Annotated in this window: 56 protein-coding genes and 5 pseudogenes (1 of these 61 cut by a window edge); 26 read left to right on the top strand and 35 right to left on the bottom strand. The window is 51.0% G+C overall.

Annotated features, from left to right (window positions below; translation table 11 throughout):
* On the bottom strand, positions 1–372 hold the 5' portion of the coding sequence (gene mpaA, locus ROR01S_RS11835) for a murein tripeptide amidase MpaA (RefSeq protein WP_015584551.1). 342 nt of this gene lie to the left of the window's left edge; only the first 372 of its 714 coding nucleotides appear in the window; it begins with the start codon at positions 370–372; its stop codon lies beyond the left edge, outside the window.
* Positions 373–560: 188 nt separating this feature from the next.
* On the opposite strand from mpaA, the gene ROR01S_RS11830 reads away from it, so the two are divergent.
* The gene (locus ROR01S_RS11830) at positions 561–2180 is read left to right on the top strand and encodes a peptide ABC transporter substrate-binding protein (protein WP_004861189.1); all 1620 of its coding nucleotides are present in this window, start codon (positions 561–563) and stop codon (positions 2178–2180) included.
* Between the two features lie 564 nt (positions 2181–2744).
* Here the strand turns inward: ROR01S_RS11830 and ROR01S_RS11825 are convergent.
* The 4 genes from ROR01S_RS11825 to ROR01S_RS11815 all read right to left on the bottom strand — a co-directional run bounded on the left by ROR01S_RS11825 (position 2745) and on the right by ROR01S_RS11815 (position 6077).
* Positions 2745–3359 carry a helix-turn-helix transcriptional regulator gene (locus ROR01S_RS11825; RefSeq protein ID WP_048757143.1) on the bottom strand — a complete coding sequence of 205 codons (615 nt, stop codon included), beginning with the start codon at positions 3357–3359 and terminating at the stop codon, positions 2745–2747.
* A gap of 858 nt (positions 3360–4217) precedes the next feature.
* Positions 4218–4622: a DUF1398 domain-containing protein gene (locus ROR01S_RS11820; protein ID WP_015584549.1), complete on the bottom strand. Its 405-nt coding sequence runs from the start codon at positions 4620–4622 to the stop codon at positions 4218–4220.
* Positions 4623–5246: 624 nt separating this feature from the next.
* Positions 5247–5366 (bottom strand): small membrane protein, encoded by a 120-nt coding sequence (locus ROR01S_RS27060; RefSeq protein WP_137056547.1) that lies wholly within the window; start codon positions 5364–5366, stop codon positions 5247–5249.
* A gap of 516 nt (positions 5367–5882) precedes the next feature.
* A complete protein-coding gene (locus ROR01S_RS11815) occupies positions 5883–6077 on the bottom strand; it encodes a hypothetical protein (protein ID WP_015584548.1) in 195 nt (64 codons plus the stop codon).
* A gap of 416 nt (positions 6078–6493) precedes the next feature.
* On the opposite strand from ROR01S_RS11815, the gene ROR01S_RS11805 reads away from it, so the two are divergent.
* Both ROR01S_RS11805 and ROR01S_RS11800 read left to right on the top strand, forming a co-directional pair.
* On the top strand, positions 6494–6913 hold the full coding sequence (locus tag ROR01S_RS11805) for a translesion error-prone DNA polymerase V autoproteolytic subunit (RefSeq protein ID WP_064359512.1): 420 nt from the start codon (positions 6494–6496) through the stop codon (positions 6911–6913).
* A 2-nt stretch (positions 6914–6915) separates the two neighbouring features.
* The gene (locus ROR01S_RS11800; protein WP_032717305.1) at positions 6916–8181 is read left to right on the top strand and encodes a Y-family DNA polymerase; all 1266 of its coding nucleotides are present in this window, start codon (positions 6916–6918) and stop codon (positions 8179–8181) included.
* 113 nt (positions 8182–8294) lie between these two features.
* On the opposite strand, the gene ROR01S_RS11795 is transcribed toward ROR01S_RS11800, so the two are convergent.
* The 8 genes and pseudogenes from ROR01S_RS11795 to ROR01S_RS11760 form a co-directional block, all read right to left on the bottom strand.
* Positions 8295–8606: a hypothetical protein gene (locus ROR01S_RS11795; protein WP_015584544.1), complete on the bottom strand. Its 312-nt coding sequence runs from the start codon at positions 8604–8606 to the stop codon at positions 8295–8297.
* 311 nt (positions 8607–8917) lie between these two features.
* Positions 8918–9748 (bottom strand): carboxymuconolactone decarboxylase family protein, encoded by an 831-nt coding sequence (locus ROR01S_RS11790; RefSeq protein WP_048024568.1) that lies wholly within the window; start codon positions 9746–9748, stop codon positions 8918–8920.
* Between the two features lie 2 nt (positions 9749–9750).
* On the bottom strand, positions 9751–10467 hold the full coding sequence (locus ROR01S_RS11785) for an antibiotic biosynthesis monooxygenase (protein WP_044023541.1): 717 nt from the start codon (positions 10465–10467) through the stop codon (positions 9751–9753).
* Positions 10468–10664: 197 nt separating this feature from the next.
* Positions 10665–10904 (bottom strand): annotated as a pseudogene (locus ROR01S_RS11780) (aldo/keto reductase); the annotation flags it as partial.
* Positions 10905–10955: 51 nt separating this feature from the next.
* A complete protein-coding gene (locus ROR01S_RS11775; protein WP_015584540.1) occupies positions 10956–11513 on the bottom strand; it encodes an NAD(P)H-dependent oxidoreductase in 558 nt (185 codons plus the stop codon).
* Between the two features lie 221 nt (positions 11514–11734).
* Positions 11735–11977: pseudogene (locus tag ROR01S_RS11770) on the bottom strand (aldo/keto reductase); the annotation flags it as partial.
* A 2-nt stretch (positions 11978–11979) separates the two neighbouring features.
* A pseudogene (locus ROR01S_RS11765) lies at positions 11980–12465 on the bottom strand (type 1 glutamine amidotransferase domain-containing protein); the annotation flags it as partial.
* Between the two features lie 8 nt (positions 12466–12473).
* Positions 12474–12782, bottom strand: coding sequence for a hypothetical protein (locus ROR01S_RS11760; protein ID WP_015584537.1), 309 nt, complete (start codon positions 12780–12782; stop codon positions 12474–12476).
* Between the two features lie 139 nt (positions 12783–12921).
* Between ROR01S_RS11760 and ROR01S_RS11755 the strand changes: the two genes are divergently transcribed.
* Positions 12922–13821 (top strand): LysR family transcriptional regulator, encoded by a 900-nt coding sequence (locus ROR01S_RS11755; protein WP_015584536.1) that lies wholly within the window; start codon positions 12922–12924, stop codon positions 13819–13821.
* Positions 13822–13899: 78 nt separating this feature from the next.
* Here the strand turns inward: ROR01S_RS11755 and ROR01S_RS27530 are convergent.
* A pseudogene (locus tag ROR01S_RS27530) lies at positions 13900–14109 on the bottom strand (LysR family transcriptional regulator); the annotation flags it as partial.
* Positions 14110–14330: 221 nt separating this feature from the next.
* Here ROR01S_RS27530 and ROR01S_RS11750 point away from each other — a divergent pair.
* The 3 genes from ROR01S_RS11750 (at position 14331) to ROR01S_RS11740 (ending at position 17251) form a co-directional block, all read left to right on the top strand.
* Positions 14331–15338 (top strand): AraC family transcriptional regulator, encoded by a 1008-nt coding sequence (locus ROR01S_RS11750; RefSeq protein WP_032717311.1) that lies wholly within the window; start codon positions 14331–14333, stop codon positions 15336–15338.
* Between the two features lie 16 nt (positions 15339–15354).
* Positions 15355–16023, top strand: coding sequence for a Rossmann-fold NAD(P)-binding domain-containing protein (locus tag ROR01S_RS11745; RefSeq protein WP_048024399.1), 669 nt, complete (start codon positions 15355–15357; stop codon positions 16021–16023).
* A 397-nt stretch (positions 16024–16420) separates the two neighbouring features.
* On the top strand, positions 16421–17251 hold the full coding sequence (locus tag ROR01S_RS11740; protein WP_015584533.1) for an oxidoreductase: 831 nt from the start codon (positions 16421–16423) through the stop codon (positions 17249–17251).
* Positions 17252–17494: 243 nt separating this feature from the next.
* Here the strand turns inward: ROR01S_RS11740 and ROR01S_RS11735 are convergent, their stop codons facing one another.
* The 3 genes from ROR01S_RS11735 to ROR01S_RS11725 all read right to left on the bottom strand — a co-directional run bounded on the left by ROR01S_RS11735 (position 17495) and on the right by ROR01S_RS11725 (position 19046).
* Complete coding sequence (locus ROR01S_RS11735; protein ID WP_015584532.1) at positions 17495–17830, bottom strand: helix-turn-helix domain-containing protein; 336 nt, start codon at positions 17828–17830, stop codon at positions 17495–17497.
* Positions 17831–17886: 56 nt separating this feature from the next.
* Positions 17887–18138 carry a YdgH/BhsA/McbA family protein gene (locus ROR01S_RS11730; protein ID WP_015584531.1) on the bottom strand — a complete coding sequence of 84 codons (252 nt, stop codon included), beginning with the start codon at positions 18136–18138 and terminating at the stop codon, positions 17887–17889.
* A gap of 125 nt (positions 18139–18263) precedes the next feature.
* Entirely contained in the window at positions 18264–19046 is a 783-nt protein-coding gene (locus tag ROR01S_RS11725; protein WP_048024395.1) for an SDR family oxidoreductase, read from the bottom strand.
* Between the two features lie 148 nt (positions 19047–19194).
* On the opposite strand from ROR01S_RS11725, the gene ROR01S_RS11720 reads away from it, so the two are divergent.
* Entirely contained in the window at positions 19195–20088 is an 894-nt protein-coding gene (locus ROR01S_RS11720) for a LysR family transcriptional regulator (protein ID WP_015584529.1), read from the top strand.
* 39 nt (positions 20089–20127) lie between these two features.
* Here ROR01S_RS11720 and ROR01S_RS11715 read toward each other — a convergent pair whose 3' ends face one another.
* Positions 20128–21117 (bottom strand): aldo/keto reductase, encoded by a 990-nt coding sequence (locus tag ROR01S_RS11715; RefSeq protein WP_015584528.1) that lies wholly within the window; start codon positions 21115–21117, stop codon positions 20128–20130.
* Between the two features lie 27 nt (positions 21118–21144).
* Positions 21145–21996, bottom strand: coding sequence for an aldo/keto reductase (locus ROR01S_RS11710; protein WP_015584527.1), 852 nt, complete (start codon positions 21994–21996; stop codon positions 21145–21147).
* A gap of 436 nt (positions 21997–22432) precedes the next feature.
* Between ROR01S_RS11710 and ROR01S_RS11705 the strand changes: the two genes are divergently transcribed.
* From ROR01S_RS11705 to ROR01S_RS11655, 11 genes are all read left to right on the top strand, one after another.
* A complete protein-coding gene (locus ROR01S_RS11705; protein WP_048024391.1) occupies positions 22433–22897 on the top strand; it encodes a PTS sugar transporter subunit IIA in 465 nt (154 codons plus the stop codon).
* A 60-nt stretch (positions 22898–22957) separates the two neighbouring features.
* Entirely contained in the window at positions 22958–23239 is a 282-nt protein-coding gene (locus ROR01S_RS11700; protein ID WP_048024389.1) for a PTS sugar transporter subunit IIB, read from the top strand.
* An 8-nt stretch (positions 23240–23247) separates the two neighbouring features.
* On the top strand, positions 23248–24642 hold the full coding sequence (locus ROR01S_RS11695) for a PTS galactitol transporter subunit IIC (RefSeq protein ID WP_048024387.1): 1395 nt from the start codon (positions 23248–23250) through the stop codon (positions 24640–24642).
* Between the two features lie 77 nt (positions 24643–24719).
* A complete protein-coding gene (locus tag ROR01S_RS11690; RefSeq protein WP_048024385.1) occupies positions 24720–26231 on the top strand; it encodes an FGGY-family carbohydrate kinase in 1512 nt (503 codons plus the stop codon).
* The gene (locus ROR01S_RS11685) at positions 26231–27265 is read left to right on the top strand and encodes a zinc-dependent dehydrogenase (RefSeq protein ID WP_048024383.1); all 1035 of its coding nucleotides are present in this window, start codon (positions 26231–26233) and stop codon (positions 27263–27265) included. Before ROR01S_RS11690 ends, ROR01S_RS11685 begins: the two co-directional genes overlap by 1 nt.
* Positions 27266–27447: 182 nt before the next feature.
* Positions 27448–28191: a GntR family transcriptional regulator gene (locus ROR01S_RS11680; RefSeq protein ID WP_048024381.1), complete on the top strand. Its 744-nt coding sequence runs from the start codon at positions 27448–27450 to the stop codon at positions 28189–28191.
* A 5-nt stretch (positions 28192–28196) separates the two neighbouring features.
* Positions 28197–29036, top strand: coding sequence for a class II aldolase (locus tag ROR01S_RS11675; protein ID WP_048024379.1), 840 nt, complete (start codon positions 28197–28199; stop codon positions 29034–29036).
* Between the two features lie 43 nt (positions 29037–29079).
* A complete protein-coding gene (locus tag ROR01S_RS11670; protein WP_064359511.1) occupies positions 29080–29349 on the top strand; it encodes an HPr family phosphocarrier protein in 270 nt (89 codons plus the stop codon).
* Positions 29350–29419: 70 nt separating this feature from the next.
* On the top strand, positions 29420–30202 hold the full coding sequence (gene surE, locus ROR01S_RS11665) for a 5'/3'-nucleotidase SurE (RefSeq protein ID WP_064359510.1): 783 nt from the start codon (positions 29420–29422) through the stop codon (positions 30200–30202).
* A 93-nt stretch (positions 30203–30295) separates the two neighbouring features.
* Entirely contained in the window at positions 30296–31348 is a 1053-nt protein-coding gene (locus ROR01S_RS11660) for a galactitol-1-phosphate 5-dehydrogenase (RefSeq protein ID WP_218016573.1), read from the top strand.
* A gap of 62 nt (positions 31349–31410) precedes the next feature.
* Positions 31411–31767 carry a hypothetical protein gene (locus tag ROR01S_RS11655; protein WP_143508015.1) on the top strand — a complete coding sequence of 119 codons (357 nt, stop codon included), beginning with the start codon at positions 31411–31413 and terminating at the stop codon, positions 31765–31767.
* Between the two features lie 167 nt (positions 31768–31934).
* On the opposite strand, the gene ROR01S_RS11650 is transcribed toward ROR01S_RS11655, so the two are convergent.
* From ROR01S_RS11650 to ROR01S_RS27525, 9 genes and pseudogenes are all read right to left on the bottom strand, one after another.
* Positions 31935–32999 carry an alpha/beta hydrolase gene (locus ROR01S_RS11650; RefSeq protein ID WP_064359508.1) on the bottom strand — a complete coding sequence of 355 codons (1065 nt, stop codon included), beginning with the start codon at positions 32997–32999 and terminating at the stop codon, positions 31935–31937.
* 107 nt (positions 33000–33106) lie between these two features.
* Positions 33107–33691 carry a flavodoxin gene (locus ROR01S_RS11645; RefSeq protein ID WP_064359507.1) on the bottom strand — a complete coding sequence of 195 codons (585 nt, stop codon included), beginning with the start codon at positions 33689–33691 and terminating at the stop codon, positions 33107–33109.
* A gap of 9 nt (positions 33692–33700) precedes the next feature.
* A complete protein-coding gene (locus ROR01S_RS11640; RefSeq protein WP_048757125.1) occupies positions 33701–34462 on the bottom strand; it encodes a carboxymuconolactone decarboxylase family protein in 762 nt (253 codons plus the stop codon).
* Positions 34440–34919, bottom strand: coding sequence for a (R)-mandelonitrile lyase (locus ROR01S_RS11635; RefSeq protein WP_015584508.1), 480 nt, complete (start codon positions 34917–34919; stop codon positions 34440–34442). Before ROR01S_RS11635 ends, ROR01S_RS11640 begins: the two co-directional genes overlap by 23 nt.
* A 107-nt stretch (positions 34920–35026) precedes the next feature.
* Positions 35027–35716: a DUF4405 domain-containing protein gene (locus ROR01S_RS11630; protein WP_015584507.1), complete on the bottom strand. Its 690-nt coding sequence runs from the start codon at positions 35714–35716 to the stop codon at positions 35027–35029.
* 9 nt (positions 35717–35725) lie between these two features.
* Positions 35726–36381: pseudogene (locus ROR01S_RS11625) on the bottom strand (flavodoxin).
* A gap of 64 nt (positions 36382–36445) precedes the next feature.
* Positions 36446–37915, bottom strand: a complete 1470-nt coding sequence (locus tag ROR01S_RS11620) for a heavy metal sensor histidine kinase (protein WP_015584505.1) — start codon at positions 37913–37915, stop codon at positions 36446–36448.
* A 15-nt stretch (positions 37916–37930) separates the two neighbouring features.
* Complete coding sequence (locus ROR01S_RS11615) at positions 37931–38611, bottom strand: heavy metal response regulator transcription factor (RefSeq protein ID WP_015584504.1); 681 nt, start codon at positions 38609–38611, stop codon at positions 37931–37933.
* On the bottom strand, positions 38596–38877 hold the full coding sequence (locus ROR01S_RS27525; RefSeq protein WP_227505873.1) for a hypothetical protein: 282 nt from the start codon (positions 38875–38877) through the stop codon (positions 38596–38598). Before ROR01S_RS27525 ends, ROR01S_RS11615 begins: the two co-directional genes overlap by 16 nt.
* Positions 38878–39127: 250 nt before the next feature.
* Between ROR01S_RS27525 and ROR01S_RS11610 the strand changes: the two genes are divergently transcribed.
* The 4 genes from ROR01S_RS11610 (at position 39128) to tsaA (ending at position 43577) form a co-directional block, all read left to right on the top strand.
* Positions 39128–40177 carry an alpha/beta hydrolase gene (locus ROR01S_RS11610; protein WP_064359506.1) on the top strand — a complete coding sequence of 350 codons (1050 nt, stop codon included), beginning with the start codon at positions 39128–39130 and terminating at the stop codon, positions 40175–40177.
* Between the two features lie 432 nt (positions 40178–40609).
* Positions 40610–41881 (top strand): MFS transporter, encoded by a 1272-nt coding sequence (locus tag ROR01S_RS11605; RefSeq protein WP_071824623.1) that lies wholly within the window; start codon positions 40610–40612, stop codon positions 41879–41881.
* A 4-nt stretch (positions 41882–41885) separates the two neighbouring features.
* Positions 41886–42761, top strand: a complete 876-nt coding sequence (locus tag ROR01S_RS11600; protein WP_015584500.1) for a DUF1932 domain-containing protein — start codon at positions 41886–41888, stop codon at positions 42759–42761.
* A 345-nt stretch (positions 42762–43106) separates the two neighbouring features.
* Entirely contained in the window at positions 43107–43577 is a 471-nt protein-coding gene (gene tsaA, locus ROR01S_RS26120; RefSeq protein ID WP_072071433.1) for a tRNA (N6-threonylcarbamoyladenosine(37)-N6)-methyltransferase TrmO, read from the top strand.
* Between the two features lie 167 nt (positions 43578–43744).
* Here tsaA and ROR01S_RS11595 read toward each other — a convergent pair whose 3' ends face one another.
* Positions 43745–44713, bottom strand: coding sequence for a threonine dehydratase (locus ROR01S_RS11595; RefSeq protein ID WP_032717329.1), 969 nt, complete (start codon positions 44711–44713; stop codon positions 43745–43747).
* Positions 44714–44738: 25 nt separating this feature from the next.
* On the opposite strand from ROR01S_RS11595, the gene ROR01S_RS11590 reads away from it, so the two are divergent.
* Together ROR01S_RS11590 and ROR01S_RS11585 are read left to right on the top strand one after the other, a co-directional pair.
* Positions 44739–46145: an aminotransferase-like domain-containing protein gene (locus tag ROR01S_RS11590; RefSeq protein ID WP_255265543.1), complete on the top strand. Its 1407-nt coding sequence runs from the start codon at positions 44739–44741 to the stop codon at positions 46143–46145.
* A 473-nt stretch (positions 46146–46618) separates the two neighbouring features.
* Entirely contained in the window at positions 46619–47674 is a 1056-nt protein-coding gene (locus tag ROR01S_RS11585) for an NAD(P)-dependent alcohol dehydrogenase (protein WP_015584496.1), read from the top strand.
* Between the two features lie 46 nt (positions 47675–47720).
* On the opposite strand, the gene ROR01S_RS11580 is transcribed toward ROR01S_RS11585, so the two are convergent.
* The 6 genes from ROR01S_RS11580 to ROR01S_RS11555 form a co-directional block, all read right to left on the bottom strand.
* Positions 47721–48845, bottom strand: coding sequence for an AraC family transcriptional regulator (locus tag ROR01S_RS11580; protein WP_227520583.1), 1125 nt, complete (start codon positions 48843–48845; stop codon positions 47721–47723).
* A 197-nt stretch (positions 48846–49042) separates the two neighbouring features.
* Positions 49043–50317: a beta-ketoacyl-ACP synthase II gene (fabF, locus tag ROR01S_RS11575; protein WP_064359504.1), complete on the bottom strand. Its 1275-nt coding sequence runs from the start codon at positions 50315–50317 to the stop codon at positions 49043–49045.
* A 19-nt stretch (positions 50318–50336) separates the two neighbouring features.
* Positions 50337–51899, bottom strand: a complete 1563-nt coding sequence (locus ROR01S_RS11570) for a DHA2 family efflux MFS transporter permease subunit (RefSeq protein WP_015584493.1) — start codon at positions 51897–51899, stop codon at positions 50337–50339.
* Complete coding sequence (locus tag ROR01S_RS11565) at positions 51896–52939, bottom strand: HlyD family secretion protein (RefSeq protein ID WP_064359503.1); 1044 nt, start codon at positions 52937–52939, stop codon at positions 51896–51898. The genes ROR01S_RS11570 and ROR01S_RS11565 overlap by 4 nt, the downstream gene beginning before the upstream one ends.
* The gene (locus tag ROR01S_RS11560) at positions 52923–53480 is read right to left on the bottom strand and encodes a winged helix-turn-helix transcriptional regulator (RefSeq protein ID WP_032717335.1); all 558 of its coding nucleotides are present in this window, start codon (positions 53478–53480) and stop codon (positions 52923–52925) included. The genes ROR01S_RS11565 and ROR01S_RS11560 overlap by 17 nt, the downstream gene beginning before the upstream one ends.
* Before the next feature lie 244 nt (positions 53481–53724).
* The gene (locus ROR01S_RS11555; protein ID WP_032717336.1) at positions 53725–54933 is read right to left on the bottom strand and encodes an MFS transporter; all 1209 of its coding nucleotides are present in this window, start codon (positions 54931–54933) and stop codon (positions 53725–53727) included.
* Between the two features lie 103 nt (positions 54934–55036).
* Here ROR01S_RS11555 and ROR01S_RS11550 point away from each other — a divergent pair, with 103 nt between their 5' ends.
* Entirely contained in the window at positions 55037–55954 is a 918-nt protein-coding gene (locus tag ROR01S_RS11550; protein WP_032717337.1) for a LysR family transcriptional regulator, read from the top strand.
* Positions 55955–56071: the final 117 nt, after the last annotated feature.

Below are 56071 nucleotides of genomic sequence, written 5' to 3'. Positions count from 1 at the left end.
CACATCGCGCTGTTCTGCCGCGCTATTCCAGCGATACACCGTTTCCCCTTCTTTCCAGTTTGCCGCGGGGAAGTTGCGGTTCAGATCGACGCCGCGGGCGTTGGCCCGTAGTCCCAGCTGACAGCCATCGGGATTCACCGCCAGCACGACGTGATGGCGGCGTAATTCCGGTTTCAGGGTACGCAGCGCACAGGAGAGCGTCACGATCGATGAGTTTTCATCGCCGTGGGTACCGGCAAGAATCAGGCCGCTGCGGCTGTCCGCCAGCGGGGCGGGGAACCAGAGCAGCGGCGCGCCAAGATGTGACTGACCATAGCGCTGCGTACCGGGCGGAAAGGCGCCGCGCAGGGGGCGAGGACGGGAAACGGGCATAGGGCATCCTGTTAGCAGGTTATTTTCTGCAGTGTTGTGTAAAAGCCTCCCGGAATCAAATAGTTTCCTGGGGCGGCTAAATCAGTGGACATGTCAATTTTCTATCACAAGCCGTTTGCAATTTCAGGTGATGAAACAAATAATTACCGCTCTGCCAGCTCTGGTTCTTTTATTTTAAAGGGGATCTCATGAAGTATCCTGTCACATTGACATGCGGCGCGCTGTGGTTAGCCAGCGTTTCTTCTCTTGCCTGGGCAGCGGATGTCCCCCAGGGAACCGTATTAGCCGAAAAGCAGCTGCTGGTACGGCATATTAAAGATGAACCCGCATCATTAGATCCCGCCAAAGCCGTTGGTCTGCCGGAAATTCAGGTGATTCGCGATCTTTTTGAAGGTTTAGTCAACCAGGACGCGAAAGGCAATATTATCCCAGGCGTGGCGACCCGCTGGCAGAGTAATGATAACCGCGTCTGGACATTTACGCTGCGCGATAACGCGCGCTGGTCCGATGGCTCACCGGTGACCGCAGAGGACTTTGTCTATAGCTGGCAGCGTCTGGTTGACCCGAAAACCACCTCGCCTTTTGCCTGGTTCGCCGCGCTGGCGGGGATCAGCAACGCGCAAAATATTATCGATGGTAAAGCGGCGCCGCAGACGCTGGGCGTCACCGCCGTTGATGCGCGTACCCTGCGCGTGCAGCTGGATAAACCGCTGCCGTGGTTCAGTAACCTGACGGCCAGCTTCGCCTTTTATCCGGTACAGAAAGCTAACGTAGAGAGCGGTGCTAACTGGACGCGTCCGGGCAATCTTATCGGCAACGGCGCTTACGTTTTAAAAGATCGCGTCGTTAACGAGAAACTGGTGGTCGTGCCGAACAGCCACTATTGGGATAATGCGAAAACGGTTATTCAGCAGGTGACGTTTGTTCCGATCAATCAGGAGTCCTCGGCAACGAAACGCTATCTGGCCGGCGATATTGATATCACCGAGTCTTTCCCGAAGAATCTGTATCAGAAATTGCTGAAGGATATTCCGGGCCAGGTGTATACGCCGCCGCAGCTGGGAACCTATTACTACGCCTTTAATACTCAGAAAGGTCCGACCGCCGATGAGCGCGTGCGTCTGGCGCTGAGCATGACTATCGACCGTCGTCTGATGGCGGAGAAGGTACTGGGAACCGGCGAAAAACCGGCCTGGCATTTTACGCCGGACGTGACCGCCGGGTTTGTACCGCAGCCGTCGCAGATGGAAAGCATGAGTCAGGCCGAGCTGAACGCTCAGGCCAAAGCGCTATTGCAGGCGGCAGGCTACGGTCCCGGTCGTCCGCTGCAGCTGACGCTGCTGTATAACACTTCAGAAAACCACCAGAAAATCGCGATTGCGGTTGCTTCGATGTGGAAGAAAAATCTCGGCGTGGATGTGAAGCTGCAGAATCAGGAGTGGAAAACCTATATCGATAGCCGCAACACCGGTAACTTTGATGTGATTCGCGCTTCGTGGGTAGGGGATTATAACGAACCTTCCACTTTCCTGTCGCTGCTGACCTCGACCCACAGCGGGAATATTTCCCGTTTCAACGACCCGGCCTATGACAAGATTCTGAGCCAGGCGGCACAGGAAACCTCGGATAAAGCGCGTAATGATGATTACAATGCGGCGGAAAAAATCATCATGAGCAAAGCGCCTGTTGCCCCGATCTATCAGTATACCAACGGGCGTCTGATTAAGCCGTGGCTAAAAGGGTATCCGATTAATAACCCGGAAGATGTTGCCTATAGCCGTACGATGTATATCGAGAAGCACCCATAACGCTTACCTCAGCACCATTTCATCAGGGCGCGGTTATCCGCGCCCTGATTTTTTGGCAATATTATTGGCTACGATAGTCCGTTCTGACGTTATGTCAGAGGGGGATAACTTCCTTTTTGCGCAGGCCCGTCTTTATCCTTGTCGCGGCCGCAGTATAAATGCCAGCGCACGGAGGGCTCATTTAGCGTAGCGCAGGGAATATGGTGATCGCGCCCCAAAAACTATGACTTTATTTAGCCGGCATTAAGGAATACGCTGCAGGTGCGGTGGCCGAAAAGGTAAACCGATCGACGATCGTGACTTAAGATTTTTCTTGCGTTTTTAATCCGTGGACTGAAAATCATGCTGCGTTCTTGAATATTCGATGGTTGTATAATAAAGTCAACGCAGTCTAATTGTTGCCCGTTACGGAATACTTTGTATGGTCGCTGTTATTTTAATCTTTATCGTCTGTTTTCTTTTGATTATCACCCTGTGGTCCGTATATTCTTATTAACATAATGTAAAAGGCCGATGCATTTCTGAGTCAACCTTTCTTAATGCAGAGGCAGGTAACGGTTTGATTTACTTCTTTTTTTGGCCAAACAGATTAGCAAATTTTTGCAGTTCCTGTTTGTTGGCAAGATTAAATTTAGTCATTACATTCCGTTTGTGTGAAAACACCGTTTTATAGTTCATGCTTAATTTATTGGCAATATCGGAAGTATTTAATCCAATGCTGGTGGCATAGAGAATCTTTAACTGTATCGCGGTGACCGAATTGCACTGGCAGTCAAGACATCTCCTGAGGCCGCATGATGCTGATTCATTCGTAGTTTTTATGCTGCTGACATCCAGTGCTTTTGCCATGGTCTTTTTGATATTGCCAGGTAAATCTTTTTCGTAGATAAATACAGATCCTTTAATGCAGTTGGGGAGTGGATTTTTTACCACAGGGCCCTTTTGGGAGTGAATGATGAAAATTCTGGCGGCGTCGCTTCTGTTATTCAGCGTGTCATGACATAAAGAAAATTCGCCCACCACCATCTCTGTAAAGATGATATCGGCAGTGCTGATGTTTTTTATATTGTAGTTGAAATCATAAGTAATGTTTTCATGCTCAATGATGAGATCTTCAATTAATTTCATTATGGCAAAGCGGAAGTAAATATTTTTTATATTAAGTAAGATTCTAGTCATTTAGTGTTCACAGTTAATCGTCAGGGCAAAATATGATAATGTTATATTTTTTATAAATTTTCTTTTATTCATGCATTGCAGCTAAGATATTTCACTACCATTATCTTTGCAAGCGCTGTGGCAAAAATGAGATACAGTCTTACTTTGCTAAGAAAAATCCTATTTAACAATGAATTAGCGCATTGTAATAGTTTGTTTTGTTTTATTTTAAACGAAAATCGCTGCCGCTAGTCGGCGCAGAGGCGTTGAAGAGAGAGATAGCGCTGTTTTAATAAATAAAGGCACAGCGGAAATTATCTGTATTTCATGATCTTTATGCGTCGATAGTATTATTTAGTCAATATGGGTAAAGACAGTACGGAAGGTTATTACTGCGGGTAACAATGATGTCAGAGTGTGAAATAGCATCGGTGATAAATATGTCGGAGCCCACTCCGCTCGATGCAGCGGGGGAGAATTGATCGCGCCGGAGCCTGAAAAAAGGGGGCTCTATGACGTCGCGGATGGTGTCGCGAGTACCATGTTCTTTCTCATGATAAAGGAGAGAGAATCGACAGATTAATCGCATCATTTCAGGCTGACCACGCTGCGGTAAGGTCAGAGCGACCTGAGTGAATTTGGCCGCGCTGTTTTGCTATCCCGCCGCCGGAGGGCATCTCCCTTCCCTTAATCCGACAGAGCCTCTCCCGTCGGGCGGGAAGCTCAAAGACGCTCCTGGTTCTGTGGCGTATGCGGCGATGATTTCGCGGACTGAAGCGGAAAATGGCCGCTCACTGTACCCCTGCAGGCGTACTGACAGGGGCTGCAAGTATCTTTGGTTATCGCATTTTTGTGGGCGTGCAGGAGTTCACTCAACGTCTACAGCGCATTCTCCGGGCAGGTGATATCGTCGACATACAAAAGAATGTTATCGACCGACCAGTAGCGGCGTTTTTTATCATTCAGATCGGTGACCCATTTGAACACGCCAGAGCCAGCCAGAGCGATGCAAAACTCATCGTAGCCGGACTCCCCGGCGAAATGCTTTTTTGCCGCTAATTTTATTTTGGCAAGATTGATTTTGGTACTCACGATCAACAGATCCCGGTTGCTTTTCATAGATACAACCGCATCTGTATTTGTTACGAATTTAATATTTCCAGTAGGAAGGTAGTAGATGTAATACGCGACATTATTTTGTTGTAATGCTGATAAAAATAAAGAAAAATCCAAATCGCGCCGTACACGGTCAAAGATCTGGCTTAGCAGGTCTGGCAGTTCCATCCTTCCCGTCATCCTTAATGGTTAAATACAATAAAAAACAATAAAATTTAACGATTGTAATATTTATGTAATATAACAAATCAAATTATTTGGCAGAGTGATATTACTCGAGCGAAATTATTCAGGGTAGGGGCTTAATTGTTACTTTTTATTGCGGGATAGCGATGAGAATCAACGGATTTCGATGGCTGGCGAGAGGAACCATTGTCCTGATGGCACCGAGTATGAGATGACCTGACGTTCGCAGACGATTTGTGGGAGAAGGATGCGGAGGGATGACACCGGCGGATGAACTCGGGTGGCCAGCAGCAGACCACCGAGAGGGCAAACAGCATTTTAATTTCGCGGCACGACCTGTCAGTATCAATCGTCCTTCGATGTTGATAAGGCCGTCGAATCACCATCTTGAGTAACCCACGAGAAATTAAAATCTTATTAATGCAATATTATTAATTGGATTTGCTTATGCGTAATATGGCTAAAACTCATGACCTGTGCGTTTAAAGCGACGTCAACCTTTTGACGCGATCTCGCGTTAAACGGGCCATGTCAGACTATCGAACATTAAGATAAATTCATTTTAGAAAGTTCACCGATGCGTGCCTCTCCAGTGGTGGTTTGTTATTAACGCCTTTTTTTGAACGTAAACTGCTGCTTTTTTCTGTCCTTGATATAGGAAACGAGAGAAAAAACAGCAACCAGAAGCAGTACTATAGCTAATACTAAAAAGAATAAGTTTGCCATGTGGTTTAGTCCCCGAGAAGTTCATGGATATTCTTGCTTTTATGAAAGCGAATCTACTCCAGGATTAAGAAAAATCCTAACTAAATATTTTAATGGAATGTGAAAAAAGTTTTTTTAATTCTGTTTATGCCGTTAGTGCGAGATTTTGTGCCAATCATGCCGCGATGGCGTAGCATTATATGGTTATTGATAATGGATTTTTCGCTCAAAAACATCGGATACGCTGCGGTTGGCCTGTGAGGCAGATAAGCAGGAAAAAGAGGCCGGTAGCAGGCGATATCTGATTAATAACTCACTGGAAATAGCAAGCGGGCGGCGTGGCGGGAGCTTTAGTGAAACATGAGGCAGCAGGTCTCGCGAGAGACCTGCTGAAGAGGCCTGTTTAGCACAATACGCGCGCGGATCGCGCGTGACAGCCCTCCGTGAGCGGGTAACGACGGGCTGTTCATCCATAAACGCTCACCGGACTGCTGTGCCCGAATGAGAAATAAAAACCTGTGCGGATTCCGACCGGCGTCAATCCACGTTATTGAAGTAGTCCCGCGCAACGGCTTCGACGCGCTTTGAATCAATACCCGTTTTTTCGGTAATCAACTCAATGAACTGCTTGAACTTATCGCTCATGACATTACCGCCGTCCCAATGGGCGACGTAGAATCGGCACTGATAGCGATAAAAGTGGAGGGTGGTATCTCCTAACGTGTAATACATAAGAATCTCCAGTTCAGTATGTCGGATACATCGCCGGTATGGTGGGGATAGCGATGGCCCATAACGGTCGGTTGCACAGAGACTATCCTCCTCCCAATCGGCGCAAATTTCCAGAGATGCGACTTACTCTTTGCCAATTTTCTGGTCACTTCTTCTGCCAGCGCTCGTGTTTGTGGTGGGCATCTGGCGAGTGATATCTCTTATCGTGCCGGTCGGTGACCGTAGCTTTTGCTTTATCGTCCGCCTTTTCTCGCTGCCTTGCCCTGCAGACCAGAGCCTTGCCTTATAAGCACAAAGAGTCGTCATGAAATCAGAGGGATACGCCGCCAGTACTCCGTTAGCACGCAGGCAGCCCTTGATTTCTTTCATCGATCGATAATACTGTATGCGCATACAGTATTTTGATGGTGATTATCATGCGGTTTTTCACACCTGCCGACCTACGCCAGATCGTGGCGTTGCCTTTGTTCAGCGATCTTGTGCCATGCGGCTTTCCGAGTCCGGCACAGGATTATGTCGAGCGGCGTATTGATCTGAATGAACTGATGATTCAGCACCCGAGCGCGACCTATTTTGTGAAATCCACCGGCGATTCAATGATCGACGCCGGAATTGGCGAAGGGGATTTGCTGGTGGTGGATAGCTCCCGTAAGGCTGAGCATGGCCATATCGTTATTGCCGCGGTCGATGGCGAATTTACCGTTAAGCGCCTGCAACTGCATCCCGTTGCGATGCTTAAGCCTGAAAACAGCGCCTATTCCCCGATTGTGATTGGCAGCGAAGATCGCCTGGATATTTTCGGGGTGGTGACCTACATCGTGAAGTCTGTGAGCTGATCATGTTTGCGCTATGCGATGTGAATTCGTTTTATGCCTCGTGTGAAACCGTTTTTCGCCCGGACCTGAAGGGGCGGCCCGTGGTGGTGTTATCCAATAACGACGGATGCGTTATTGCGCGTTCTGCCGAAGCGCAATCGCTGGTGAAAACCGGTGAACCGTACTTCAAACTGAAGGATCTCTTCAGGCGTCACCGGGTGGTTTGCTTCAGTAGCAACTATGAACTCTATGCGGATATGTCCAATCGGGTGATGACCACGATCGAGGAGATGTCTCCCCGCTGCGAAATATACTCTATTGATGAGATTTTTTGTGACCTCACCGGCGTGCGCAACTGTCGCGATCTGACGGAGTTTGGGCGCGAAATCAGAGCCACGGTTTTGCAACGTACGCATCTGACGGTTGGGGTGGGGATCGCTCAGACCAAAACCCTGGCCAAACTGGCGAACTATGCGGCCAAAAAATGGCAACGGCAGACCGGAGGGGTGGTCGATCTGTCAAATATTGCGCGTCAGCGGAGGCTCATGGCGGCATTAAATGTCGGTGACGTCTGGGGCGTAGGTCGGCGGATTGCGAAAAAACTGGAAGGGCTGGGCATCAGGACCGTCCTGCAGCTGGCAGACACCGATATTCGGTTTATCAGAAAGCATTTCAACGTTGTGCTGGAGAGAACCGTGCGTGAACTCCGCGGCGAGCCATGTCTTGAACTGGAAGAATTTGCTCCGATCAAACAGGAGATTATCTGCTCCCGGTCCTTCAGCCACTACATCGTGGAATATGAGGAGATGCGGCAGGCTATTTGCAGCTATGCCACACGGGCTGCGGAGAAACTGCGTAGCGAGCATCAATATTGCCGCTTTATCTCCGCGTTTGTTAAAACCTCGCCATTTGCGCACAACGAGCCGTATTACAGCAACAGCGCATCGGTAAAGCTGCTGACCCCCACCCAGGACAGTCGGGATATTATCGGCGCGGCGATGCGCTGCCTGGATGCCATCTGGAAAGATGGTCAGCGGTATCAGAAAGGGGGGGTTATGCTGGGTGACTTTTATAGTCAGGGGGTGGCGCAGCTTAACCTGTTCGATGAAAATGCGCCGCGACACAACAGCCAGAAGCTGATGGAGGTGTTGGATCGTCTGAATGCGAAAGAGGGGCGCGAAACGCTTTATTTCGCCGGACAGGGTATCCAGCCGCAGTGGCGGATGAAACGGGAAATGCTTTCGCCGAGATACACCACGCGCTATGCCGACCTGCTCACGGTTAAGTGATACTCCTCCGGTCATTACCTGTCAGCTTGTGCCAGAAGCGAACGCTGAGAAGGAGAATTTTTGCAAGGTTACGACCATTCCGGGTGACCGATAAGGGGGCCCCGGAAATGGCGTTAAAGCGGTGAAATAGCTTCTACAACATGCTGAAAGACGTAGGGGTCGGAAAGGAGCTCAAATTCTTCGTCATCTGGATAAGTAACTGCGACCTGATAGTTTTCTCCAGCAAATGCTTTCACCGACGGTAAATCCTGCCAGTAAGTCGCCAGAAAGAAGTGCTCCCGGTCGCCCTGAGTCTCCCTGCGCACAAAGGCGCCTCTGTTCCCCTCGATACTCCTTGCGTGTTCCACGCCTGTCCGCTGAAGATGATTCGCAAAACCTTCTGCGTGTTTAAGCGGGACACAACCGTGCCAGGTCCTTACAATCATTTGCTTCCCTCATTTAACGACAGAATATCACCCTACCACCTAAAGAGATCGTGATGGGCAATTTGCGGCGCAATCCGCACAATATTTATCCTGATTAAGTCGTGAGTCTCTCCTGCAGGTCCGCTCCTTGTGCCAGTAAAACGGCATGTTTCCTGGCGCTGTCTGCTGTGGGCCAGGGGAGGAGGTTGCTGATATCACAGTGAGATAATCTTCCGCGGGCGGATTAAGGTGTCATACCATGGTTATCTCTGTGCTTTTTCTGAGGGAAGAGGCATGAAGTCGCCTGATACCAAAAGAGATGGATGGAGTCACTACTCTTTCCCTTCCTGTCGGTTTTCCCCTTTGTTGGATAAGCGATGACGTAATACCTCACCGACAACGGGGGCAGCGGTAAATGCGTTTGGCCAGCCGGCGTAGAACGCTGCCTGGGTAACTATTTCTCCCGCTTCTTCAGCTGAAAGTCCATTATCCATCGCTCTGTTAAGGTGATAACCAATCTGTGCGCTCTGTCCGGATGCGATTAACGCGCTGACTGTAATCAGACTTCTGTCGCGGGGCTTAAGTGCAGGTCTTTGCCAGAGATCCAGGAATAATGGATCAGCAGTGAATTTAACCAGACCGGGAGATATGGGGCCCACATGTTTTTCAACTGTTTCTGAGCGCTGTTTTTCTGCCTCCTGGTTGAGGGGAAGCAAAACAGGAGCGGCTTCGGGAAGGGCATCCACCGTAACACTACGGCGCTCAAAAATCGCTTTGGCGACACTGACTGCCGACATCGCATTGGGCCAGCCGGCGTAGAACGCCAGATGGGTAATGATCTCTGACACCTCAGCTGGCGTAACGCCACTATCGAGTGCAACGTCTAGATAGTGTTTCAGCTCGTCAGACTGGTTACGGGCAATGAGCATGGCGATAGTCACTATGCTGCGGTCCCGCAGAGAAAGGGTACCGCGATTCCAGAGACCGTTTGTAATCGCTTCGTGGCCAAAGCGCGCCAACGCTGGTGAGACAGACTGAATGTCAGTTTCCGGAAGGACTGAGGGCTCAATTTTTTTCATCATAGCTTCACCTCTTATTTCGTTTGCGGTAGTAAAATCACAAAGCTCGCGCGACATGGCCGCCGCTGTAATCACGCGTTTAATGTTCATCCGCGTTGGTCAACGGTACGGATGGATAAGTACTGATCTACTGATTTGATTTCGCCTTTGTTACGCAGAAATACTGGTTTGACAGGAATCATTTCCTTACTGGCGCACATATGTGCCGTCTGAGTGAGATAATCCTTGAAGTGCGGCGTTTGTCTGTGCAGTTGATAATCTTCGTCACTGGCGTAAATCTCATAGAAATACCAGCGATGAATATTTTTCATATCTGTCGCGGCATACATGGCAAGCACTCCCTTCTCAACCCGGAGTGATTCCACCATTTCGGGAAAGACGATATTTTTGAACGCCGCCTGAAATTCAGGTTTTACCTCGACAACCACCAGATTATTGATGGTTCGCTCACTCTGTACGATGCGCTTATCACCCAGAAACTGTGGCGTCAGCGTGATTTTCTGTTTCTGCTCAATAATATCCGGCGCGCGGGCCGCGAATGCCTTGTACGGTTCGGCATCCAGATGTTTGCGATAGGCACTATCGTTTTCGTAGAGTTCGACCATGTATGCCTGACGCGCATTGTCACTGTGTTTCAGGGCGTACATCGCCAGTGTGCCTGCTTCATCATCAACCGAGGCAGAAATCGTTTGTCTGGCAACCTCATCAAAATGCCTGTCCCGATCGGGCCTGATGCTAATCTCAAAGATATTCATCACCGGTGTGTCCGGATTTTTTGCCAGGACAGGGCTGCTTATTAGCATGCAAATTAAAAGCATGAGACTATTGTTCACGACAATCCTTTTACTGAAATTTATGTGTACGTTTCGATCAATGACTGTTTAAGATGCCCGATCAACTGATGTTGACGGGAAGGCACCCGATTGCGACTGGCGCTCTCTACCGCTGTTTTGAGAATCATCTATTCCTCCGAATGGCATCTCATAACGGTGAATAAAGACTACCGCGTCCAGACCTGCTTAACGTCTTTCGTTCGTGGTGCGTTTTGCGCCATGAGCCCCGTCAGAACGTGCGGCTGATAGGTGTCTTCCAGAAACCGGATCTCCTCCGGGCTCAGTTGAAGGTTCACGGCATTTACCGCGCCGTCGACATGATCTTTTTTCGTCGCCCCTACGACAGGGGAGGTGACTTTTGTCAGCAGCCAGGCGAGTGAGATTTCCGCCATGGACACCTGATGCCGTAAGTCACTTTTACCGAGCCGGATATACTGCATCGTTATTCTCCCTCCGGATTATTTACGGATGACCTTGAGCCGATCGATAAGCCTTGAAGCGTGCTCCCGGGCAAGAATTTTTTGCCGGGTGATTTTCTCGGCATCCCTGTCGGCGTAGCTGATACCGCAGGTATAAACCGGTGACAGCATGTCAAGATTGCATAGCCTTGCCGTTGTCTTGAACGGAATGAGGTACTCCTCAATGGTGTGGCTAAAGAAACCGTCAGCGGTATACAGCTCCTGTGGAGCCCCCGTTGTGAAGGAGAGGAGCAACTTTTTACCGCCCAGTTTCGCCGTTGAGCCATGCGCGAAGCCGTGAATAAAGACCTCGTCCAGCCACTGTTTCATCAACCCCGGGAGCCCATACCAGGAAAAAGGGAACTGCCAGACAATCACATCGGCCTTGAGCAGACTTTCCTGCTCCGCAGCGATGTTGAATTTGCCGTCCGGATAGAGCCAGTCCAGACGACGAATTTCAGCGTCGGGCAGGGCGGTGGCCACCTCGTCAAGTATGGTGGCGTTGGCGACGGAATGGATAAGCGCTGGATGTCCGGAAACAATAAGGATATTTTTCATTTCAATAGGTTAAACAGTGTTGATCGATATTTAGCCCAGTATAGAGTTACAGTATTATTTTTTTTAGAGCAGTAAAGACTCAATCACTTTTAGGCAAAATCTAATAATCGACTCTGGCATCAAATCGCGTTCCTCCACTATGAACACGGTGAACCACGTGGTAATCGCTCAACTGCAGTTCGTTCATGCGCGTTATTCATGCCAGACGGTCTGGGTGTTGTTTAAACCATCGGTTTTTCCCAGGCCCCGCGCGTATCCACGCCGGTCTCTGCGGCAAGCTGTTCCAGTAAGGAGATTTCCTCTTCGTGCTGGCGAATGTCAGCAGCGCCAGCCGCATCCAGAACGTGATGGACTTTAGTCGCCCCAATGAGTGGAAGAGTACCTTTCGCGAGAGCCCACGCGATGGCTATTTGTGCAACGCTGGCATTCCTCTCTGCCCCCACTCTTTTCATGGCGGCGGTCAATTATTGGTAAAGGCAGCTACGTTTTTCCCTTTTACCAGGTATTCCCCGCGACTGAGTTTCGCGTCAACCAGTGCCGCAGGCCCGTGGCAGACGGCTGAGACAATCCCATGACTTTCATACACTTCGCGGATGATGCGCTGGGCATCCGGGCTGTCGCGGAAATCCCACATGGTGCCATGCCCGCCTGCAAAGAAAACGGCGCTGTAATTGGCTCCGTTCAGCTCAGATAACGCAGGCGTCGACGCCAGGCGCTGCTGAAAATCGGTTTCGTTCCAGAACCAGGCATTGACCGGATCGCTGAGGTCAAATCCATCGATCGGCGGTTGTCCCCCGCGAATGCGGGCGATCGTCGTTTTCAGTCCGGCGTCTTCCAGAACTTTGAGCGGATGCGTCAGCTCTGCCAGGAAGAAACCGGTCGGTACACCAGATGCGCCTTTAATGGGATGGCTGGAAACGACACACAGCACGGGTTTATCAGCAGGTTTCATATCAGATCTCACTTTTGATTTCTAAATTCAGCGGCGAAGAGATTTTCCCAGTTAATAAAGGAGCCAAGCGGAATGCACTCGAAGCTTAATAACCCCGCTTTTGCCAGCGGGAATTCGGCCATTATCCTCATTGCTTCATCGACAGACTCACATTCAAGAAAAATAGCGACCCCGGGTCTGTCCTGACGAAAGTAGATGTCGCGGATGAAGCCGGATTTATACAGTCCCCAGGCGTGCAAGGCTTCAGCGGTAAGGTGTGGCGCATATTTTTCCAGCGATGCGCCAGCGGCGGGGATATCCAGACATAAAATTCGCATCATAGTCTCCTGAACTCAGGTCATTGTGAAAAGAGACTAGAGTATAAAAGCCGAATTCCAGGGAGATTAGAGGGTCATTGACTTAAGCATATTTAGACTGTACTTAATAATCATGCCGGGAATGCTTAAGGAAAGTGCTATGAATAACGCCCTTTATAATCAGATACGCATCTTTCAGAGTATTGCACGTGAAGGCAATATTTCGGCCGCCGCGAGGAAACTTGAAATCACGCCGCCATCCGTCAGCAATGCGCTTAAGTTGCTGGAAGAGCATATCGGCCATCCGCTTTTTTTGCGCACGACTCGTCGTATTGAGTTGACGGAAACTGGACAGCTGTTGCTGGAGCAGACCGCCGCCGCAGTGGATTCGCTGGAAAAATCACTGGAAAGCATTCGCGACCAGAACCAGGAGCCCTCTGGTGTGGTGAGAATAACGCTTTCGCGTTTTGCCTACCTGTTAATTCTTAAACCGGCAATGGCGGCGTTCTGTCAGCAATATCCGGGTATACAGCTGGAAATTTCGGTTTTCGACGGTACCGTGAATATTATCGAAGAGCGTTTTGACCTGGGGATTCGTTTTGGCGATATTCTGGAAGGTGGGGTAGTTGCACGGCCGTTAATGAAACCGTTTCGTGAAGGGTTATATGCATCCTCGGCGTATCTCGCCGGGCATGGGACGCCTGAGTCGCCGGCAGATCTCAGTCATCATCAACTGATCGGTTACCGTTTTATCACTAACAACCGCATCCTTCCGCTAATCCTGAACGATCGCGGAGAGCAGTTGACCGTCGAGATGTCTGGGCAGTTAATCAGCAACGATATTGAGGTTATGGCCGACGGAATCCGCAACGGGCTGGGGATTGGACGCTTGTTTGAACCCATCTGGCGGTTACAGCCCGATCGGGAGCAATTTATACCCGTGATGGAGAGCTACTGGAAAACCTATCCGCCAGTGTATCTCTATTACCCAAAAAACGCGGGAAAAACGAAAAGAGTAAAGGCCCTGATTGATTTTCTGGTAGCCGCTACGGGGCGATAAAATATGACACAGCGTTATGTATGAACCGCTGTCTGGAGGGGGAGGTCACATTCTCAAGGGCCTGACCTCCCGTACGAACTAAATCAGAAGGCGAAGCCCGGTCGGCCGCTGCCGACGGCTTGGATAGTCGAAAAAACCTTCCTGCAGCGGTGACTATTTCGTAAGAAACAGAGTGAGTCGTCTATCCTTATATAGGGTGCAACAAATGGCTTCGGAAAAGACACCCGTCCCGCCCAATACGGCCACAAGGTCAGTTTCAGCCTGGTTGACCGTCCCCGATCCAGGCACAATCATGTCCCTCTTGTTTAAGAGTTGCGTTGTATCGACCCGCAGAACCCGCAGCCAGAAGCAGGTACTTATCATATGGCCCTTAATTTGTCTTCCAACCTATCGTACTGATGATGGCGCAATTTGCCACAATTATGGCGCATTCAGAATGCTGCCTTCAGGTTTTCAAGGGTATGCTATCAACTCTATCCCGGTAGATTATTCACGTCAGGACCCAGAAAATGGCACGTAACCGTACTTTTTCTCTCAATATTGGCTGGAGAACATTGCTCAAAGACGTCGGGCTTACGCCACCAGATATATTGCGAAAAGCACAGCTACCAGACGATACCTTTTCCAGGGCTGAAAATGGCCTCGATGCAGAAGAATACATTCGCTTGTGGCATGCAATCGAAACAGGAATGAGTAATCCTGCTTTTCCCTTACCTCTTGTCGAAAAAGTTTCGGCTGAAGTATTCGATCCACCGCTTTTCGCCGCACTGTGCAGCGCTAATATGGTGCAGGCCGTACAGCGACTGGCAAGATATAAGCAGCTCATCGCGCCAATGGTACTGGAGACGGCAGTCGATCATAACGGTATGCTGACCGTTTCACCTCGATGGTTGTCATCCGCGAACATCCCGACGTCGCTACAGATAGCTGAACTGGCTTTCTTACTGCAACTGGCGCGACTTGCAACACGGGAACCAATCAGAGCATTAAAAGTCCAGCTCCCACGGCTGCCCACCGGAGCACAGGCTGGCCACTTTACCCGATTCTTCGGTACCGCCATAGCGCATGGTGAATCGCCGGCCATTAGCTTTTCCTCCGCTGACGCTTTGCGGCCTTTTTTGACGCTAAATGAAGGAATGTGGCAGGTTTTTGAGCCCGAGCTGAGACGACGTCTCAGCCAGCTGGATGCAACGGCTTCAACCGCTGATCGCGTGCGTGCGGTACTTCTGGAGCTGTTACCGGGTAACGACGCTACCATTGAGAAAACCGCAGCGCGCCTGGGGATGAGTAAGCGCACGCTGCAGCGCAGGCTTGAAAATGAGGGGGGGAATTTCCGCTCTCTCATCAATTCCTGCCGGGAAAATCTGGCACGCCACTATCTGTGCAACACCAGTTTATCCGGTTACGAAATCGCATTTCTGCTTGGTTTTGAAGATCCTAATTCATTCTACCGCGCGTTTATGACCTGGACAGGCCAGACCCCTGAAACGGTCAGGGAAGCCATGCGTTTTAATTAAAAGAGACACCATAACGATGCCAGAAAATAATCGAGTGGTATTACTTGCAGGTGCCACAGGCCTGGTCGGTGGACAGTTACTGCAACTCCTGCAGAATGATCCGGGGGTGTCGTGCATACATGTCCTGAGTCGTAAGCCAATCAGAGTCAGCCATCCGAAGTTGCAGGTCCATATTGTTGATTTTACCTCATTGCCACAGCTTCCTTCTGTGGATGAGGCCTACCTTGCTCTGGGGACAACCATGAAAGTCGCCGGCAGTAAGGCGGCGTTCCGCGCAGTGGATTTTAACGCGAATCTGGCCGTTGCACAGGCAGCTATACGGGCCGGGGCCAGCCGTATTGGGCTGGTCAGCGCTGGCGGAGCGAACGTCAAGTCATCGATGTTTTATACCCGCGTTAAGGGGGAACTGGAAGAGGCGCTCAGAGCTTTGACGTTAACCACGCTGGTCATTGCACGCCCCTCTTTGCTACTTGATTATCGTTCCGGGCTGGGGCAGCCAGTTCGCCTCGGTGAGATAATCTCCATACCGATAGCCCGGCTGTTATCTCCCGTTCTTCCTGGGGCTTACAAACCCGTAAAGGCTCTGGTTGTTGCCCGGGCGCTGACGCAAAAAGTTCCCGTCAGTAAAGGTGTTGTTGTTCTGTCTTCTGTTCAGTTGATCAAATCGGGAACCGGGTCAGCGTGAAATGACAGCGCGCAGACCCTATCGAGATTTGGCCATGCTGTTGATGGCCAGTTTACTCGTCGCCTGCTGTAGCATTGAACGCCCCGCCAGGATCTGTCTTTCAGGTTGTCGGCTAAAAGACGTTCATCTGCAGAATTCAGATGTTGCTGCCTCCCGCGAACCCGGCGGTAAAACCCGCGGGTATTAACGAGCCTGAAGAACGTGAAACTGCATGGCTGCTGGGTTACCGACCTCTCGTCGAAAAACTGCCGCTCATCAGGTCGGCGTTACGGTGTATCTGATAAAAGCACACTTCCTGCGCCGTATGGCACCTTTAGCAAGCACTCTGGCGCATAGCGCAAGATAGATAAGTCATCTGTTCAGGCAAACTGGACGCAGTTCATTCATTGAGGTGTCTATGTTTACTCAGGAAAAGAAAACCGCGCTGGTCACTGGCGCTTCATCAGGTATGGGCAAGGCTATTGCTCGCCGTCTGATTCAGGATGGTTATCAGGTGTACGTTGCCGCCCGTCATGTTGAAAAGATGGCGGACCTGGCCAGTCTTGGTGCACAGCCTCTGCGGATGGATATTTCACTCGACGCGGAGATTGTCTCCGGCGTGGAGACCATTCTGGCTCAGACCGGAGGTGTTGATGTACTGGTCAATAATGCCGGTTTTGGCCTCTATGGGCCCGTAGAAGAGATAGATATTGAAGAAGCGCGCTATCAGTTTGAGGTCAATCTGTTCGGTGCCGCACGGCTCACGCAGTTGCTGCTCCCTGGGATGAGGGCCAGACGCTCCGGGCATATTGTCAATATCACTTCCATGGGCGGAAAGATGTACAGCATTCTGGGGGCCTGGTACCACGCAACTAAACATGCACTGGAAGGCTGGTCAGACTGCCTCAGACTGGAAGTCGCTGAGTTCGGGATCAAGGTTGTTATTGTTGAGCCGGGCGTGATAGAGACAGGTTTTGGTGATGCCGCCAGTGACACGATTGTCAGACGTTCGGCCAGCGGGCCTTATGGCCACCTGGTGAAAATGGTGGCCATGTCGATAAAAAAAACGTACGGGCAGGGGACAGGCAGCTCTCCGGAGGTCATTGCGGAAGTGGTGTCACGTGCGGTTTATAACCGTAAACCGCGAACGCGGTATGCGGCCGGTAAATTTGCAAAAATGCTCATTCGCATGCGCGTCTGGCTGGGCGATCGTATATTCGACCGTATTATTCTCAGTCAAACCCGCTGACATACCATTAGCCTGGTAACAGGCTCATCACATGAGGGAAAACCATGATAGTGAATATCGGATTCATCACAGGTGCAGCTCATGGGTTAGGACATATATGGGCTGAGGCGCGTTGGCACCATAGGTTATGAGCCTCGTTCAGAACAAGACGCTGCTGGAGTAAAAAGGCCTGCAGCTGCTGGTGCTGGAATAAATTTCTGTTTGCGTGATATTAAAAAATTTGCGTGGTTCAAGCCGTTGTTATTATTTTATTCTTTTAGCGTGTCGATACCTTAATGGTGGCAGTTTATAATTTTTAGAAAAAATGCGTGTAAAGGTCTGCTGTGAGTCAAATCCATATTTATAGGCTATGCTGATCACGGGTTCATCTGTCTCAATAAGATCTTTTGCCGCCAGACTGAGTTTCTTATCTCTGATATATTTCCCCAGGCTCACTGCTTTTACCTGTACAAAAACCCGCTGAAGATGCCACCTGGAATATCCTGCCCGCGCAGCAACATCCTCAATCCTCAGCGGTTTGTGTAAGTTTGAATCAATCCATTGGGTTATCTCATCGATGATGTCTTCTGTTCTGAACATAAATCGATGCTCATAATAAAAGGTTTATGAAACATCCTTTACAGGATGCTAATGATTCATTTATAGATTTCAGCCACTCCGTGTAGCCTGTTATTTCCGGTCGCGGACAGGATTTTGAATGACGTGGCACCTTGCTCATCGGCCTTACGAGAAAGCGCAGTCGATAACTCATCAAGCGTAAGGGCATTGCTGGCTGAGACCACACCTATTTTTTCTTTGCCATCTGCATGATTAAGTTCCTGAGCTGCAGATGCGGCATTCACAGCAATAAATCCCATGAACAATAGCGTAATAAGTCGTGCTTTCATATTCTATACCTCTTTTAAATAATAGGGTTGAAACTGGACTTCTGTCAGGAGGAAGGCCCTCCGTCTTGATAGTTAAATATACCGATCTAAGCTGTCATCAGGCTGACCGCGATATGACAAAATTGTCAGGTTTTTAGCTTAGCTGGAATACAGTTCAGCTCGTGAATAATGCACTCAGGCTCTTCACTGAGGGGCATATTGTCCATATCCAGAATCCCATCATTTTTTTGGCGATGATCCGTCCGCAGAGCTGCAAACAGAGGGGTGAGATCCTGCTGCGCTTCCCCTCGTTCTGCCACCAGCTCGAACGTTTTATTTTTTGCCGCATCGTTGCTCAGGGCGCTGACCAGAACCCGGGCGATTTGCTCTCGGGATATCACGCCATCTTCCGGCGTTCCCGTATGGCGTCGATCGCCCTGCAGCATAACGATTCTGTGCTCATCATCCTTGTTGTAATCAAACCAACCGGGCCTGACGATGGTGTAGGGATGGCCGCTCGCCCTGACCAGACGTTCGGCTCGTCTTTTCCAGTCATGAACCTCAGTACGTTGATTCCAGGCGCTGAGCCGTTCAGTCACGCCAATCGTGGTCATTAAGCTGATGCGAACAGGGGTATCCTTGAAGATGCGCAAAATGTTACGCACACCGCCGTAATCTATCGCTCTGGCACCAATACGACCCTGGCCATCGGAACCGAGCGTGAAGATGACCGCAGCAATATCTTTCGGTAAATCGGTGAGGGTTTCGGGCATGGAAACATCGCCGTAAAAAACATCCGTTCCACGAGGAAGCCATTTTACTTTGTGCTTATTTCTGACCAGCGCCACGGGGTGATGGCCCATTTCAATAGCGGTATTCACGACATGAAGACCAATACTTCCTGTCGCTCCGGCAACGAGTATTTTCATGATAAACCTTCTGATAATTCAGATTTATTTTCGATATGGCCAGAATATCAATTATCATTATTGTCAGTAATGGGGCACAAATGATTGTGTCTATGAACACCCTTCATGAGTGCGCTGCGAAGGGAATGCCTCTATAAGGAAATCGCCAATGCTGAAAGAAAACTTCAACGAACTGCAAATCTTTCTTGTGGTCGCAAGAGAGCGGAGTTTTACCAAAGCAGCGGGCAAACTGGGTGTTTCTCAGTCCGCACTCAGTCATGCGATGAAAGCGCTGGAGGAAAGGCTAAATATCCGCCTTCTGACCCGTACGACCCGAAGCGTTGCCCCTACGGAAGCCGGTGAGCGAATTATTGCCTGTCTTGAACCCCGTATTGCCGATCTTGAGCAGGAGCTGGAAGCGCTTGTGCAACTGAACGGCACCGCCTCCGGTAATATCCGTTTATCCGCCGGGGAGCATGCCGCGCGAAGTCTGGTATGGCCGAAGTTAAAACCTTTCCTCAGGGAATATCCGGAAATTAATCTTGAGCTGGTGGTCGATAACGGCTTTGTCGATATTGTTGAGGGGCGTTTTGATGCCGGGATCCGCCTGGGCGAAAGCGTGGATAAAGACATGATCGCCGTAAAGATTGGGCCGGATATGCGCATGGCTGTGGTGGGTGCACCGTCCTATTTTGCCGCTAACCCCGTGCCTGACACGCCTCACGAGCTACAAAATCATCGCTGCATCAATATGCGCCTGCCGACGGCCGGCGGGCTTTACCACTGGGAGTTTGAGAGGGAAGGGAAACCGTTACGGGTCAGAGTGGAAGGGCAGGTAACGTTTAATCTGCAGGCGGAAAGGATTGATGCGGCGTTATCCGGTTTTGGCCTCGCCTGTATACCTGAAGACAGAGTGCAGGAATATATAAAGTCAGGAGAGCTGATTCAGGTTCTGCAGGAGTGGTGTCCGTCTTTCCCCGGATATTATCTTTACTACCCCAGTCGTAAGCAGCATCCGCCCGCTTTTGCGCTGATGATCGATGCCCTTCGCTACGCGGAATAACGGGTCCGCCATTCGCCGGGGGACCCGTCCGGGTATTGATTAACGGCCTACGCGAGCCTGGTGCTCAGGAGAGTAACGCTCGCCGACGATTTTAATCGTTTCCAGCGCCTGGGTTATCTGCCGCAAGTCATCCGGTGAAAGAACGATGTTGGCAGCGCCGAGGTTTTCCTCCAGCCGGTGTAGTTTGGTGGTGCCCGGGATGGGAACAATCCACGGTTTTTGTGCCAGCAGCCATGCCAGTGCGATTTGCGCAGATGTGACGCCTTTGCCGGCCGCCAGTTCACCCAACAACGAAACCAGCTTTTCATTGGCTTCAATGGCTTGTTCGGCGAAGCGCGGCACGGTACTGCGGTAATCATCCTTACCGAAAGTGGTTCCTGGCTTAATCGATCCCGTCAGGAAGCCTTTGCCTAATGGGCTAAAGGGCACAAAACCAATACCCAGTTCCTCCAGCAACGGCAGGATCTCCTGCTCAGGTTCGCGCCACCACATGGAGTACTCACTTTGCAGGGCCGTGACCGGTTGTACCGCATGCGCACGACGGATAGTTTGCGCGCCCGCTTCGGACAAACCGAAATGTTTGACTTTGCCTTCCGCTATCAGGTCTTTCACCGTTCCCGCAACATCTTCAATGGGGACATCCGGGTCGACACGGTGTTGATACAGCAGATCAATGACATCCGTCTTAAGACGGCGTAATGATCCTTCAACCGCTTCACGGATATGCGCCGGGCGGCTGTTTAAAATCTGCTGCTTGTTGTCCGCACCGAAGGTAAAACCAAATTTGGTGGCGATGACCACACGATCGCGAAACGGTTTTAAGGCTTCACCGACAACCTCTTCATTAAGATATGGGCCATACACTTCGGCGGTATCAAAGAACGTGACGCCACGTTCAACCGCTGCGCGAATGAGCTCGATAGCCTGACGGGTATCGGTCGCCGGGCCGTAGCCGTGGCTTAAGCCCATGCAACCGAGTCCAGGGGCGGAGACTTCGAGTCCGGATTGACCCAGATAACGTTTTTGCATTGAATGAATACCTCTTCTTATTGCGCCTTAAACATCAAGTTTGCGACCGGTCAGCCATTCCACCATCGCCGGATCGCGGTGAGAGAAGAAGGCGCTGGTGGCGGTGTCGAGGGCGGCAATCTGCAGCATATCTTCACCACTGAGTTCAAAATCGAGAATGTTGATGTTCTCTTCCATGCGCTCTTTTCGCACCGATTTGGCCAGTGAAACGATGCCTCGCTGGAAGATCCACCGCAGTACAACCTGGCCCACGCTTTTGCCGTACTTCTGACCAATCGCCGTTAACACCGGATGCTGGAACAGGCCATTTTTACCTTCTGCAAACGGTGCCCAGGCTTCCGGCTGAATGCCACGGCTTTGATTCCATGGAACGGCCTGCAGCTGCTGGTTGAAGGGGTTAACTTCAATCTGGTTTACCGCCGGGACAACGTGGTTGAAGGCGATAAGGTCGGCCAGTCGGTCAGGATGGAAGTTGCTGACGCCAATGGCGCGAATTTTGCCGGCCTGTTGCAATTCCTCCATGGCCCGCCAGGCCCCATGGACATCACCGTAAGGCTGATGAATCAGGTACAGGTCAACGTAGTCAAGTTGCAGCCGATTCAGGGAACGTTCGAACTGTGCTTTAGCGCCTTCGTAGTGGGTATCCTGCAGCCACAGTTTGGTTGTGACAAAGAGTTCGTGACGTGCGATACCGGTCTGTTTCAGCGCATTCCCGACCTGGGTTTCATTCTGGTAAGACGCGGCGGTATCGATCAGGCGGTATCCCGTATCGATGGCATCAATAACGGCTCTTTCGCATTCAGCGGCATCAGACATCTGAAACACACCAAAGCCCAGCAGGGGCATTTCAATACCGTTGTTCAGTTTTACAGTTTGCATGACGTTATCCTTCAGCTGTTGTGTGGGAAAAGCATAACGCAAACGGATTTATTCGATTAGATGGGGTAATTCGCTAGGGTTTATTAGATTTGCTCATTAATTTTGAGAGGATAAGACGGTCGGCTTTGTGCTGAGGGGCTTTTAGTTGCTCTGAATTGACTGAAGCACATGGCTAAATGAAAAGGTCAGTAGCAGAAAGTTTTAATGCTTTAATCTGTTGATTTAAATAAGCATTTAATCAATTTCTTGTCACCTTGATTGATAATGAGTAAATGCTTTTTTGTGAGCTCAGGCGCAAATCTCAACGGCATAGGTTGCGTTATTTGTTTGGTCGGATGTAACGTTAGGACAAGTTGAATATAGTTGTACATAGACAAGTATACCTGTCACTTGTGTGAATCCTTGAACATTGACAGTCATTATGAGGCCAAGTGTTATGTCGTTAAATTCAAGACTTGAACCCGAACTCATTCTCCTGAATGAGGCTCCCCAGAACAGAAATATCCTGTTCAGTTCTGTGAGTAAGTTATTGCTTTCAAAGAACTATGTAGAGTCAAGCTACCCGGAGGCATTGATTGCCCGGGAAGAAAATCATCCAACGGCAATGCAGTTGGAAAGAATGGGGGTCGCTATCCCTCATGTTGATGTCGAGCATATCCGGGAAGAAAAACTAGTCGTGGTAACCTGCCCTGAGGGGATCGTATTTAATCAGGCAGAAGATCCCGACTGTACTATGAAAGTAAATGTCATCTTCTTTTTACTGCTCAAAGAAAAAGATGCGCACCTCGAATTTCTGATGAAGCTAATTTCGCTTTTTCAGCGCAGCAATGAAATGGATAAAATCCTTTGGGCGAAATCAAAGGATGATGTTATGGAGCTTTTAGCAAAGAATCTGTATTAAACCATCTTAACGTTTGTTCTTATTACCTCGTTATTCTTATTACTATATCTGGAGTCTGAAATGAACAAGAAAATTATCTTCGCCTGTACCAGCGGTATTGCGACTTCTGCGGTAGCAACTGAAAAAGTGGTTCAGTACTGTAAAAGCCAGGGTATTAACGTTGAGCCTATTCAGTCCAATATCGGCACGATTGGCAAACAGGATGGGATGGCGGATCTCATTATCGTGACATCTGCGGTTAAGACGGAACTGAATACCCCGGTCCTGAATGGCCTTCCTTTGCTGACCGGATTTGGCGAAGAAGAATTACTGGAAAAAATCGTAGCCATCCTTAAAAAATAAAGGTGAGCATGATGGATAAAGTATTTTCCGCCGTCCAGTATATTCTGGGGCTCGGTCCGACGATCATGTTGCCGATAATTATATTTATCATGGCAATGTGTCTTCAGACCGGTTTTAGTCGGGCATTACGCTCGGCTCTGACCATCGGTATGGGCTTCATCGGCATCTTTCTGGTCTTTGGTTTACTGGTCGACAGCCTGGGTCCGGCAGCTAAGGAAATGGTCAGTCACACTGGGATCGATTTACCGGTTGTTGACCTTGGCTGGACACCGCTTGCTGCTATTGCCTGGGCTTCTCAGGTCGCACCATTCGTTGTGCCGATGACTATCGGTATTAACGTACTGATGCTGACCCTGAACTGGACTAAGACAGTCGATATTGATGTCTGGAACTTCTGGCATTTCTCGATGGTCGGCGCCATGGTTTACGGGGTAACCGGTAACTTCTTCTTTGGTCTGCTGATTGCAGGTGTTACCGCAGCGATTACGTTCGTGATGGCTGACTGGTGTGCACCGATGATCCAGAAGTATTTCAATCTGCCGGGAATTTCCTTGCCAACACTGTCATCGGTTATTTTCTTTCCGATCGGCGTGCTGGGGAATATGGTGCTCGATAAAATCCCGGGTATTAACAAACTTAACGCTGATCCGGATCAGATCCAGAAACGCTTTGGCGTCTTTGGCGAGCCGATGATGTTAGGGGTGATTCTGGGAGCAGGGATTGGCCTGCTGGCGGAATATGATGTTAAAGGCGTTCTTAACCTGGCGATGAGTCTTGGTGCGGTGATGCTGATTATGCCCCGCATGGTTAAGCTGCTGATGGAAGGTCTGCTACCGTTGTCGGACGCCGTGCGTAGCTTCCTGAAGAAACGGTATCCTGACCGCCACGATCTGTATATTGGTCTGGATATCGCGGTTGCGGTGGGGCATCCGTCCGTGTTGTCGACAGCACTGCTGCTGATTCCGGTTGGTGTACTCCTGGCAGTAGTTCTGCCGGGTAACCGCTTGCTGCCACTGGGTGACCTGGCGAACATCTGGGTACCGATCTCCATGGTGGTACTGGCCTGTCGCGGCAATATTGTCAGGGCGTTCATCATTGGCATTCCATGCCTGGCGGTGAACCTGTATGTGGCTTCGGCAGCAGCGCCTATCCTGACCAAAATTGCACGGGATATGAACTTCCCGCTGAAAACGGATGGTGAAATCTCCAGCTTACTGGATGGTGGTAACCCGTATCGTTTCTGGGCAGTTAAAATCTTTGAAGGAAATACCATTGCCCTGGTGCTTATTCCTGTCATCTTCCTGCTGTGCCTGTGGCTATATCGTGTCACTAAAAAACAACTGAAAGCAGAAGAAGTAGCAGAAAATGAAGCCGCTTCGGCTGATATTCCGCTAGCAAAATAATCCTGTCTATTCAAAAGCAGAGGGAACTGCTTTTGAATTAAACAAACGTTGTCCCTTGCAAAAAAAAGGGGAGAGTGATGTATACGATCGGAATCGATGTGGGTACGACCAATTGTAAGGTGTGTTTGTTCGCTATTCCTTCTTTGGAATTAATGAATCAGTACAGTTTCAGAACGCCTAAAATTGTTGACGGAGAAAATACTGATTTTGATGTCCGCCTCATCTGGGAAGGGGTCATCCATGGCCTCAGAACAATAACCAATATTCTGGATGATGCAGAGCAAATCAGCGCCGTAGCGGTCGCCAGTGTGGGAGAAGCCGGCGTTCTGCTTGATGATAACGATAATGTCGTTGGTCCGGTACTGACCTGGTATGACACGCGGCCTAAACAACAGCTGGAAAAGATTATTTCCGCCATGGATATCGAACATATCTATGAAATAACCGGTATCCCTGCACATTCAAATTACAGCATCAATAAAATTAAATGGTTGCAGGATAATATCAGCAATGCCCATGAAGGCCGGAAATGGTTATGCCTGGCGGAATATATTGCCTTTAAATTATCTGGGGTGAAACGTTCGGAATACTCCCTGGCTTCACGAACGATGGCATTAAATATTACTGAGATGAACTGGGATAAGCAGCTCATTACTGCTGCTGAACTTTCCCCTTCGTTATTTAGTCCGCTGGTCCAGGCCGGGGAAGCGATTGGTACCGTCGCGCCAGATGTCTCTGAACTGACCGGACTGACGGCGGACACGCGCGTCGCCATCGCCGGGCATGACCATATGTGCGGTTCCGTGGCCGTCGGATTGACCAGTGAAGATCAGATCCTGAATTCCACAGGAACAACAGAGGGATTGCTGGTGGTGACTGAAGCAGTCAACAACACTGAACGGTTCTTTCGTGCCCGGGTGTCAAATGGCATGCATGTGCTTCCAGGGCTCCATTCTCTGTATGCCTCACTGCCTTCTGCCGGGTATGCCATTGAATGGTTCAGAAACCTCTTCGAGCTCGATATGCCCGCGTTCCTGAGAATGGTGGATACGCTTCGCCACGAGCAGGACATGGCTGTGGCTGGCGCGCTTGACGGTATCTTCATTCCCCATCTGCGGGGCAGCGGACCTCCGGACAGAAACACCTGGTCCCGGGCATTAGTTTACGGTCTTGATGATAAGTCCCGACCGGAAGATGTTCTGCGCTTTGTGTTCCAGGGGTTGTGCTTTGAACTACGAAACCTGCTGGATTTATACGAAACGCTGATCGGAAAAAATTATCCGGTCGTGAATGTGATTGGGGCCGCCTGCAAAAACCCGTACTGGTTGCAGCTTAAGGCCAATATTCTTAACCGAGAAATAGTGGCCTGTAATGTCAATGAGGCCGTGAGCAAAGGGGCTGCCATGCTGGCAGCGAAAGCTGCAGGTGTGGACGTGGAATCTCTTCCCGGAACAGCTGAAGAACAGACCCGACGCTACCTGCCGGAGAGTGATGCCGTGATGCACTATCAGGCAATTTACACTCAGGTCTATAAGCCGCTTTATGAATCCAAGATGCGTACTGAGCGTCTCTGTAATGGAGTTAACTAATGAAAGCCAGCGTTTACTACAGTAAAAATGATATTCGGTATGAAGATGTCGAGGTGCCAGAAATTGGCGACGGCGACATGCTCATCAAAATGCACTCCTGTGGCTTGTGCGGTACCGATATTCATAAAGCGCAGCACCAGACGGTGACCGGCCCGGTGATCCTCGGCCATGAAGTGTCGGGGGAAGTGGTGAAAGTCGGTAAGGATGTTACCCGCTACCGGGTAGGTGAACGGGTGGTAACCGCCATTCATGTTCCCTGTTTTAACTGCCATTACTGTGATCGAGGGTTCTTCACTCTGTGCGATCAGTTCAAGAAAACTAATCTGGAACCTGGCGGGTTCAGTGAGTTTATTCGTATCCCACGCCTGCACGTTGAACATCTGACGCACCGGATAATCGACGGTCTTGACTGGGATCGGGCGGCAATGATCGAGCCTGTCGCCTGTTGTCTGCATGGCCTGAAATCATCCAATATCCATCCGAAAGATACGGTGCTGGTTCTGGGCTCCGGTACCATTGGCCTGGTCAGCGCACAACTGGCGGCATTGAAAGGCGCCTCGACGGTAATTGTATCCGACCTTTCCCGGTTTAAGCGTGAACTGGCGCTGAAGGTGGGGGTTACCCACGCGATCGATCCGGCAAACGAAGATGTCGAAACCCGGGTAGCAGAAATTACCCAAGGGAAAGGTCCGGATGTGGTGATTATCGCCGCCGGGGTCTCGTCCCTGGTTTCTCAGGCCGTCAATGTTGTACGCCGCGGGGGGAGAATTGTTGTGTTCTCACCATTTGATAAAAATCCGGTTGTGGAAATTGATGCCAGCAGACTGTTCCGGGATGAAATTTCAATCGTGGGCACCTATTCACTAACGCCTTATGACATGAAAGAAGCGATTGAGATTGTGGAAAAAAACAAAATCAATACGAAAGACATGATCACCCATACCTGGCCCTTGTCCCGTATGGCTGAGGCGATTGAGTTTGCTTCCAATCCGGATAATGACGTTCTGAAAGTCATTATTAAAGCTGACGTATGACGGATGCGCCTCCGTATTTCTGTACGGAGGCCTCTGCAGAATGGAAAGCGTTGCCGTGCGGACATCTGTATGTTGGGCTGAAACTGTGAAGTTGGTCATATAGTTAAATTTTTAAAAACGCTGTATCATCATGAGTTGTTCATACTTGTATACAGATGATCTACACACAGGAGAAGCATCACATGAGTACCATACTGCAAGACTCTGAAATTCCATTATATATGCAGGTTTCTGAATGGATCCGCGGGAAAATCTATAAGGGTGAGCTGGGTAAGGGGGATCGGATCCCTTCCGAAAATCAGATCATGGAAATACTTCAGGTTAGCCGAGGCACGGTTAAAAAAGGTGTCACGATGCTGGTCAATGAAGGGTTGTTGGTTCAGGTGCAGGGAAAGGGGACTTTTGTTAAGAAAGAAAATATCTCCTACTCCCTCGGAGAAGGATTGTTATCTTTCGCGGAGTCGCTCGAAAGCCAGCACTTATCTTTTACGACGGAGGTTATTGATTCCTGTATAGAAAAGGCGTCAAAAGGAGTGGCCGCAAAGCTGCAGATAGAACCCGGCACACCCATTTTTTATCTTAAACGAATCCGTAGTGTGGACGGGGAAAGGGTTATGTTAATTGAAAACAGAATCAATATTTCGCTGTGTCCGGGAATAACTGAGGTTGATTTCAATAAGCAAAACCTGTTTCAGACTGTCGAAGCCATGACGGGACGAAAAATTGAATATTCGGAAAGCCGCTACGCCGCAAAAATTGTGGGTAGTGAACGGGGGCACTATCTGGAAGTGAATGAAGAAGCACCGGTGCTTCATCTGGAACAACTGGTATTCCTCGATAATCATATGCCATTTGATTTCGGTAATGTCTGGTTGAAATCAGATAAATATTATTTGGGTACAGTACTTCAACGAAGAAAGAGGTAAATATCATGCCATTAGTAAACGGTAATATCCTGCTCGATCGTATCCGTGAAAAACGTGTCCTGGCGGGTGCATTCAACACCACCAACCTGGAAACCACTATTTCTATTCTGGACGCGATTGAGCGTTCAGGATTACCTAACTTTATTCAGATTGCACCGACAAATGCAAAATTGTCGGGTTATGATTATATCTATGAAATTGTGCGTAAACGCGCGGCGACCATGGATGTGCCGGTCAGTCTCCATCTTGACCATGGTAAAGAGCTGGATGATGTTAAGCGGGCCGTTCGAGCAGGCTTCACCTCCGTGATGATTGACGGGGCAGAGCTGCCGTATGAAGAAAATATTGCGTTTACTAAAGAAGCCGTCGATTTTTGTAAATCTTTTGGCGTGCCCGTTGAAGCGGAGCTCGGCGCGATTCTGGGTAAAGAAGATGACCACGTCAGCGAGGCCGACTGTAAGACGGATGTGAATCAGGTTCGCCGGTTTGTGGAAGAGACTGGATGCAGCATGCTGGCAGTTTCCGTCGGTAACGTTCACGGTCTGGAAGATATTCCGCGCATTGATATTCCGTTGCTGCAGGAGATTGCCAAAGTATGTCCTTGCCCGCTGGTTATCCATGGTGGTTCCGGCATTGATGAAGATATCATCCGCAGTTTTGTAAAATATAACGTCGTGAAGGTTAATATTGCCAGCGATCTGCGTAAGGCATTTATTACCACAGTGGGTCAGGCGTGGACGCAAAATAACAATGAAGCAAATTTGGCTAAAGTGATGTCTGGTGCGAAAGCGGCAGTAGAAGCGGACGTTTATAGCAAAATTCTGATGATGAATAAGGCGTCCTGACATACCTTTTCTTTTAATTCTTCAATCAGAGTTGGATGTAAAAATGATTCGAGAAAATATTCGTGTTGTTAACAGCACGGGACTGCACGCACGTCCTGCGGCCACATTTATTAAAATGCTAAAAAAATATGAGTCTTCTGTTACGCTTATAAATAACGGTAAGGAGACCGTTATTAAAGGACTGATGAGTGTATTGGGAGCCGGCGTTAAAGGTAAGTCCAGTATTGAAATCATCTGCGAAGGTCCTGACGAACAGGTTCTGATGGATGAAATCAAAGGATTATTTGCCAGCGGCTTTGGCGAGAAAGAATAATCCGCTTTATTCCCGGTAAAGTTTAACTCACTGACTGGTCTTTATTTATCCCTGAAAGGGAGGTAATACTGTGGCTCAAAAATGGTTACAACGGATCTTGCTTGTCAATGATGACGGTATTGATGCTCCGGGAATTAAATTGCTTGAAAGGGTGGCAAAACAGCTCACCGATGAAGTCTGGATCGTGGCACCTGCAACGGATAAAAGCGGGGTGGCCAACTCTGTCAGCCTGAGGGAACCTGTCCGTGTGGAGCCACGCGGAGAACGTCGGTTTGCAGTGCATGGTACACCGGCTGATTGTGTCACGGTGGCCGTCCGGCAGTTGATGAAAGAACAGCCCCCACAGCTGTTACTGTCAGGCATTAACAACGGCTCTAATATCGGTTTTGAAACCGTGCTTTCCGGCACGGTAGGTGCGGCCATCACTGGCCTCCTGCTCGGCATTCCGTCGGTCGCACTGAGTCAGGACAAACGACCTGAGGACGCTGTTAACTGGCGTACGGCAGAAGCCTTTTGCCTGCCCGTACTCGAGACGTTACTCCGCCGGGGATTGCCGCTGGACTGTTGCCTGAGTATTAATTTCCCCGACCTGCCCGCGGAAAAGATCAGGGGAATTAAAGCTACGCGCCAGGGTATCGGCAAAGTGAAAGGACTACAGGTCGTACCCACGACAGACCCGCACGGAGAAAATTATTTCTGGATCCGGGTGGAGCATGGGGTCACGACATTTCCTGAACACAGTGAGGCCGGGGCGGTTTCTGAAGGATATATCTCTGTTACGCCTTTAATGTTTGAAAGAACGGCCATGGAATGCTGGCACCAGCTTTCCGGACTCCTGAATTCGCCACACTAGTCCCTGACATAGCAGGTGCGTTTGTCGCCCTTGTGGGGGGGCGACATTTTTTTCACATTCGTGTGTTTAACTCTGATACCAGCGAGTGAGATTATGATGAAGGCACTGAATTTGTATGGTGTACAGGATGTCCGCTATGAAGACGTGCGGAAACCTGAAATTGAAAACGAAAATGATGTTCTGATTAAAGTGCATACGGCGGGTATATGTGGTTCTGATATATCACGTTTTGGTAAAATTGGCTCATATAACCCCGGACTGACCTGGGGACATGAGTTTTCCGGTACCGTAGAGAGCGCGGGGAGTGGGGTGACATCGGTCAGGAAAGGCGACCGCGTCACAGCCTGTAACTGTTTCCCCTGCTTCCACTGTGATTACTGTCAACAGGGCAATTATGCCCGGTGTACCGATCTGAAGGTGCTGGGGGGCCATGTCAGCGGGGCTTTTGCTGAATATATTCGGATGCCGGCGGAGAATGTCCTCAAATTACCCGACTCGATGGACTTCGCGACCGCAAGCTTTATCGAGCCATCCAGTGTGGTTGTCCATGGTATGCGGCAGGTCGATATCAAACCGGGTAGCAGTGTGGCTGTTGTCGGGTGCGGCACCATCGGCTTACTTGCTGTTCAATGGGCAAAAATCTGCGGTGCGGGAGACGTATTCGCATTTGACACCGATGAAATGAAACTGGAAATTGCGGCGAAAACCGGAGCAACGGCAACGTTCTGCGTAAAAGATGAAAATCATTTATCCCGGTTCCAGGAGGTTACCCATAACGCCGGTGTTGATGTTGTCTTTGAATCATCCGGGAATGCGGCCGGGGTCGGCTCATCTCTGCTTCTGGCGGCTAAAGGCGGCACGGTGGTACTGCTGGGTATCCCTTACGGAGACGTTGCCTTACCTCGACTGAATTTTGAAAAAATTGTACGGAATGAGCTTAAGGTCATTGGCTCATGGAACTCAATCTCTGCGCCGTTTCCGGGAAAAGAGTGGCAGACCTCCATTCATTACCTCAGTACCGGGCAGATTGATGTCTACCCATTAATTACTAAACGGGTATTACTGGAAGAGGTTCCGTCGATTTTGCCGGGGCTTTATAACCGGGAAGCGTTTTTCGTTAAGGTCCTGGTCAATATCGACGCGTAACCCTGAGGATCGTGTGGAAGATTGTATTTCTCATCATTACACAGGTTATGCATGGGGGTAATATGAATCCGTTGCATGAACTTATTATTCTGAATCATTTTTATTACTGTTTTCTTCTGGCGATTAAACTAAGAAAACGCAATCTTCCCTCTATGAATGGTATCAACCAGAAAATCTTTATGAGGCAGTGGCTTTCCACTGCACAGAAAAAAAGACTATTTGATAAACTGGTCTATGAAGAAATTCAGTGGTTGCTTGCAAGCCTCTCGGATGAGAGGACAACCTTTCAGGAGTTCGAATTTAATATTGAGCTGATTTACTATCGCTCTTTCGAGATGATTAAAGAAAAGGAAGTTTTCGTGCCCTCTGTCAGTTGTATTAACGCTTACCGGACAGACAGGTCAGTTATATTTTCATAAAATCGATAAATTTCTGTCCTTTCTTGCGTTGGACCTCGTTTTTCTTGCATGACAAAGTGCACGTAAAGGTTACATTTTGCCGGTACTTGAATAACTTACTTGATACGATGAGCGCCCACGGATCACTGGGCGCTTTCCTAAACTAACAATGTCATCTTCTATTACTGCTACTGCAGATCTTTTTCCTTCAGGAACTGACTCACCAAATCAGCAATCTGCACATTATTTAAATCAGAGAACGGGAAGTGGGTATTACCTTTGATACCTATCTCAGGCAGATGCGTCACCGTGACATCCCCGCCATGCTTGTTCACCGCGTCACGCCACTCGCGAGCCATCGCCAGACGAACGCGCCAGCTGTCCTGTGCCGGCATGGCGACGGGTTTCTCCGGGATGTTATCGCCGTAAATAATCAGAATCGGGATTTTAGTCAGCGCCATAAACTGTTTCAGCGGCACAGGCTCACCCTTCAGCGTGTCGAATGCGCTTGGCATCGGGGCAGGGAGTTCTTGCTCCGGGAAGACAAAGCTGCTGCCAGGCTCGAAGGCAACAATGGCTTTGACCTTGTCGTTTTTCATCGCCGTGTACCAGCCCGGTCCGCCACCCTGAGAGTGGGTGAAGAGGATCGCCGGGCCGGATTTATCCACGACAGCGGACATCGCATCGGAGATAACGTTGATATCAAACGGCCCGGTATTGGGGGTCATCTGACGGAAATACTGATTCAGGGCTTCTTTATCGTGTGAGAACTGGACGCCTTTAAAATACTCCGGCCACACGCCGACGCGGAACTGATTAAACCACATCTGCTCATCCGGTTTTGGCGTTACCGTACCTTCTACAGTCGTGCGCCCGGCGCTGCCCCGACGCGGTTGATCGACAAGCCAGGTTGAGAATCCGCGGCGCAGGAAGATGTTCTGGAACCCTTCACGACCATCCGGGGTGCTTTCCCAGGTACGGGAAAACTGACCTGCACCGTGCAGCATGACAATAGGGTATTTATGCGGATTCACCGGGATTTGGTAGAACACGGACGCATGATCGCCATGATAAGTTTGACCAGCAGAGTCCAGCGGTTTTTTCGCGTCGAAGGTTCCCGGGGCAGTGATGAGGGTGCCACCGGCAGAAAAGCTTCCTTGTTCCTGAATGACCAATGGCTCGGCATATACCGACTGAGCCACCAGGCCACCCGCCATGACGCAGATGGCCAGCGTTTTTAAAATCGTCTTCAAGATTACATCCTCTGTTATGTTTACCGTTCAATCATATCTGAGTTGTCTGCGTTAATTATTTAGCAGCCTTGATTGCCCTTATTTGGCAGCTTCATGAATGCGGGCGATTAGCCGCCGATGGTTTCTAACCAGCGGTTGACCGTTTCTGTGGTTCTGCGTTCCTGGTCGCATTCAATGACCAGCGGTTTTTCCCGGCGCGCGGTGGGCGCCAGACTGGCAAGGATGTCGTCGCTGTCTCCTTTACCGTAGCCGCCGTGAGTAATGAAGGGGATGAGTAATTTCCCCGCAAGGTTATGGTTGCTGAGAAACGTTTGCACGACGGGGGGGACGCTGGTCCCCCAGATGGGAAAGCCTACGTACACAGTCTCATAGCGTGAGATATCTGCGACGCTATTTTTTAAGGCGGGTTTGACTCCCCGCTCACGCTCATGTTTTGCTTGTTCAACGGTCTGAAAATAGTCTTCCGGATATGGCGTAGCCGGTTCGATTGCCAACAGATCGGTGTTCAGGCTGCGATGAATGACGCCGGCAATCACCCGTGTGTTACCGCTGCGGGAAAAGTACGCCACCAGAATTCGACTTTTACCCTGTACATTTGCATTTCCGGTGGCTGCTGATGACCGCGAGACGTTCGCCAGCGTCAGCCCGGCAAGCGCGGTAAGCAACATTCTGCGGGTGGGATCATGCTCCATAATCAACTCCTAATGGTTGGCGAGAGCCTGTTGCAGCGCCTTTTCAGCTCGCATAGCCGCATCATTTTCGCCATATTCGCGCAGGACCTGCGCCAGCTGGCGCAGCTGCGCTGCCGTCAGGCCGACCCGCATGCTGGCTCGCGTATGCGATAACAGCTGGGCTTCGACGCCCGGAGTGGCCGCTAATGCGCCAACCGTTGCCAGCTCGCGGCTCTGCCAGTCGAGGTTATCGCGGGCGAAAATATCGCCGAACAGATGCGTTTGCAGAAATTGATTAATGACCGGTGCAAAATCAAACAGCGGCCCCTGGACGGGAGCGCCTGAGATTTTGGTCTGGTTTGCGGTACCGACCCGGCGAAGTTCATCCCCGACTGGGATGGTGGCGACCGGTTCTTTGCCCTCAACGTCTTCAATACCACGTTGTTTGCGTGCGTCGACGACCTTCATCAGTTCACTGAGCGCATTCAGGCTACGGGGGAAGCCCGTATAGGCATAAAGCTGGACGAGAATCTCTTTGGCTTCGTTTACCGTGAGCCCAGCGTCAAGCCCCTGATTCAGGGCCGTATTCAGCTTCTCCATCTGACTGCTGGCCATCGATGCCGCGATCAACGGGATGGCCTGCTGGCGAGCTGACAGTGTATCTGAAACGGTTTGTTGCTGGTTCATTTCTGAGGCTCCTGTAATGACGGGGGCAGCATTTGCGGTGAGAGCAAAACCAAAAGTCAGCAGTAGCGCTGCCGTTAATGCCTTAATGGGCGTGGTATTGTTCATCTGTCACTTTCTCCATCCAGTTAACGCTTTTGCCATCCACAATCCCGGTTATCGCCAGATGCGTCATTGCACTGCCGGGGGCAGCTCCGTGCCAGTGTTTGACGCCCGCCGGACAAGAGACAACATCGCCAGTGCGGATGACCTGCACCGGCTGGCCTTCTTGCTGGGTGAGCCCGACGCCAGAGGTCACGATCAGCCGCTGACCTGCCGGATGCGTATGCCAGGCGGAGCGGGCACCAGGTTCAAAGGTGACATAAGCCGCGGAAACCCGGATGTCGTTATCCGCCTTGAACAGGGGATCGACCCGAACGCGACCGGTAAAGTTCTCCGCTGGCCCATACACCGCGATCTGGCTCCCGGCGGGGGCGATATGGACAGCGGAATGTTGTGCCGCTGCCGAGGATGAAAAAGTGAAGAGGGGCAGTAACAGCCCGAGGTAACGTAAATGTCCGATCATGCAAAGCGTCCTTATCTACGATGAGGGGGATGGTCTGCAATGATTGTAATCAGGGTGGCATGTCGTCAGGCTGACGCCCCCCTGACAATGATGTCAGTTAAGCTCTATTAGGGTGACACCGCTTTATACTTCCTGAAAATAAAGCACCAAAGCAAAAACCGTGTCATTAATGCAAATAAAACAATAATGGCCAGGTAGCGCAAATAAAACAGAAGGGTAGATTCGTCGTAGTCGAAAAAGGAGAAATCCACCTTCATCAGCAAATAGTCGAGATAGTTCTGATTCAGAAGCCAGTACAACCCCAGTAACGCAATAATCGAAAAAATCCCCGGCATAATGACATTGGCAAAGCGTGAGTCGTCGGAGATGTTCAGGATCCGGCAGAAAAACGTTGCCAGCATTTTCCAGTGCAGCCCAATATGCAGTGCCAGAATGAGCATTCCCCAGTGGACCGACGTCATGTGTATTTTTCTGACCCAGCTTGCCGGGTTGTGGAACGGCAGGTCCAGAAGGATATGTCGGGACAGCATCATGCCAGAGACAATCGCGGTCAGAATAACAACGAATGTCACCACATTAATGGCTCTGTTAACTATCCGCATCGATAACGGAATTTTCATCGACAATAACCACAAGCGCCGCCTGTTAAGATATAAATGCAAAATGATGAGCAGCGTAAAAATAATACCCGCCCATTCATGAATGATTTCACCCTGAAGGTGAAACCCCATCAGCACCAGCAGAAGTAACGTCATGAGCGTATCCTGCATGACCTGGAAAATATAAATTTTCTTCATGTCGATGGCTTAACGCGGTGGCTGGACTTGTTTGACCCATTGCTCAACTTGCGTGGGTACGTCAGGATCTGCAATATCGTTGCGTGAGATCGAGAGCGCGCGAGTGACTAATTTGGCCTGGGGCTGCATGCGGGCAATTTCTCGCAGGGAGTCGGCTAACCGGCTGCCTCCATGGGTGGTAAAGGGAATGACCGTTTTACCGGCAAAATCATTTTGCTCAAAAAGGCTATATATCACCATGGGCATGGTGTACCACCAGATGGGGTAGCCGACGTAAATGGTGTCGTACTCGCTGAGTGCGGGGAGCGGCGCTTTTAGCGCGGGCCTGGCTTTAGTTTGCTGCTCCTTTTCGGCAACGCGTAACAGCGCGTCATGCTGGCGAGGGTAGGCGGTGGTTGTTTCAATGCGAAACAAATCGCCGTGAGTCTGTTTCTGCACCAGCTGCGCAATAAACTGCGTGCTGCCGGTCTCTGGGCATTTTTTTGTAATACGCTGGCCCCGGAAAAACCATCCACGGCATCAGGTTTCATCTCCTCGGGTTGTGAAAAGTAGATAATCAGCGTGCGGGACTGAGCAGATGAATTCTCTGATGCGGACGCGGGCTGTCCCAGAAGCCCCGTGAAAATTATCGCCAGAAACCCGCTAAATACCTTGTTTATTCTCACTGTTTCATTCCTTCCATCAGCAGTGGTTAGTCTTAGCGGTGATTCTGGCGCAGGCAACCTGACATCAGACTGACGGCCCTCTGACAATTTCGTCAGAGGGCTTAGCGTGCGGACGTCCCGATGTTGTCTCTGAAATCAGTCTCTCTGTTCGGATAGCGTCGGGTTGTTTAGCAAACGTCAGTCCAAATGTATTGATGCCACCTTCACTACGGGCAAAGACATCTCCCCGGTGCATAATGGCGACGGCACGCACGATCGACAGCCCCAGCCCATGATGGGTATCACTCCTGGCTCGGGAGGTGTCGACACGATAAAACCGTTCAAAAAGCCGATGTAAGTGCTCCGGTGCTATCGGATCGCCTGGGTTTGAAACTTCAACACAGGCTTGATTATCCTTTTCGCTGAGTCGCACGGTGACCGCACTGTTCGATGGCGAATGCCGGGCGCTGTTTTCCAGTAAATTGGCCAGTGAGCGGTGGAACAGCCGCCGGTCGATGTGCGCGCTGACATCGCCCTCAACATCCAGAGAAAGCTGTTTTTCAGCAAAGGAGGGCTCAACATACTCCGCGGTTTTCAGGGTTTCTTCTCGCAGGGAGACCCGGGTAAGCTGGGAAGCATGTTCACCTGCGTGAGCGTGGGACAGGAACAGCATGTCGTTCACAATTGACGTCATGCGCTCCAGCTCCTCGAGATTTGAACCCAGCAACTCTTCCAGTTCATCAGGCGAGCGCCGGCGCGAGAGACCCAGTTGCGTCTGACCAATCAGGTTGGTCAGCGGTGTGCGGAGCTCATGGGCAACATCGGCGTTAAAGCTTTCAAGCTGTCGCCAGGCGACCTCCTGACGCGCTAATACGCCGTTAAACGATGAGGCTAACTGCTGTAGTTCTTCGGGCAATGCGCGGGTATCCAGGCGTTGGCCATGGTCCACCGGGGCGAGATGTTGTGCCTGTTTACTGAGCATTCCCACCGGACGCAGACCAATCCTTGAAACGACGTATCCCAGCAGGGCGACGATCGCTACGCCCAGCGCGGCAATAATCAGCAGCGTACGCGTGAAGGCATTCAGTGTACCCATATACGGCGTGGAGTCGATGGCAACCACGTAGCGCAGCTCAGGCCTTTCACCGTTGGCGGGGATGGTTTTCACTAACAGGAACAGTGAACATGCCCCTTCCGCTGCGCCGGGCACTTGATTAAACCCCTCCCGTAAAGCAGACCACTGGACTCCCAGCGGCGGCGTTCCCCCTATACTAAAGCGCGGATCGTCGCTCACTATCCAGTAGCGAACGCGCTCACCTTCAGAATTGGTTAACAGGGTAAATTTACTGGTAAGCGTCGACCAGCCGTCAGCCGAGGTCCGCGCGGTGATCCATGGACTCATCAATGATTCCCGGAATAACAGCTCGTTGTGCATCTGCTTTTGCAGAGAGTCATGCAGAGAGCTTCTTAGCAGGATACCGATAACGGACACGATCAGCAGCGCGGATAGGGCGAACATCAGCGCCAGGTGGACTGAGATGGAGCGCTTAAGCATGCTTATCCCCTTCATTTATTCAGCGCGGACTTCAAGGACGTACCCCATACCACGAACGGTATGAAGTAGCTTGATGTCGAACGGGGCATCCACTTTGGCGCGCAGACGTTTAATGGCGACTTCAACCACGTTGGCATCGCTGTCAAAATTCATGTCCCATACCTGCTCAGCAATCATCATCTTGGACAGAATTTCTCCCTGATGGCGGGAGAGAAGGCTCAGCAGGGAAAACTCTTTTGCGGTCAGTTCCAGTCGCGTTCCGGCGCGAAATACCCGGCGAGCCAGTAAGTCGAGATGCAGATCGTGAATGTGCAGCTGGGTGATGTCTGCACCGTCCACAGAGCGGCGCCGCACCAGGGCCTGAATACGCGCCACCAGCTCAATAAGTGAAAAGGGCTTGGGGAGATAATCATCAGCGCCAAGGCGAAGTCCTTTGACCCGTTCGTCGACCGATCCCCGTGCAGAGAGCATCAGCACCGGCGTCTGTTTGACGGCTCGTACCCCCTCGAGTACCCGGTAGCCATCCATCCCCGGCAGCATCACATCCAGGATGATGGCGTCGTAGTCAAACTCCAGCGCGTAATGAAGGCCCTCAGCGCCATCGGCAGAGATATCGACCGTAAATCCGGACTCACCCAGCGCACGGCTGAGATAGGTCGACGTTTTTTCTTCATCTTCGACTAACAACAGGCGCATAACGGAACTTCCTCTAAGCTTTTCAACGGTGCTTCAATATCTGAATAGATCTGTCCGGCATCCGGCAGACGTTGACCCTGGATAGTCAGGGTTGCCAGTGAGCGGGTAAGCGCGGTCAGCGATACGCCGGCCGCCGCTCTATTTTGTCGCATAGGGTCTTTATTTGTTGCCGATACATGGGGAATCAGCAAGGTGGCGGCAATGCTCGCCCTGGCGACTAATCGCTTACGTCGCTCTGGTCGTGTTGAGGCGTTTTGGCGTTTCATCGATCGCTCCTTTGCTCGGAAAATTGAACATGAATCTCATCTAACCGAGACCATTCTGCGCCTTGATAGCCAACATAAAGCTGACGCTTACCTGACAGCGCTGTCAGGAACAGGTTCTCATCCCGGTCCGCTTCCTGACAAAAATGTTATTCCTCGGTCACGCTGCTGACAGCCCTTTCTCCCTAACCTGAGGCTGCAAATTGAATTCCGCGAGCCTGGATAACCAGGCTGATACTCATCGGGAGAGACCATGAAATTGATGCTTATAAGCGCCATGCTGCTGACGGCTGTCGCCGGAGTGACCTCAGTCAAGGCGGCTGATTACAAGAAAAATCCGTTCACCCTCGTTTATGACGGTGCCATTACTGAAAATATCAAAGGTAAGGTCAACATTCATCCGGTGAAATACGATCTGCACGGCATCCAGATTGCTGCGAATGTCTATACGCCAGCTCACTACGATCCCGCCCAAAAATACCCTGCGGTGGTGGTCGCACACCCTAATGGCGGCGTAAAAGAGCAGGTCGCGGGTTTGTATGCCCAACGTCTCGCTGAGCAGGGGTACATCACGATTACCGCCGACGCGGCTTATCAGGGCGCTAGCGGCGGGATGCCTCGTAGCGTGGATAAACCGGCAAATCGTATTGAGGATATCCACGGTATGGCGGATTACATCAGCCAATATCCTGGGGTCGATACCGCCCGCCTCGGTCTGCTGGGTATTTGCGGAGGTGGCGGGTATTTACTGGCTGCCGCCGAGACGGATAAACGATTCAAATCGATTGCAACCATCAGCATGTTTAATTCAGGGCTTGTACGCCGCAATGGTTTTCAGAATTCACAGCTGGATACTATCCAGCAGCGGCTTCAGCAGGCTTCTGACGCCCGTGCTCAGGAAGCTGCCGGAGGCGAAGTGCTTTACTCCGGCGATGCAAATCTGACGGATGAACAGATCGCTAAATTACCTTTTGCCCTCTATCGACAGGGCTACGAGTACTACTGGAAAACCCATGCCCACCCGAACTCAACGTTTAAATACACCACCAGCAGCCTGTTGGATTTGATGAGCTTTGACGTGACGGACCATATCAATCTCATCAATAAACCGCTGCTGATGATTGCCGGTTCAAAAGCGGATACGCTCTATATGACTGAAGATGCGTTCGCGAAAGCGACCGGTACGCAGGATAAAGAACTGTTCCTGATCGATGGCGCTACTCATATCGAAACATATTGGGTTCCTAAATACGTTGACCAGGCCATGCAAAAGTTAGACGTCTTCTTCAATAAGCATATTTAGTTCGCCTCCGATGCCCCCGGCCGCACAGGCTGGGGTATATCCTCTGCTTGTGGCCAAATTCAGTGTGTTACTATAGGAGATCGAGTTTTGGCGCTGGCGTTTTGCCTTCTGCGGGATACTTACAACAGTATTACTTTACGTTATCTTCACACTTTCATCATAGTGTTTAGGGTTTTTTATTGTTAACTACATTTATTACCTTATTTATAGATGGATTTTTTCGTAACAATATACAAAGTGAAGGACTCACAGAATAAAACGATTTTCTAAGCCATCGTTGGTATTTTTCATGGTTACTTTTATTGATACCCATAGAGGTGAAAACGGGCGTCGCTAGCACAAACAAGGGATCGGGGCCAGGGGACTCGCGGTAGTATCAATCGCTACACTCGTGACCCAGCCGAAATTCAACTTATAAGGTTCATGTTGTGTATGTGTAGATTAACGCGTGTTCACTATGCCTGGTATGTTGCTTTTGCCTGTTTGGCTATATCGTCTATCCGTGCCGGAATCGGTTTCCAGACCATGGGTTTCATTATAAATCCGGCCCGGGAAGAGCTTGGATGGTCCAATACTCAAATTACAGGGGTCATCGCATTCAGAGAGCTGATCGCAGGCGCTATCGCCCCTCTTGTCGGCTGGTTGGTTGATCGACGGGGGCCCGGAATTATTATAGTGGTTGGCGCTATTCTTGTTGGCTTCTCCCTCAGTGTGGTCTCTTTCACACAAACTTTCTGGCAGTTCGCGCTTATTTTTGGCGTAATCGGCGGTATCGGAGTTGCGGGCCTGTCTAACGCATTAGTGTTTCCTCTGATTGCCAAATGGTTTACGACTCAGCGCGGGCGTGCGACCGGTCTGGTATCATCTGGCGCCAACCTCGGCGGCATATTGCTGTCACCCGTTATCATTTGGCTGTTGTCTATTTCTGACTGGCGCTCTACCTGGTTCTTGCTTGGTTTTCTGCCCATTCTCTTTCTGGTGCCACTGGCTCTCTTTGTTCTACGTCGCGAGCCAGCGGATATGAACCTTCTGCCGCTCGGCGAAGAGCAGGGTAGCGCATTTGCTCAAGAAAAAAGCGGGGGGGAGCGTCCTGATCTTACATTGACAGAAGCCATTCGCTCGCCTGGTTTCTGGTGTCTTATCGTCGGCTGGAATCTCAGCGATTTTGTCTTGAAAGGCGTCTTGTTACATAAGGTTCCGGCGGCAGAATCGCTTGGCTTTACAACCGCCGAGGCAGGTAGTGTGATCTTGACCTATGGCGCTTTTGCGATCCTGGGTAAATTATTAACGGGTTTCATTGTAGAGCAAGTTTCAGCGAAATGGGTTGTTCTCAGCCTCTCTGTATTTCAGGCAATAGGTCTCATCCTCTTCATCACCGCGGGGAATATTTGGCAACTGCAGTTAGGCTATGGTGTCTTGAGCGGTTTATCTGCAGGAGGGCTGATCATGATGATGCCGTTTCTTCTCGCTTCGTTATTCGGGCGCAAGAATCAAGGCGTTATTATGGGGGTCGTTACGCCCTTAGTCATGATCTCAGGTATCGGTGGACCGTTATTGGCAGCGCTGCTGTTCGATATCACGGGTAGCTATATATTTGCCTTCGAGATTTACGCGGCGATTGCCGTTTTCGGTGGTCTGGCTCTTCTGGGTGCCTGTATTACCCCCACGAATAACACCAAATCCTTAAATCTATACAGGAGGTAATATCATGTCGACGATCGCTATTCTCTATCCGGGCCAAATGGGCAGGGCTTTTGCTGCATTGCTGCGGGCGGCTGGCCATGAAACGATCAGTCCGATGGGTTGCCGTAGCGAGAAAACCCAAAAATCGGCACGGGAGATCGGGATAGGCATGCGTGACAGCATGGCCGATGCTGTTGTTGAAAGTGACCTGATTTTGTCGCTGGTCCCCCCATCGGCTGTCGTCGAGGTGGCACATCAAGCAATTCGTGCCTGCCGAGAAAAGAATGCTATGCCCGTATTTATCGATCTGAATGCAAAGACCCCTGCGGATGCCGAGTACTTGAGTCGGGTTTTCGACCAGGCTTCATTGCCTTTTTGCAATGCTTGTATTATCGGGCGCGCCTCACATTTGGGCGAAGAAGGACGAATTTATGTCAGTGGTCCAGACACAATGCCGATAGAAAAATTATTTAAAGGTATATTGCCGGTGATTCGACTTGGCGATGAAATCGTCCAGGCATCAATTTTCAAAATGGTTTTTGCAGGTTTCAACAAGGCTGTTACTGCTGCCTTGTTTGAAACGGCTAATACTGCCAATGCTTTTGATGTTACCGATCCTCTGTTCGAGCTGCTTGAGTATCATCTGGGAAGCACATTGTCTGATTTACGAAAGCTGGTTCCAACCTATCCGCACCATATCACGCGTAGGGCAGAAGAGATGGAGGCGTTGGCGCAGATGTTGAGTGACAGCCGGTTACCGAACAAGATTGCATTGGCTGCCGGGGTAACATTCCGTAGTCTTGGCTCCAGCGATTGCTGGTCTGGGGCTGAAACCTCACCTCAATTCATGGAGTTGTTATTGAATACTAACTATCGGGTCACATCTGGCAAGATAGTGTAATTGCTAAGCCCACTTTTTGTGGTTTCGACTCGTTTGGGCGCGTGAGCCATATTTGTATCGTTTTATCCGTCACAGCATGACAGATCACACACCGTATTCTGATCACATCATTGGCGCTGTAAGCATCCCGGCTTTAGTTCTACGCATCTTTTGAGCTTGACCCCGGCGTCAGAAACGGAGGCGCGATAAGTTACGGAACAGCCCGTTTCACTCGATGAATAACATTTACCTTTAAAGTATGATTTTTCTGTTGCATCGACTTAATAGTTAATTCAGGATGGTTTTTGTCGTCGACGGCTACTGTGAATATAAAATGGTGGAAATATTGACGCTAAGGAATTGTATATGCAAGAAATTAATCTGCACGCAATAGGTATAATTACTTTAATGGATGATAAAGTAAATGTTATCCTGCATCCTCCTTACCGGAATGGATTAAAAGGAATAGAAGGGCATAGTCATGTCAATCTATTATGGTGGTGTGATGGTTGCGATGATAAATCGTCTCGCCAGACTATTATTACATCAACGCCTTATACTGAAGATGAAATGGGCGTATTTGCCACTCGCTCGCCGCAAAGACCGAATCCCATAGCGATTACAACAACAGAGGTATTGCATGTTGATTTAAACGCCGGATTGCTCATTGTATCCTGGATTGATGCGGAAAATGGTAGTCCAGTTATCGATATTAAACCTTACATTCCCAGTTTAGATCGTGTGGAAAATCCAATAACCCCTGAGTATTTATCTAACTGGCCCAGTTCTTTAGAAAAGTCTGCTGATTTTGACTGGTCTTCAGTTTTTAATTATTGATAAAGCCACAAAATTAGATTTTACTTGCAAGTCTCTTCCATGAGCGATCCTGAAAGTTTTACCCGGAATATTTTGTATCAGTAAACAGCCTATATTGGGTAAGTCAGGGTTAGCTGACAAGATGGCTCATGTAGGTATAGTGAATGAACGAGGGCTTATCCCTGCCTCTATGGGGTGGGGATCTGCTGCTGCAAAATACTGGCATAGAGGGGGCGATCAATATTGGCTCCGCTCAGTATTACGGCCACTTTTTTGTTTTTCTGTAATCGGCGTTCCTTTATTAATCCCGCGAGGCCAGCGGCTCCTGCTCCTTCAGCCATATTATGCGTATCTTCATGATAGATGCGAATGGCATGGCAAACTTCATCATCGGTGACCCTGATAATGCGCTCTGCACCGCGCTGAATCATGGCAAATGATTCAGCCAGAGGCATACGACAGGCAAGGCCATCGGCCATGGTATCGGCGCTTAGCGTCGTGATAATTTTCCCTTGTTCAAAGCTTTGTGCGAATGCGTCAGCCTGGTCAGAGACAATACCTACTATTTTTGTCTTTAGACCAAGCAAATCCCGGGTTTGTATTAAACCACAGATGCCTGAACCCATTCCGACAGGTACATAAACGGTATCCAACTCAGCCACGGCATTAAAGAGTTCCAGCGCGTAGGTTGCAACGCCAAGGATAAGGTCTTTATGAAATGCGGGAACAAAGTAAAGCCCCCTTTGTTGCGCTATCTCAGCGGCTTTAGCGCGCGCTTCATCAAAATCAACACCGTATTCGATGATTTGTCCGCCCAGCGCCTGCATGGCGGCATTTTTTTCACGGGAATTACCCTTTGGTACAACCAGGTAGCAGGGCAATCCCGCTTTTGTTGCCGCCAGAGCCAGGCTTTGTCCGTGGTTCCCTCGTGTTGCGGTAATGATACCGTTAATATTAGGTTCCCGTTTTAATAAACAGTTAATAAAAATGATCCCGCCTCTTATTTTAAAAGCGCCGGTTGGTGTATGATTTTCATGTTTAACCCATACTTCGCAATTTAAACGTTTACTCAATAAAGGCCATGTATATTGTGGCGTAGCTGGCATAACATGGTATACCGCGCTGGCTGAGGCGCGTAGTTCATCTATATTAAACATAGTTGACACTCTCTGGTTGTAAGTCTTGCTCCAGAGCGTAGCAACCGATATTGTATGGGTAAATAATTATATTGTATGGCAGGCAATAATGTGGGTCCCAACATTAAAAGAGACAAATCAACCTAAATATATTCTCCTGGTGGAAGCTATTGCCGAGGCGATTGAAAAAGGTGAACTCAAAGTGGGGGAGCGTTTGCCGCCGCAGAGACAGTTGGCCTGGAAGTTAAACCTGAATCCGAGTACGACCATGCAGGCCTATAGGGAAGCCGCCCGGCGACATCTGGTTAGCGGTGAAGTGGGACGCGGGACTTATGTGCTTCCAGGGAGCAAGGAGGCATCACTTTTTTTGATAAAGAACCCACCACCGTTAAAAGAGCGTATCGATCTTTCAACAAACCTTCCTGCTATCGATCAAGATAATCGCGACCTGGCTTCAACGCTCATGGAGCTCACGATGTCAGCTGAGTGGGGCGGTGTGCAAAGCTATTTAACGCCGGATGCCATTCAATCAGGAATAATTCGGGCTACTGAATGGCTTAAATTACGTAAGGTAAGTTATTTACCTGAAAACATAAAATTATGTGCCGGAGCGCAGCAAGGTCTGATGACGGTTTTGCTTTCTCTTTGTCAGAGGGGAGAGTCGATTCTGGTAGAAGAGCTCACTGCACCCGGGATCAAGGCTGCATCGCGGCAACTACATTTACCGTTGCACGGAATTATGTCAGATGAACAGGGCATAATTCCGGATGAGTTTGATCGAATGATTCGTACCACAGGTGCAAGAGTGGTTATTTTAACCCCTTCTCTGCAGAATCCTACGGGCACGGTTATGGGACATCGGCGGCGTGGTGAGGTTGCTGATATTATCAATAAATATCAACTCATAATGATTGAAGACGATGTCTATGGCGGATTGATTAAACAGCCACCGCTGAGTGTTTTATTACCGGAGCGAACCATTCTTATCAGCAGTTTTTCGAAAACGGTGGCTGCGGGCTTGCGACTGGGATATATCGCAGCGCCAGTCCCCCTGTTAAGCAAGATAGATCCGGATGCTCAGCTAACGCATTGGGCGGTATCTTCGCTAAATCTGATGATAGCGAATCGGTGGATTGAGGATGGCACGGCTGAAAAAAGATTAAACTGGCAACGCAGAGAAGTTGCACAACGCTGGCACCTGGCGCGTAAGCTTGTAGGACAATATATGCTGAATGCGACCTGCCCAAGCCCACATGTTTGGCTTACAGCCCCTTTCGAAACACCTGAACTGGTCCAACTCTGTTCTCAGGCGGGAATTAATGTTGTATCGGCAGATGTTTTTGCGGTACGACAGGCCCCGTTGAATGCAATTCGAATCAGTTTAACAGCCGCTAAAAATCAGGTTCAATTAAAAAGCGCTTTGGAAACTATTGCCACTTTATTGGCGGTTTAACCGAATCAAAAAATGTAAGCTGTAGAGGTGCTGCAATGAAAAAGTCCTGAATTCAAACGTGAATCCGCTCAGTTGCCTGTCGATCAAAATTACACCGTCTCTGACCCAGCTAAGGCTATGGATGTTGGTCTTTCCACGATATCGTTGGGTATTACAGCGCGCTCAGGCTGCATGAATATAACGGTGGGCTATCATCTAACGAATCAGAAAACGATACTGGAAGAACGCTAAAGTGGTGGCCAGTTTTAGTTGACCACTACACATATTTTGCGTGAAGCGCCATGCGCGCCGTCCAACGGTAATACTCAACCCAGGTCGCTGCATATCCTCTCGGAGCATACCCGGCGATATTTTCCCGCGTGCCGATATTTACGGCTCAAGAGTAATAGGCAGTAATCAGGCAGGATCGGGCTCACCGGGTTGCCCATCTGGCCGCTACAGTTCAGCAAGGTTAATGCACAACTGGAGCAGCTATGAAAACGATGGGTTATGCCGCACTTAATGCCACCACTCCGCTGGTTCCCTTCAGCTTTGAACGACGCGCTTTGCGTCGTAACGATGTGGCGATTGAGATCCTGTGGTCCGGGGTGTGCCACAGCGATCTGCATCAAACCCGGGATGACTGGAAAGAGTGGGGGGCGACCGTTTATCCCTGCGTTCCCGGGCACGAAATTATTGGCCGGGTAAGTGAGGTTGGCAGTGAAGTTAGCCGCTATCAGGTTGGGCAGATGGTGGCCGTCGGGACGATAGTCGACAGCTGCCAGGAGTGCGATCAGTGCCGCCGCCATGAAGAGCAGATGTGTCGCGAATTTCCGACGGTGACCTACAATGGCCGCGATCGCATTTCGGGCGAGATCACCTATGGCGGCTATGCGAAGCATATCGTGGTACGCGAAGAGTTTGTCTTAAATCTGCCGGAAGAGCTCGATCCTTCCCGCGCCGCGCCGCTCCTGTGTGCCGGTATTACCGTTTACTCCCCGCTGCGAACCTGGAATGTGGGACCGGGCTCACGCGTAGGGGTGATTGGCATCGGTGGCCTGGGGCATCTTGCCGTACGTCTGGCAGAGGCGCTGGGCGCTACGGTCACCGTGATTACCCGGAGCGCGGCAAAAGCTCAGGAGGCGCATGAGCTGGGGGCGAAACATGTTTTACTGTCGACCTCAGCAGAGGATATGCAGCGGGCAGGCTCCTCGTTCGACGTGATCATTGATACGATTCCCACCCGGCACGATCTCTCTGCGTACGTGCAGTTGCTGGATATTGAAGGGGCGCTGGTGATTGTCGGCAATCTGGGCGATATGGACGGTTTCAGCACCTTACCGCTCATCCTGGGCCGCCGCCGCATTACCGGCTCACCTTCCGGCGGCATTGCGCAAACCCAGGAAATGCTGAATTTCTGCGCGCAGAAAGGGGTTTACCCGGAGTGCGAGATCATCCCGATCCAGCAGATTAACCAGGCGTTTGAACGCATGGAACGGGGAGAGGTGAAGTACCGTTTCGTGATTGATATGGCCTCGCTGTCGGCCTGATGAGGACGGCTGACATCGGTGAACCGCTGTCAGCCTTTGTTGAGCTTTAGTAGGGGCGCCCGGTCCCGGCCGCCAGCGACAGGGCTTTATCGCCGATCGGCGTGATACCAAACTGACGCTTGTACTCACGGTGGAACTGGCTGACGCTTTCATACCCCACGCTTATCGCCGCCGTCGAGGCATCCGCATCTTGCGACAATAACAACCGTCTGGCTTCAAGAAGCCGTAGCTGCTTCTGGTACTGCAGCGGACTCATGTTCGTCATGCGGCGAAAATGGTGGTGCAGCGTGGAGACGCCCATACCGGCAATCCGCGCCAGCGCTTCGACTTTTAACGGCTGCGCATAGTTATCGCGTAGCCAGTCCAGGGCCACGGATATACGTTGCCCGCTGGAGCCGGTCAACACGGTTTCCCTCAGGGTCCTGCCCGCCGGGCTGGTGAGAATACGATACAGTATTTCGCGCTGAATGAGGTTACCCATGTAGCCTTTATCCTGCGGATGTTCGTTGGCGTTCAGATAGCGTAGCAGCGCATCAAGCAGCGGGCCGTCGGCCGGCCCCAGGGACATTCCCTCATCGCTGTATTCCGCCTCATTTCCGTACTGTTTCATGTCGATCATCACTTCCCGGGCGAGAGATAAGTCCAGCTGAAGCAGCAGCGAGATAAACGGTTGTTCAGCGCTGGCTTGCATCACTTCGGCGACGGTCGGCAAATTGACGGCGGTCAGAAGAAAGTGGGATTCATTATAAGCATAGGTTTTTTCGCCCAGACTGACGCGCTTCTCCCCCTGAATAATCAGCGACACGCTGGGCTGGTAGAGACAGGCACAGGGCGGCATCGGGCGGTGTAGTTCGACAACGCTCATGCCGGGAAAGGGGCAAAGAATATTTTCCCGCCGTCCGGTATAGGCTCTGATTTTCTCTCTGATCTCACCACGTCGCGACGCCATTTCCTGTTGCCAGCGTCTATGCTGTGAGTCCGGATGGTTATCAGGCATGGTCTGGCTCCTCAACTGAGTGATGTAGGCTTTACCTGGCCACAGGGCAGATAAACGATCGGCCGCGTCGGCACCCACGATATTATGTACCGACAGGCTGCGCAAACGGACGGTGTTCCCCGCGCTGCGATTCACACAAAAGGTTAAACCGCGCTGACCCATCATCAGCGCCATGCCGGCGAAGATCCCGGTTAGCCCGACAGCAAGCAGACGGATGAGAGGATATCTGGCGCTTGTTACTCTGATGGTTGGGGGGATGGTGGCTGAACCTGGACGCGGGGAAAACTCATGCATCAACCAGCGGAAATAAACCGAGAGTATCCAGGCGCTGAAACTCCCCTCCGGCCTTTGCCAGAGGGGGAGCTGAACAATTATTCCCAGCGTTTCAGCAGCAGGCTGGCGTTGACGCCGCCAAAGCCAAACCCGTTCGACAGCGCATACCGCATCTTCTGCGGGCGGGCCACCAGCGCCACCAGGTTCAGGCCTTCCGCGTCTTCATCGGGGTGATGCAGGTTCAGCGTCGGCGGCACTATCTGGTCACGCAGCGCCTGAATGGTAAAGATGGCCTCAATCCCGCCGGCTGCGCCTAACAGATGGCCGGTTGCTGATTTCGTCGACGTAATGGCGACGGGATGGGTGGCAAACAGGCTTTTAATCGCCGCCAGTTCGCCTTTGTCTCCTACCTGAGTCGAGGTGGCGTGGGCGTTGATATGGTCAATCTCTTCTGCTGTCACCCCCGCCTGACGAATGGCCATTTCCATGGCCCGGCGCGCGCCGTTCCCGTCTTCCGGACCTGCGGTCAGGTGATAAGCATCTGCGCTGGTGCCATAGCCCACCAGCTCTGCCAGCGGGGTGGCGCCGCGCGCCAGGGCGTGTTCCAGCGACTCAATCACGATAAGCCCGGCGCCTTCTCCCATCACAAAACCATCGCGGTCGCGGTCGAAAGGGCGGGAGGCCGCTTCCGGCTGCTCATTGGACGCGCTGGAGAGCGCCCTGGCTGCGGCAAATCCGGCAAGGCTGACGCGATGAATTGCCGCTTCTGCGCCGCCGCAAAGGGCGATATCCGCCTCGCCGCTGCGGATCATCCGTGCAGCATCGCCAATGGCCTGCGCGCCTGCCGCGCAGGCGGTGACCGGCGCGCCGATGGGGCCACGGAAACCGTGGGCGATAGACACATGCCCGGCGGCCAGGTTGGCAAGAAAAGAGGGGATGGTGAACGGAGACAGGCGACGCGGCCCGCGATCATCCGTTGTATGTACCGCATTGGCGATCTCGCCAAAGCCGCCGATCCCGGTGGCAATGACCGTTGCGGTACGATCTTGTTCTGCCGGTGATGCCGGCGACCACCCGGCCTGCGTCAGCGCCTCACGTGCGGCGACCAGCGCAAACTCGATAAAGCGATCCATCTTTTTACGTTCCCTGGCCGGGATGGTTGCCAGCGGATCGAAGCCGTGCAGCGGATCGCGTTCGATGGACGGAACCTGCCCGGCCACTTTGCAGGGAATGTCTTCGACCAGCTGCTCGCTAAGCTTTGTAATACCTGACCTGCCTGCCAGCAGCGACTGCCAGACGTGCTGTACGCCGCAGCCCAGAGGGCTGACAATCCCCATCCCGGTCACGACAATGCGTTTAGCTGAAACGCCCATAATCAACTCTCCTGTAATATCAGTGTGCCGGCGGCTTGTTCATCAATGGAACCAGCAGCGCAGCAATCAAAAAACCGATCATGATGAGGTAAAAAGCATCGGAAAATGCCTGTGTTCGCGCCTCCCGCAGCGTCAGAGCGGAAAGATTCTTTAGCGCAGCCGTATGAGCGGCATCCGGCGAGATCCCCTGAGCGACAAAGTTTGCCGCGCTGCGTTGAACAAAATCGCTCATTGCCAGGTTGGCGTTATTCAGATGATCCGCCAGGCGGCTGTAATGCAAATTGGTCCTGTCGTTAAGCACCGTACCGCACAGGGCGATGCCGATGGCGCCGCCGAGGTTGCGCATTAAATTAAACAGCCCGGAGGCCAGCTTAAGGCGTGCGGGAGGCAGGCTGCCCAGCGTCAGGGTCACGGTAGGCGCGACGGCAAACTGCTGCGCCAGCCCGCGAAAAGCCTGCGGTAGCAGCAGCTGGTCGGCGCCCCAGTCGTGGGTTATCGGCACAAAGCTGTACATCGAGACCGCAAAGCCGACCAGCCCGGCCATCAGCAGCCAGCGCAGGTCGACGCGGTTGGCGAGCCACGAATAAAACGGGATCGACATCACCTGGAACAGGCCGGTGGAAAATACCGCCAGGCCAATCTCCAGGGCGCTGAAACCGCGCACGCTACCGAGGTACAGCGGGGTTAAATAGATGGTGGCGAAGATGCCGACGCCGGCCATAAACGAGAAATAGCAGCCGAGGCTAAAGGTTCGGTCCTGCAGGGCCCGGAGATCCATGACCGGCTGCGGATGGCGCAGGGTGCGGATAATAAACGCCACGCCGCACAGCAGGGCGATCCAGGCGGTCGTCGTCAGGGTGGCGTCGTCAAACCAGCCCCAGCGCGGGCCTTCTTCCAGGGTATATTCCAGGCAACCGAGAGACAACGCCAGCAGCAGAATACTGAAGTAGTCCGCGCCGCGCAGCAGCGAGGGGTCAGCGGTATCCACTTTCACCAGCAGCGGTACGGCAACCGCGATGTAAATCCCCGGAACCACGTTAATAAAAAACAGCCAGTGCCAGCTGAAGTTTTCGGTGATCCAGCCGCCCACCGTCGGGCCAAGCGTGGGAGCCAGGGAGGCCAGGCCGCCGATCGTCGCGGCGGCAATGACCCGCTGTTTTCCCTGGAAAAAGGCGAAGGCGGTAGTGAAAACCAGCGGGATCATCGACCCGCCGGCCAGTCCCTGCAGGGCGCGAAAGGCGATCATGCTCTGGATGTTCCACGCCCAGCCGCACAGCAGACTCATCAGCGTGAAGCCCGCCGCGGAAGCGGCAAACAGCCAGCGCGTTGACATAACCCGTGCCAGCCAGCCGGAAAGCGGGATAATAATGATCTCGGCAATCAGGTAGCTGGTTTGTACCCACACGGTTTCATCGTCGCCCGCTGAGAGGCCACCGCCGATATCCCGCAGCGAGGCGGACACGATCTGGATATCGATGAGCGCGATAAACATCCCCACGCACATGCTGGCGAAAGCGAAGATCTTCTTCGTCATCGGCATCGACAGACCCTGCGGAGCGGGCAGCGCCTGAGCGGTGCTCATCGGCGGCTCTTTTCGTTCACGGTGACGATCACCGATAGCCCTGGGCGCAGGACGTCAAGTTTTGCTCCTTCTCCTTCCAGCGCAATGCGGACCGGCACGCGCTGAACGATTTTAGTGAAATTCCCCGTCGCGTTCTCCGCAGGAAGAATGCTGAAGCGTGAGCCGGTCGCCGGCGCCAGACTGGCAACATGGCCCTTAAAGGTATGGGCCGGCAGCACATCGGCCACGATGGTCACCGGCTGGCCGGCCCGCATATGCGCCAACTGGTTTTCTTTGAAGTTGGCGTCAATCCACAGGCCGTGCGCGGGAACCAGGGACAGCAGCTGCGTGCCGCTGCTGACAAATGAACCGGACCACGCGCGGCGGTTGCCAATTACCCCATCGAACGGTGCGCGAATTTCGGTATAGCTGAGGTTCAGCGTGGCTATCTCGAGGTTAGCCTGGGCCTGTGCCAGGGCGGCCAGCGTTTGTTGCTGGCGGGCATCCAGCACCGCCAGCTGGCGTTCGGCCGCGGTTTTATCCGCTTGTGCTTTATCCTGCTCGGCGTGCGCCCGGCGGTAATCGGCGGAGGCGTTATCGCGAATTTGTGCGGAAATCGCGCTCGACGCGGCCAGGGCGTGATAGCGCCGGTTGTCGTTAGCCAATTTTTCGGCCGCCGCCGTGGCGGCCTGTAACGAGGCCGCAGAGCCGGCAATGGTCGCCTGCTGTAGCTGCCGGGTGGCAATGACATCGGCCAGCGCGGCCTGTTGCGCCGCCACTTCTCCGGCGGCTTTTGCCAGGGCGGCGCGGTAATCGCGGTCGTCAATGCGAATCAGCAGATCGCCTTTTTTCACCGCCATATTGTCCTGCACCGCCAGCTGCTGGATATAACCGGAGATTTTGCTGGAGATGGCGCTAATGTCGCCGCCAACATAGGCATCATCGGTTGTCTGCATAAAGCGCCCGCTATGCCACCAGTAAGCGCCGTAGCTCGCTGCCGCCAGCGCGGCGACGGCGAGTGTCGCCAGGACGAGGGCTCTTCTCTTACTGGCCGGATTCATGGCTGGCATCTCTGTAGGGTTCGGGTTGAAACTTTTGGCCGCTATCGCCCTCGCGTTTGCGCAGCAGATATTGGTGACGATATTTCATCATCGGCGAGGCTGCGGGTCCCGGCACCATGGTGTATTTACCCGGAATAATCTCTTCGCCGGTCGCTTTATCGACCAGCATCGGCTCCACCGGTCGCTGGGTTTCACTTTCCACCAATTGCATCTGACGGCCTTCGGGTGAGAAGTGGCGGTTACCCCATTCCGCCAGCGCCAGCAGTACCATGCGAAAATCGCGGCCGCTTTGCGTGAGGTGGTATTCGTAGCGCGGCGGTGTGCTGCTGTAGCAAACCTTCTCCAGCAGGCCGTCGTCTACCAGCGCCTTCAGGCGGCGTGAAAGAATATTGGGCGCGACGTTGCTGCTTTTCTGAAACTCGTCAAAGCGGGTAAAGCCCGCGAAGGCGTCGCGCAGGATCATTATGCTCCAGCTGTCACCGATGCGACCAAGACTACGGGCGATGGGGCAGGGAGCGTGGCAAAGCGGTTCATTTTTCATGGGTTGGCCTGGATAGAGAGGTGGCTTTCGAGAGCAAATTGACATAGTAACTATCAAAATGCAAGTTACTTAAAAAACGATCTCTCTCAGCAGATTCATGGCGCCGGCGTTAAGGTTGACGCGCGCGATACCACTACGGGGTGACACGGCTTAGCGCAAAGCGGTGGTGCAGCGGGCCGGAATGGGTAAGGGAGTGACGGAGCAGAATCTGACGGTCCGCTCCGCGGCAGGAGCGGACGTTATGCTAATCAATGATGAGGGGGTCAGACGGGATAGTACGTGTAGCCAGTTTCTTTTGAAGTATTATGACCAGGACGGGAAATACAGATGCGGCTAATGCACTAACAACCAACAGCGTGTTTAGATTTTGCGTGGTTATTTCCTGGTCAGGGAGTAATAAGGAAGACAGAAAGAACGCGAGAGTTGTTATCAGGTACATCATGGCTGTCTGTAGGGAAGTAAAACTGGCTCGTTGTTTATCCTCCGGAAACGGGACTACAACCGATGAAGCGCAAACCAGCCGGCTGTATGAAGCACCAAGAAATAAGGTTATAAATAGAAATACATTATGATAACCCATCGCGGGAATCAGCAAGCTTGCTACAAAGAGTAGCGTTGAAATTATCGCCAACAGCAGAGCAGATAAACGCGATGTCAGCATGCCTGTTATTTTTGTCGTCAGATAACCAGCTATCCCGCCGCTTAAAAATAATAAAGGTAATAGGTTTTGTTGGGCGCCCATATACTGCGTCATTAATGGGGTCAGAATGGGAATGATCAGCATTGGACTAAATTGTACCAGAGCAGTACAAGAGGCGAAAAGTAAGGTTGGAGAATCAATAGATAGCTTCCTCTGCACGCCCGGCGAGAGCGTATCCTTGGGGATAATAAATACTATCAACGGTAAAGATAACAGACAAAGTGAACTGATTAACCATAGCGCAGTATGCCAACCATAGTGCGTGCACAAAAATAATATAGCTGGCATGCCGACGATACTGACCAGCGAAAATGATGCAATGACCGTTGCCAGCATTTTTCCACGTAAGTTTACCGGGGCATAATTTATCAAAATACTCATACCCACGCCCATTGTCGTCCCCCCCACCAATCCTGCGCAAAATCGTAGTGCCAGAAGAGTGCCAAAATGAGTCGTGAGTGTGGACAAAAATGTTAGCGCTCCCAGCAGCACCATATTCTTGAACAAGAACTGTTTTTTATTAAACAGGTCAATCCAATAAAAGGCCATGATTCCAGAAAGTACCGCACCCAGCGTATACATACCGGAGACATAGCCAGAAAATGATACAGGAACCGAAAATCCGTCGGCCATAAAAGCAAAAACAGGCGTTAACGCCATATATTCCAACGCATTAGTGAACTGGACAAAAGCCATAACAATGGCTATCCGCATGAGGGTTTTATGATTAAACGTCTGTGTAACCAGTGGCATAATAAGCAACCTATGGATGAAAGATATCCGAGTTTAACCACTATCAATGATGTTCATTAGATGGTAAAAATGGCACTTATTATTATCAAATGTGGGATAGTTGATGCGTTCAGCTCTTGATTTTAATGCCCTGAAAGTATTCATCGCTGTAGTTGAAAGAGAAAGTTTCGTGGGGGCAGCGAAAGTTCTTGCAATGCCGACATCAAACGTGAGTCGTTGCATTTCTCAGTTAGAAGAAAAACTGAATCTTCAGCTCATTGAGCGCAGCACCCGACATATGAAACTCACCCAGGCGGGGCACCTACTCTATACCCGAGCGAAGCCATTACTGGAGGCGCTTGAGCAAACTGAGACAGAATTAACGTTGCGGCAAATGCAGCTCAAGGGGCCATTACGCATCTGTATTCCCAATGAGATCGGTCCTGCATTGCTGGGTTCTGTTATTGCCGATTTCGCCTGTCAGTATCCGGATCTGGAGATCAGCTGTGTGACTAATTTGTCAGGTCTCGAATCCCTGAGAGATGATCTGGATTTAGCTATCATTATTACCCGTGGTCAGATGGATGACAGTGACTATATAGCCCGGCATCTGGTGACTATTCCTTGCACCATTGTTGCCGCGCCCTCCGTCATTCAGCGCTACGGCACCCCTTCTCATATCCGGCAGTTTGAAGAATTACCCTGCATTACAACGGTAAGCGCCCTGAAAGGTGCCCCCTGGCAGTTTGTCACTATGAAGGGGGGATTTGAGACAATTAAGGTGAATGGGCATTATCGGGTAAACAGCGGAGAGATGGCAGGGCGCGCTGCGGTAGCCGGCGTTGGTTTTGCCATCCTGTCGAAACAAGCCTGCCAACCCTATATTAGCGATGGACGGTTAATCGAGATTGAGTTTGAACAATCGCCAGCCCCATTGCAGTTGTTCGCACTTTATTCCGATCGGCGTTACTTGCCGGCTAAAACAAGAGCGCTCATTGATTTTATGCATCAGAAGTTGAGCAATACATCTTTAGCAACGTAAGGCGGTATGGAATCGCGACAGAGAGTCCCGGTGGGATAATGAATCTCTACTTAACCCAGAGCGTCTGTTTTTTCGCTCACCGTGAATTTTATGGCCTGGTTTCCTCTGCGCGTCGAG

Source organism: Klebsiella ornithinolytica NBRC 105727 = ATCC 31898 (assembly GCF_001598295.1).
GTDB lineage: Bacteria > Pseudomonadota > Gammaproteobacteria > Enterobacterales > Enterobacteriaceae > Klebsiella > Klebsiella ornithinolytica.
This window is presented reverse-complemented; position numbering and strand designations above follow the sequence as displayed.

Excerpts from the sequence above, each read along its gene's own strand:
- ROR01S_RS11830 (WP_004861189.1), top strand. The coding sequence starts at position 561 with ATGAAGTATCCTGTCACATTGACATGCGGCGCGCTGTGGTTAGCCAGC.
- ROR01S_RS11825 (WP_048757143.1), bottom strand. The coding sequence starts at position 3,359 with ATGACTAGAATCTTACTTAATATAAAAAATATTTACTTCCGCTTTGCC.
- ROR01S_RS11820 (WP_015584549.1), bottom strand. The coding sequence starts at position 4,622 with ATGGAACTGCCAGACCTGCTAAGCCAGATCTTTGACCGTGTACGGCGC.
- ROR01S_RS27060 (WP_137056547.1), bottom strand. The coding sequence starts at position 5,366 with ATGGCAAACTTATTCTTTTTAGTATTAGCTATAGTACTGCTTCTGGTT.
- ROR01S_RS11815 (WP_015584548.1), bottom strand. The coding sequence starts at position 6,077 with ATGTATTACACGTTAGGAGATACCACCCTCCACTTTTATCGCTATCAG.
- ROR01S_RS11805 (WP_064359512.1), top strand. The coding sequence starts at position 6,494 with ATGCGGTTTTTCACACCTGCCGACCTACGCCAGATCGTGGCGTTGCCT.
- ROR01S_RS11800 (WP_032717305.1), top strand. The coding sequence starts at position 6,916 with ATGTTTGCGCTATGCGATGTGAATTCGTTTTATGCCTCGTGTGAAACC.
- ROR01S_RS11795 (WP_015584544.1), bottom strand. The coding sequence starts at position 8,606 with ATGATTGTAAGGACCTGGCACGGTTGTGTCCCGCTTAAACACGCAGAA.
- ROR01S_RS11785 (WP_044023541.1), bottom strand. The coding sequence starts at position 10,467 with ATGCTAATAAGCAGCCCTGTCCTGGCAAAAAATCCGGACACACCGGTG.
- ROR01S_RS11775 (WP_015584540.1), bottom strand. The coding sequence starts at position 11,513 with ATGAAAAATATCCTTATTGTTTCCGGACATCCAGCGCTTATCCATTCC.
- ROR01S_RS11760 (WP_015584537.1), bottom strand. The coding sequence starts at position 12,782 with ATGCGAATTTTATGTCTGGATATCCCCGCCGCTGGCGCATCGCTGGAA.
- ROR01S_RS11755 (WP_015584536.1), top strand. The coding sequence starts at position 12,922 with ATGAATAACGCCCTTTATAATCAGATACGCATCTTTCAGAGTATTGCA.
- ROR01S_RS11750 (WP_032717311.1), top strand. The coding sequence starts at position 14,331 with ATGGCACGTAACCGTACTTTTTCTCTCAATATTGGCTGGAGAACATTG.
- ROR01S_RS11745 (WP_048024399.1), top strand. The coding sequence starts at position 15,355 with ATGCCAGAAAATAATCGAGTGGTATTACTTGCAGGTGCCACAGGCCTG.
- ROR01S_RS11740 (WP_015584533.1), top strand. The coding sequence starts at position 16,421 with ATGTTTACTCAGGAAAAGAAAACCGCGCTGGTCACTGGCGCTTCATCA.
- ROR01S_RS11735 (WP_015584532.1), bottom strand. The coding sequence starts at position 17,830 with ATGTTCAGAACAGAAGACATCATCGATGAGATAACCCAATGGATTGAT.
- ROR01S_RS11730 (WP_015584531.1), bottom strand. The coding sequence starts at position 18,138 with ATGAAAGCACGACTTATTACGCTATTGTTCATGGGATTTATTGCTGTG.
- ROR01S_RS11725 (WP_048024395.1), bottom strand. The coding sequence starts at position 19,046 with ATGAAAATACTCGTTGCCGGAGCGACAGGAAGTATTGGTCTTCATGTC.
- ROR01S_RS11720 (WP_015584529.1), top strand. The coding sequence starts at position 19,195 with ATGCTGAAAGAAAACTTCAACGAACTGCAAATCTTTCTTGTGGTCGCA.
- ROR01S_RS11715 (WP_015584528.1), bottom strand. The coding sequence starts at position 21,117 with ATGCAAAAACGTTATCTGGGTCAATCCGGACTCGAAGTCTCCGCCCCT.
- ROR01S_RS11710 (WP_015584527.1), bottom strand. The coding sequence starts at position 21,996 with ATGCAAACTGTAAAACTGAACAACGGTATTGAAATGCCCCTGCTGGGC.
- ROR01S_RS11705 (WP_048024391.1), top strand. The coding sequence starts at position 22,433 with ATGTCGTTAAATTCAAGACTTGAACCCGAACTCATTCTCCTGAATGAG.
- ROR01S_RS11700 (WP_048024389.1), top strand. The coding sequence starts at position 22,958 with ATGAACAAGAAAATTATCTTCGCCTGTACCAGCGGTATTGCGACTTCT.
- ROR01S_RS11695 (WP_048024387.1), top strand. The coding sequence starts at position 23,248 with ATGATGGATAAAGTATTTTCCGCCGTCCAGTATATTCTGGGGCTCGGT.
- ROR01S_RS11690 (WP_048024385.1), top strand. The coding sequence starts at position 24,720 with ATGTATACGATCGGAATCGATGTGGGTACGACCAATTGTAAGGTGTGT.
- ROR01S_RS11685 (WP_048024383.1), top strand. The coding sequence starts at position 26,231 with ATGAAAGCCAGCGTTTACTACAGTAAAAATGATATTCGGTATGAAGAT.
- ROR01S_RS11680 (WP_048024381.1), top strand. The coding sequence starts at position 27,448 with ATGAGTACCATACTGCAAGACTCTGAAATTCCATTATATATGCAGGTT.
- ROR01S_RS11675 (WP_048024379.1), top strand. The coding sequence starts at position 28,197 with ATGCCATTAGTAAACGGTAATATCCTGCTCGATCGTATCCGTGAAAAA.
- ROR01S_RS11670 (WP_064359511.1), top strand. The coding sequence starts at position 29,080 with ATGATTCGAGAAAATATTCGTGTTGTTAACAGCACGGGACTGCACGCA.
- ROR01S_RS11660 (WP_218016573.1), top strand. The coding sequence starts at position 30,296 with ATGATGAAGGCACTGAATTTGTATGGTGTACAGGATGTCCGCTATGAA.
- ROR01S_RS11655 (WP_143508015.1), top strand. The coding sequence starts at position 31,411 with ATGAATCCGTTGCATGAACTTATTATTCTGAATCATTTTTATTACTGT.
- ROR01S_RS11645 (WP_064359507.1), bottom strand. The coding sequence starts at position 33,691 with ATGGAGCATGATCCCACCCGCAGAATGTTGCTTACCGCGCTTGCCGGG.
- ROR01S_RS11640 (WP_048757125.1), bottom strand. The coding sequence starts at position 34,462 with ATGAACAATACCACGCCCATTAAGGCATTAACGGCAGCGCTACTGCTG.
- ROR01S_RS11635 (WP_015584508.1), bottom strand. The coding sequence starts at position 34,919 with ATGATCGGACATTTACGTTACCTCGGGCTGTTACTGCCCCTCTTCACT.
- ROR01S_RS11630 (WP_015584507.1), bottom strand. The coding sequence starts at position 35,716 with ATGAAGAAAATTTATATTTTCCAGGTCATGCAGGATACGCTCATGACG.
- ROR01S_RS11620 (WP_015584505.1), bottom strand. The coding sequence starts at position 37,915 with ATGCTTAAGCGCTCCATCTCAGTCCACCTGGCGCTGATGTTCGCCCTA.
- ROR01S_RS11615 (WP_015584504.1), bottom strand. The coding sequence starts at position 38,611 with ATGCGCCTGTTGTTAGTCGAAGATGAAGAAAAAACGTCGACCTATCTC.
- ROR01S_RS27525 (WP_227505873.1), bottom strand. The coding sequence starts at position 38,877 with ATGAAACGCCAAAACGCCTCAACACGACCAGAGCGACGTAAGCGATTA.
- ROR01S_RS11610 (WP_064359506.1), top strand. The coding sequence starts at position 39,128 with ATGAAATTGATGCTTATAAGCGCCATGCTGCTGACGGCTGTCGCCGGA.
- ROR01S_RS11605 (WP_071824623.1), top strand. The coding sequence starts at position 40,610 with ATGTGTAGATTAACGCGTGTTCACTATGCCTGGTATGTTGCTTTTGCC.
- ROR01S_RS11600 (WP_015584500.1), top strand. The coding sequence starts at position 41,886 with ATGTCGACGATCGCTATTCTCTATCCGGGCCAAATGGGCAGGGCTTTT.
- tsaA (WP_072071433.1), top strand. The coding sequence starts at position 43,107 with ATGCAAGAAATTAATCTGCACGCAATAGGTATAATTACTTTAATGGAT.
- ROR01S_RS11595 (WP_032717329.1), bottom strand. The coding sequence starts at position 44,713 with ATGTTTAATATAGATGAACTACGCGCCTCAGCCAGCGCGGTATACCAT.
- ROR01S_RS11585 (WP_015584496.1), top strand. The coding sequence starts at position 46,619 with ATGAAAACGATGGGTTATGCCGCACTTAATGCCACCACTCCGCTGGTT.
- ROR01S_RS11580 (WP_227520583.1), bottom strand. The coding sequence starts at position 48,845 with ATGGCGCTGATGATGGGTCAGCGCGGTTTAACCTTTTGTGTGAATCGC.
- fabF (WP_064359504.1), bottom strand. The coding sequence starts at position 50,317 with ATGGGCGTTTCAGCTAAACGCATTGTCGTGACCGGGATGGGGATTGTC.
- ROR01S_RS11570 (WP_015584493.1), bottom strand. The coding sequence starts at position 51,899 with ATGAGCACCGCTCAGGCGCTGCCCGCTCCGCAGGGTCTGTCGATGCCG.
- ROR01S_RS11565 (WP_064359503.1), bottom strand. The coding sequence starts at position 52,939 with ATGAATCCGGCCAGTAAGAGAAGAGCCCTCGTCCTGGCGACACTCGCC.
- ROR01S_RS11560 (WP_032717335.1), bottom strand. The coding sequence starts at position 53,480 with ATGAAAAATGAACCGCTTTGCCACGCTCCCTGCCCCATCGCCCGTAGT.
- ROR01S_RS11555 (WP_032717336.1), bottom strand. The coding sequence starts at position 54,933 with ATGCCACTGGTTACACAGACGTTTAATCATAAAACCCTCATGCGGATA.
- ROR01S_RS11550 (WP_032717337.1), top strand. The coding sequence starts at position 55,037 with ATGCGTTCAGCTCTTGATTTTAATGCCCTGAAAGTATTCATCGCTGTA.